Source organism: Rhodococcus sp. 14-2483-1-1 (assembly GCF_002259335.1).
Lineage (GTDB): Bacteria > Actinomycetota > Actinomycetes > Mycobacteriales > Mycobacteriaceae > Rhodococcoides.
In genome coordinates, this window is record NZ_NPFX01000017.1 from 57,672 (window position 1) to 100,540 (window position 42,869).

A 42,869-nucleotide genomic window follows, 5' to 3' on the forward strand; every position below is an offset into this window, starting at 1 on the left:
GAGCACACGGCTCGGACGTGTGGACCGCAACTGTGCGATCGAGCCCTGATACATCAACGAGCCGGCGCTGACGATCACCAGATTGTCGACGGTCTGCTCGATTTCACGAAGAATGTGACTCGAGATCAGTACCGTCCGCCCCGAGGCCGCGAATGCCTTCAGGAAATCGCGGAGCCAGGCGATGCCCTCGGGGTCGAGACCGTTCGCCGGTTCGTCGAGCACCAGGATTTCGGGGTCTCCGAGCAGGGCTGTCGCCAACGTCAGACGCTGCCGCATGCCGAGTGAGAAGCCGCCTGCGGGGCGGTGGGCGGCATCGCCGAGGCCGACCAGGTGCAGCACGTCGAGGGCGCGGCTGTCGGGCACGCCGATCGCCGCGGTGTAGATCTTCAGGTGATGAGCGGCGCTCCGTTTGGGGTGCATGCTCAGCGAGTCGAGAACGGCTCCCACTGTGTGGGCCGGGTGTATTGCTGCACCGAACGGTGCGCCGTTCACGAGACCGATCCCCGAGGTGGGTGACACGAGCCCGAGCAGCATGCGCAGCGTGGTGGTCTTACCCGATCCGTTGGGACCGAGGAATCCGGTGACGGTGCCGCGCGGAACGACGAAGCTCAGGTCCGACACCGCCCGAACTGTGCCGAATTGCTTGGTCAGTGCCTGCGCTTCCAGCGCTGCTCCCGAGTAGCTGGTCATCGCTGCGGAATCCCCCTGGCCGTCGAACTGCACGTGTACCGGTTGCACGCGGCAACCGGTACACGAGGCTACGGGGTGAGACCGACGTCGTCGCGGGTGCGGCCCCTGTGTCAGCGAAGCAGCGCGGCGGCGATGTCGCGGTAGGTCTCGAGCGGATCGGCGTCGTCGGGAAGAGAGTGCAGTGTCACGTGGGACGCGCCCGCGGCGAGGTGTTCGTTCAATCGTGCGGCGATCGCGTCGGCCGTGCCGTGCGCCACCAGAGCGTCGATCAGCCGGTCGCTGCCACCGTCCCCGATCTCGTCGTCCGAGTAGCCGAGCCGGTTCAGATTGTTGGTGTAGTTGCGGAGGTGAAGATAGGGGTTGTTCACCGGTGGTCGGCCGATTGCTCGGGCCTTCTGTGGGTCGGATTCGAGAACCACCTTGTGCTCGGGTGCCAAAATCTTGTTCGGCCCCAATGCTTCTCGCGCCTCACGGGTGTGCTCGGGGGTGGTCAGGTACGGATGCGCACCGGCCGTGCGGTCGGCGGCGAGCGCAAGAACCTTGGGGCCGAGCGCGGCGAGGACGCGTCGCTCCACCGGCACTCCTGCGGTGTCGAGCTCGTCCAGATATGCCACCAGAGCGTCGTACGGCTTGGTGTATTCCTGCGTTGCCTCCGGGTGGCCGGCACCGATTCCGAGGAGGAACCGTCCCGGATGCTTCTTCTCCAACCGGTGATACGACTGCGCGACGTCGGCGGCTGCGTCCGACCAGATGTTGACGATGCCGGTTGCCACGACCACCGTCTCGGTGGCGTCGAGTATCTCCTCCGTGGTGGTCAGATCGGCCGGCGGTGAGCCGCCGAGCCAGATCGTTCCGTAGCCGAAGGATTCGATCGCTCGCGACAGTTCGGGGGTGAATGCCGAATGAAGTCGCCAGACGCCGTACTTGCCGAGTTCAGGTGTGGAAGTCATGTTCGGTGTCAACGCCTCACGCCCGCGAAGATTCCGCGCATTCTCACTCGTCCGGCTCGATGATCAGATTTTCCGGGAACCGCGCGGGCGGTGGACCGAATGCCTCCCGGGCATTCTTGATGACGCCCTTACCGACGGCGCGGTTTCCTGCTCCGCCGATCGCCGCACCGATTCCGGCGGGCAGCATCTTGCCGACCAGCAGCGCGCTGCGTTTGGCGAGGTACTTGGTGATGAACTTCTTCACGAGGGATTTGTTCATGCTGGTCATCGCGCCGCCGGGGATGCGGGACGTGATCAGCGGTCCCCAGTTCTTGGCGGTCTTGCCCACCGTGCGCTGCACGATCTGCATTCCCGATTCGCCCAGAGCAACCGACAGCACCAATGCCCGTCGCTGCTGGTGGTTCTCGACGGGGATGCCGTGCACGGACGCGACCGACAATGTCAGTAGTGCCGAGGACTCGATGAAGAACGCGGTTTCGGCACCCACTGCGGCGAGCGAGGCGGCAGTTCCTATGCCGGGTACGGCCGCAGCACCGCCCACTGCGGAACCGCTGCCGGTGACCGCGAGCAGGAATCGCTTCTCCAGGCGTTCGATGATCTGTGCGGGGGTGTCGTACGGGTGTGCCCGACGCACGTGCGCCACGTACTTGTCGACGGCAGGCCCCTGCAGGCGGCTGGCGTTGTCGAGGATGTTGACCAACGCGCGTTCGAGCCTGCCACCGTTCGAGACCTCGACCTGCGCGTCGTCCTTCTTGCCGGCCATGGGTCCTCTTTCTTGTCGAAGGTTGTGGGTCAGTGCACCCAGTGAGTTGCCGGCACGAGCTCGCCCGGCTTCGGCGGTGGGGGAGCGGTGCCGTCGCCGAAGGGTGATCCGCCCAGTGATTCCCGCCCGTGCGGCTCCAGCCAGCCCTGCAGATCCGGGCCCTTGGGCACGATGCCCGACGGATTTATGTCGCGGTGCACCTCGTAGTAGTGCCGTTTGATGTGGTCGAAGTCGACGGTGTCGCCGAAGCCGGGGGTCTGGAAGAGATCGCGTGCGTAGTTCCAGAGCACCGGCATCTCGCTGAGTTTGCTTCGGTTGCACTTGAAGTGGCCGTGGTAGACGGGATCGAAGCGCACCAGGGTGGTGAACAGGCGTACGTCGGCTTCGGTGATGTGGTCTCCGACGAGGTAACGCTGCGTGGACAGGCGTTCGACGAGCCAGTCGAGGCGCGCGAACAGGCGGTCGTAGGCCCTGTCGTATGCCTCCTGCGATCCGGCGAATCCACAGCGGTAGACACCGTTGTTGACGTCCTCGAAGACCAGATCAGCGACCTCGTCGATCTCGCCGCGCAGTGCTTCGGGGTACAGATCAGGGGCACCGTCTCGGTGGTACTGCGTCCACTCGGTCGACAGATCCAGCGTGATCTGCGGGTAGTCGTTGGTCACGACCTCGCCGGTAGGGACATCGACGATGGCGGGGACAGTGATGCCGCGCTCGTAGTCCGGGAACCGGGCGAAGTAGGCGTCCTGCAGCCTCTCGATTTTCAGAACCGAATCGATCCCGCCGGGCTCTTCCTGGAAGTTCCAGCTGCGCGGGTCGTGGGTCGGTCCCGGAATGCCCAGGGAGAGAACATCTTCTAGCCCCAGCAGCCGACGCACGATGATGGACCGATGAGCCCACGGACAGGCGCGCGCAGCAATCAGGCGATACCGTCCCGGCTCCACCGGATAACCGTCCCGGCCGTCGGCGGTGATCCGCGTCGGAATGTAGTTCGTGTCCCTCTTGAATTCCTTGCCCGGTTCCACGTACGCGGCGTCATCGGCCATGCTTGTTGCTCCTCACCTCGACTGGTTCCTTCCGACGCTACCCAGTTCGGAGCCTCCTCAACCGGGTCAGGCTCGAACCACAGCTGTGTGGCACACGCCCAGTTCGGTGTATCCCAGCCGCGCGGCGAGGCGTCGGGCAATGGAGTTCTCGGGTCGCGAGCGCCACTGCGGGATCAAGCCCTCGTCGATGGCGTCGTTGGTAGCCAGTCGGCCGACCACCTGAGCGTGACCCCGTCGGCGATGAATCGGGTCGGTCAGGACGCGCATGTCGGCCAGAATCAGCTGCTCTTCCGAATACCCGGCTGAGGCGAGCGAGTGCGCCGAGTCTGCGGGCCTGTCGTCGCCGAGGAGCGTGAACCAATTCCGCGAAACCGATTCTCCGAAGGCCTCGGCAACGTCGGCATCGTCGCACTTCGCCGCCAGGTTGCGGACGTGCACAGCATCGTGCGATATCAGCGGATCGTGCACATCGATGGAATGGCCGATGTCCGAGCCGTACGCCAGCGAGTGCGTGCCGATCTCGTAGTGCGCCGAGCGGTCTCCGAGTAGCGAGGACATCCAGGTTCGGTCCGCACCGGGGCAGCCGGTGATCGAGCGGGAGGCATCCACCGCCCAGGACGGCCCTGCAATCACGGTGGTCCCGGCCAGTGACAACACGGTGACGTTGTCCGTCGAAACGAGATGTTCGACGCGGTCGGCGTCGGTGTCGAGAGCCGTGTCGTCCAGGCCCAGTTGTCGACACCAGGCCAGACGAACGATGTCGAGTTTGTGGGAGTCGAACCGGCCGGCGTCGAAAAGGGGGAAATCCACGTGTCGAGACTAGCTATCGAGCCCGTGGGCGACGTTCTGGTTTCACCGTCCAAAAGCAATCTTTCGAACTTTTTTGCCCCCGGTGTTTCGCTCAGCGCCGATAGATGGCAGACTCGCATTTGAGATTAGAGCTTCGACGTGAAGATCTAGCTCGCTTACAGAAGGTTTACAGAATGACGCAGGGCAGTGTGAAGTGGTTCAACGGCGAAAAGGGCTTCGGCTTCATCGAGCAGGATGGTGGCGGACCGGACGTTTTCGTTCATTACTCGGAGATTCAGGGTAGCGGCTTCAAGTCGCTCGACGAGGGCCAGCGCGTGGAGTTCGAGGTGGGCCAGGGTCAGAAGGGCCCCCAGGCTACCGGCGTCCGCGCCATCTGATTCAAGCTTCGTAACCCGATTTCTCCTGGCGGAGTGACCTTCTCGAAGTAATCTCCACCAGAAACTCGGTGACAAGGCCGGATACACGGAAGAAATTCCGAGTATCCGGCCTTCGTCTGTTCGAACGGGACATCGACTACGGTCGGTGTCCCTTACGCGCTCGATAGGGCATTGTGCGCTGTATGTCCGATTGATACCCAGGTCAGAGCATTGTCCGGGTTGCTCTTCGTAGGACCATGACCGTATATTCCAACTGGAATAATTCGATTGGGATATCCAGATGGGGGGGTCGATGCGAGGGGATGCAGTGAATCCGCTGGGGGTCTCGGTCCTCGCCCTGCTCTCGGAGGCACCGATGCATCCCTACGAGATGTATCAGCTCCTTCTCGAGCGCAAAGAGGACCGGATCGTGAAGATCCGTCCCGGTTCGCTGTATCACGCGGTCGCTCGACTTCACGGGCAGGAGTTGATCGCCGAGGTCGGAACCGACCGCGGGGGAAATCGTCCCGAGCGCACGACCTACGAGATCACCCCCGCGGGCCGGCGGGTCCTCGTCGATCGGCTCGCCGAGATCCTTCGTTCCCCGGTGCGCGAATATCCACAGTTCACCCTCGGCCTGTCCGAGATGCACAACCTCCCGGCGTCCGAGGCGATCGCTTTGCTCCGTGCGCGAATCGAAGACCTGGCTCGAGAAATCGAGGAACTGTCCGGATTCCAGCGCCTGGCGCGAGAACGTAAGACGTCCGAAATCTACTGGGCTGGAATCGATTACACCTACCACATGCTGGCCGCTGAAGTGAAGTGGTTGACGAGCTACATCGATCGCCTCGACAGCGGCGAGCTCGAGTGGCCGCATGCCATTTCCGCACAGCACACCACCCTGACCGATCGGCACCGACCACACGACCCCGACACCTCGGGGCACTGCCACACGACCCCGACGCCTCGGGGAACTAGGAGAACGCTATGAACGCCGTCGAGACCGCGCCGTTGCACAACGACATCAGACCGTGGCCCGCCCTGTGGGCGCTGTGCCTCGGCTTCTTCATGATTCTGGTGGACACCACCATCGTGGCCGTCGCTCAGCCCGCGATTCTCGCCGGTCTGAACACGGACATCAACAACGTCATCTGGGTCACCAGTGCGTACCTCCTGGCCTATGCCGTTCCATTGCTGGTCACGGGTCGGATGGGTGACAAGTTCGGCCCGAAGAACCTGTACATCGCCGGCCTCGTGCTCTTCACCCTCGCGTCCGTGTGGTGTGGACTGTCGGGGTCGATCGAGATGCTCATCGCGGCGCGTGCGGTTCAGGGTCTCGGCGCAGCGATGATCACCCCGCAGACGATGGCCGTGATCACTCGTGTGTTTCCGGCGGAGAAGCGCGGAACTGCGATGGGAGCATGGGGCGCAGTCGCAGGCGTCGCGACGCTCGTCGGGCCGATTCTCGGCGGTGTGCTGGTCGACTCGCTCGGCTGGGAGTGGATCTTCTTCATCAACGTGCCGGTCGGAATTATCGCAATTGCGTTGGCGCTGAAGTTCGTTCCGGTGTTGCCGACCCACGATCACAAGTTCGATCTACTGGGCGTTGCCCTCAGCGCCGTCGGACTCTTCTGCATCGTCTTCGGCATCCAGGAAGGTCAGAAGTACGACTGGGGTACCGGCGTCTGGATCCTCATCGGTGTGGGGTTGCTCGTCTTCGCGGGGTTCGTCTACTGGCAGTCCGTGAACAAGAACGAGCCGCTGGTGCCTTTGGCACTGTTCCGCGACCGGAACTTCTCGCTGTCCAACATCGGTATTGCAGCCATGGGCTTCGCGATGTCCGGCATGATGCTGCCGATCATGTTCTACGCGCAGAGTGTCACCGGTTTGACGCCTACCCGATCGGCGTTGCTGTTCGTGCCGATGGCGCTGCTCACCGGAATCCTCGCGCCCAATGTCGGCAAGCTCGTGGACAAGACACATCCCCGCTACATCGCTGGATCCGGATTGTTCATCCTCGCGGCCGCGCTGCTGTGGTTCGCGTACGAGATGACGCCCACCACCGCGATCTGGAGGCTGCTTCTGCCCATCGCGGCGATGGGTGTGGCGAACGCGCTGATCTGGTCTCCGTTGGCGGCCACGGCAACCCGCAATCTGCCGATGAGTCAGGCGGGCGCGGGCTCGGGCATCTACAACACCACCCGAATGATCGGCTCGGTACTCGGTAGCGCAGGCATCGGCGCGCTCATCCAATCGCGCTTGGCCGCCGAACTACCCAGCGGTGGATCAGCTTCGGGGGCAAACGAATTCGCCGGCCGCGTCCCGGAGATGCTGCGCGACGGATTCACCACCGCCATGTCGCAGTCGCTGATTCTGCCCGCCGCCGTGCTGATCGTCGGCATGATCGCAGTCTGCTTCTACGCCCGGCCTGCGTTCAAGTAAGTGCCTGCGGCAGTGGCGTACTCGAGTGCCCTGGAAGGCACTCGAGCGCACCACTGCTCATCGGGTCGTTCCGCAGGCTCCACTCCTACGCGAAGTGCACTACAGGCCCAGATCCCGGCCGATCAGTTCCTTCATGATTTCGTTCGATCCGGCCCAGATCTTGGTCACGCGAGCGTCTTTCCAGGCCCGGGCGGCGCGGTATTCGTTCATGAATCCGTAGCCGCCGTGCAGCTGGACGCAGTGGTCGAGAATCTCGTTCTGCACCTGCGAGCTCCACCACTTGGCCTTGGCGGCGTCGATGGCCGTCAGCTCACCGATTCCGTGCGCGGCAATGCAGTTGTCGATGTACGCCTGTGCCACATCGAGTTTGGTGACGAGCTCGGCGAGCAGAAACTTGTTCCACTGCAACGAGCCGATCTGCTGACCGAAGGCCTTGCGGTCCTTGGCGTACTGCAGCGTCTCCTCCAGAATGGGGCGGACGTGTCCGAGGTTGGCCACCGAGCAGCTGATGCGTTCCTGGGGGAGCAGCTGCATCATGTGGATGAAGCCGCCGTCGAATTCGCCGATCATGTTCGAGCTCGGTACCCGCACGTTCTCGAAGAACAATTCGGCGGTGTCGGATTCGGGCTGACCGACCTTGTCGAGCTTGCGGCCGCGAGAGAACCCTTCGGTACCGTTCTCGACGGCGAAGAGCGTGATGCCCTTGGCCTTCTTCTCCGGCGTCGTGCGGGTGGCGACGATGACGAGATCGGCGGAGTTGCCGTTGGTGATGAAGGTCTTGGAGCCGTTGATGATGAAGTCGTCGCCGTCCTTGACGGCGGTGGTCTTCAGCGCGGCCAGGTCCGAGCCACCGGACGGCTCGGTCATGGCGATCGCGGTGAGGATCTCGCCGCTGCAGAAGCCGGGCAGCCAGCGCTTCTTCTGCTCCTCGGTGGTGAGCTTCACGAGATAGGGCGCGACGATGTCCACGTGAATACCGAAGCACGACGCCACCGCGGCACTCGAGCGGGCGAGTTCCTCGGCGAGGACGGCGTTGAATCGGTAGTCCTCCGCTCCACTGCCGCCGTATTCCTCCGGTACTTCGAGCCCGAGGAAGCCGTTGCGTCCTGCTTCGAGCCAGATCTCACGGTCGATGTACCGCTGTTCGACGAGCTTCTCCTCGACCGGGGTGATGGTTCGGGTGACGAACTCGCGCACCGATGCACGGAAGTCCTCGTGATCGGCCTCGAACAGGCTGCGCTTCATGTATGTGTTCCTCTCGGTAACGGTGACTTATCTGCGCACAATACTCGCTGGTAACAACCGCCCGAGACGGGTGTGGCACTATGCGAACCATGGCTGACGCACCCACTTCGCTCGTTCGATCCACCACCGATGCCGGCGCAGAGATCGCTGTGCTCACCTTCGATCACGGTCCGCTCAACCTCTTCGATCAGGCGATGTTCGATGCAGTGGCCGCGAACGTCGCCGATCTCGTCGCGAGTCCGCCTCGTGCAGTGCTGCTGCGCGCCGAGGGCAAGGTCAACTCGGCAGGCGTCGACGTGCACGTGTTCCAGGGCCTGTCCGCTGCGCAGGGTGCCGATCTGTGGCGTGGTTTGTTCGCAAGCATCGCGCATCCACTCGAGGCGCTGCCGTGCCCGGTGATCTACGCCGCGCACGGGTTGACGCTCACTGCGGCGTTCGAGATCTCGTTGGCCTGCGACATCATCCTGGCCGGACCGAAGGCGAAGTTCGGTCTGGTCGAGACCGTCGTCGGTCTGACGCCGTCGATGGGTGGACCGCAGCGTCTGGCAGAGCGAGCCGGGTCGGGTCGGGCTCGCGAGCTCGTCATGACCGGAGATCTGTACGACGCGCAGACGCTGAAGGAGTGGGGCGTGGTCAATCAGATCCACGACGACGTCGACGCTGCGGCGCTCGCGCTGACCCATCGACTGGCCGACGGCCCCACCGTCGCGCACGCGGCAACCAAACAGATTGTGGCAGCGTGGCGTTCCGGTGGCGTGGCCCACGCGGACGAGATCACCTCGGAGGTCTCGGGCGCTCTGTTCGAGACCGAGGATCTGCGCGGCGCGGTCGCGAGCTTCCTCGAGGTCGGCCCGGGTAAGGCGACGTACACGGGCAAGTAGAATCGTATGAGTGAGTAACGATCAGCTGGCCGAACTGCACCTGCACATCGAAGGGTCGCTCGAACCTCCGCTGATCTTCGATCTTGCCGAGCGCAACGCAATCACGCTGCCGTACAACGACATAGACGAACTACGCGCGAAGTACGAGTTCACGGACCTGCAATCCTTCCTCGATCTGTACTACGCGAACATGGCCGTGTTGCAGACCGCCGAGGATTTCGCCGATCTGGCCCGGGCCTACTTCCGCCGGACCGCGCAGGCCGGGGTGACGCACGCGGAGATCTTCTTCGACCCGCAGGCGCACACCGAGCGCGGTGTACCGCTCCAGGCCGTCGTCGAGGGATTGGCCGACGCGTGTGCGACCAGTGAGCGCGAATTCGGCGTCACCAGTGGGCTGATCGCGTCGATTCTGCGCGACAAGCCGGTACTGCACGCGAATCAACTGCTCGACGACCTGTTGGCGCTGCAGGCCCCGATCATCGGCCTCGGACTCGATTCCGCCGAGGTGGGCTACCCACCGTCGTTGTTCGTCGACGTGTTCGCCAAGGCGCGCGCCGAGGGTTTGCACGTGGTGGCTCACGCCGGTGAGGAAGGCCCGCCCGACTACATCTGGCAGGCACTGGATCTGCTGAAGGTCGAGCGCATCGATCACGGGGTGCGGTGCCTGGAAGACGAAGCGCTGGTGAATCGACTTGTCGAGGAACAGATTCCGCTTACCGTCTGCCCGCTGTCCAATGTTCGGCTCAAGGTGATCGACAACGTCGAGCAGTTGCCGTTGCGGCAGATGCTCGAGCGCGGCCTGTCGGTGTCGATCAATTCCGACGATCCCGCCTACTTCGGCGGCTACGTCGACGACAACTTCTCTGCCCTCGAAGCGGGAATGGGCCTCACCGCGGCCGAGCGAAAGCAATTGGCCGAGAACTCGATTCGCGCGAGCTTCGCGACCGTCTAGGTCAGCACGACTGTCTCGATCAGTTCGCCGTCACCGAGATCTTCGGGTAGCCGGTGGCTCCGTCGGGAACGGTGTCGGCGGTCTTGTTGGTCTGCAGCTCTCCGGCCGAGTTGGTGGCGCGGGCTCGGATGGAATGCTGGCCCGCAGCCAGATCGAGCTCGACCGTCCATTGCCGCCAGGTGTCCTTGGAGTACTCCTCCGAGAGCGTGGCCGGCACCCAATTGCCCTCGTCCACTTGCACTTCCACGCCCTCGATACCGGTGTGCTGATCCCAGGCGACGCCCGCGACTACCGACTTCCCGGCGGGCACCGAGCTGCCCGATCGCGGGGTGTCGATGCGCGAGGCGGTCTTGATCGGTCCGAGAGCGCCCCAGCCGCGATCGGTCCAATACGCCGTCACCTTGTCGAAGCGGGTGATCTCGATGTCGGTGACCCATTTGGTCGCCGAGACGTACCCGTACAGACCCGGAACGACGAGCCGCGCCGGGTAGCCGTGCTCGACGGGCAGCGGTGCACCGTTCATCCCCACCGCCAGTAAGGCGTCGCGCCCGTCGAGCAGTACCTCCAGGGGAGTGCCCGCGGTGAAGGCGTCGCTGCTCGACGACAGCGCCATGTCGGCATCCGGCGAAATGCCTGCTTCTTCGAGAATGTCCTCGAGCGGGTAGCCGATCCACGTTGCGTTGCCCACGAGGTCGCCGCCGACGATGTTCGACACACAGGTCAGGGTGACCGTCTTCTCGACGGCCTGGCGCTGGGCCAGATCGGCGAACGTCAGCTCGATCTCGCGGTCGACCATGCCGTGTATCCGCAGCGACCACGTATCCGACGCCACCCGCGGCACGACCAACGCGGTATCGATGCGGTAGAAGTCCTCGTTCGGGGTGATGTACGACGCGAGGCCGTCGATCTGCAGGTCTGCCCCGACCGGTATCGGTGGTTGCGGTGTCGGGGTCGGAAGCATGAAGCCGAGTCGATCGGCGGTCACGGCGCGCGCCGAGGTGAGCATCCGTCCGGCCGTTCCGGCGACGACGCCGAGTACCGCAGCGCCGGCGGCGAGGGTCAGGAAGCTGCGACGGTTCATGCCCTCGGTCGCCGGGGTGGCGGCTCCGATGAGGGCGTGCAGCACAACGATGCCGACGATGACGCCGCCGATGGTCGGGACTGCGTAGAAGGCCGTTGCGTCGGGTCGCGTCACCGCCGCGAGTACGCCGAGCACGCCCAGCGCTGCGAACACCACAGCACCGATCGGTTTGCGGGTGATGCCTGCCGCGGCGGCGATAGCAGCGATCACCACGGCCATGCCGACGAACAGGGCGAGCTTGTCGGAGGTGCCGAACGTGTCGATGGCCCATTCACGGACCGGGGCCGGACTGTTGTCGACGGCCGAGGACCCGACGGCCGTCAGTGGCGACGAGTTCGGTCCGATGGGGACGGCGATCAATTCACCGACACCGAGGACGACTCCGGCGGCGATGATGCCGGACAGCGCGCGTTTACCTGTGCTCACTCGCTCCAATGTAAGCGTGCGGGGAGTGGCTGCGTGCACGGGACGCTCCACTCGGAGCGTTGGCCTGGGGAAATCCACTCGAAGGTCGCAGAAGTGGAGCGGAAATTGCGCGTATCGTCACGCCGATCAACCGCTCAGGACAGCAGGTGTTCGAGATACTCGCTGCCGAACACCTTGTGCGGGTCCATCGAATCGCGGATGCGGAGGAAATCGTCGAAGTGCTCGTAGGAATCACGCAGTTCGTCGCCGCCGAGGGAGTGCAGTTTGCCCCAGTGTGGCCTGCCGCCGACGCTGCGGCAGATGGCCTCGACGGCGTCGAAGTATTCGCGGTGATCGCGGCGGTGGTACTGGTGCACAGCGATGTAGGCCGTCGGGCGTCCGTAGGCCGTGGAGAGCCAGATGTCGTCGGCGGCCGCGAATCGTACTTCGACGGGAAACGCGATGGACATCGAAGACTGCTCGAGCCAGCGATCCACCTCGCGCAGCACCCGGCCGATCTCGGATGCCGGCACCGCGTACTCCATCTCGACGAATCTGACCGTCCGCGAGGATGCGAACACTCGGTACGAGCGATCGGTGTACTCGCGGGCCGACAGTGCCCGGGCCGAGACCGCGTTGAGTCGAGGAATCAGGGCCGGCACCCGCGTCACCATGCGGTTGAGCCCCTCGAAGACCGTGTTGGACAGTAGTTCGTCGTCGAGGTACGAGCGCACCTTTCCCAGCGGGCGCAGCACGGCGTTCCCGGGCAGGCGGGTGTTGCGTTTGGTCAGCACCCGGTCGGTGTGCGGAAACCAGTAGAACTCGAAGTGGTCGACGGCAGCGACGGTGGTTTCGAGCTCGGCGAGCGCTGCCGTCAGCGTCGACGGTTCCTCGACGGCCCGCAGGGCGAACGCCGGAACGCAGTCGAGCGTGATTCGGGTGATGACGCCGAGCGCACCGAGGCCGATGCGGGCCGCGTCGAACAGCTCGGTGTTCTCGTCGCGGGAGCACCGGACGAGCCGGCCGTTCGCGGTCATCAGCTCCAGAGCATGCACCTGAGTGGCGATGCCGCCGAAACGGGCACCGGTTCCGTGGGTGCCCGTGGAGATGGCTCCGGCGACGGACTGTTCGTCGATGTCGCCGAGGTTGGTCATGGCCAGGCCGAGGTCCCACAGCCGCGCGGTCAGCTCGCGCAGCCGAGTGCCGGCGAGCACCGTCACCCGGGCGGAACCGTCGTCGTCGCGGACGACCGATTCGATCCCACGCAAGGAATCGAGGCTGATCTGAACGCCGTCGGTGACGGCGATCGGAGTGAAGGAGTGACCGGCCCCGACGCATCGCGCCGACCGAGACCGATCGACGGCGCCCTGAAGAACGCTGCGCACTTCGTCCACCGATGCGGGCTCGGCACGATGCGCCGGATATGCCTGCTGATTGCCCGCCCAGTTCTGCCACGACCGCTCGATCATCGAATCACTATCGCACCCTCGAAGCCGCAGGGTCGTTCCGCAGGCTCCACTCCCGAACCCTCGGGGTCGCGCCCCGTGGATCAATATGGGGCACAGACTTCGGCAGCCCCCTAGTATCGGGTCATGCAATCGAGGCTGCCCGCGGATGTGCGACGCGCACAACTGGTGCAGTCGGCGATCGACGTCGCGGAGCGGGTGGGTATCGAGTCCCTGACGGTGCGCGCGCTCTCGGAGTACGCCGACGTCACCAAGGGCATCGTGCAGTACCACTTCGAGACCAAGCAGGATCTGGTGATCGCGATGGGGGAGCACCTCATCGTCGACGTCACCGAGATTCTCCACGCGGCGTTGGACAGCGCTGTCGGCACCCGAGAATTGCCAGGAGTTCGGGGTCTGCGCGAGCTGGTGCACGGCGGACTGAGCGCAGTGTGGTTGTTGATCGAGAAGTCGCCGGATCGGCAGTTGCTCGCGTACGAGATCAAGACCTACCTCCTGCGGCATCGCGCGCTCGGGTCCGCCACCGCGGCCGAGATTGCCAATGGTCAGTACCGGATCCGCGACTCCGAGGCCCGGTTGTTCTTCGAGAAGTGCTCCGATCACACCGGCACGAGATGGCTCGAGCCGGTGGAGTCGATCGCGCGCTTCGGGATGGCGACGCTCGACGGGCTGGTGCTGCGGTGGCTGGTCGACGGTGACGACCTCGAGGTGCTGGCTCAGATCGACGACCTGTCCGGGCTGATCGCGGGCAAAGCCCTGGACCGTTGAGCACTCGCCGGGACTTCTCGGCTGCGGAGTGTTTGACTGTGTGGGTCCGGCAACGACGACGAAGGAATGTTGAAGTATGAGTTCGATCGCCGGTGTCGTCACCACCGACACGACACCATTGTCTCGTATCGCCACCGCTACCGAGGGTCTCGAATCGCCTTTGGCTGCAGTCGATTCCGTCGCTCTCGATGCCAATGCGGCGGCGTTGCGAGCGCGAGCGAAGGGGGTCCCGATTCGGATCGCCAGCAAGTCGGTGCGCTGCCGAGCGGTCCTCGATCGGGTGCTCGCAGCAGAAGGCGTGAGCGGGGTCATGGCGTACTCGCTGCGTGAGGCGGTGTGGCTCGCGCGCCAGGGGGTCGAGGACATCCTGATGGGCTATCCGAGTGTCGACCCCACCGCTCTAGCCGAGGTCGTCAACGATCGGGTTCTGTCGGGTCGCATCACACTGATGGTCGACGACGTCGCGCAATTGGACATCGTGCGCGACGCCACCCGCAGCGACCTTCTCAAGCCCCGTATCTGTATCGATGTCGATGCCTCGCTACGGATCGGGCCGCTGCACATCGGGGTCAGGCGTTCTCCGCTTCGCGATCCCGAGCAGGTTGCCGCCTTCGCGCGGGACGCGCACTCGCGGGGGTTCCGGGTCGTCGGCCTGATGTTCTACGAGGCGCAGATCGCCGGTGTGCCTGATTCCAATGTCGCGGTGGAGTGGATGAAGTCGCTCTCGTCTCGTGAGATCTCCACGCGCAGAAGGGCAGTGGTCGAGGCAGTGTCCGCGGCGGTGGGTCACATCGAGATCGTCAACAGCGGCGGCACCGGGTCGATCGACTTCTCGGCGGCCGATCCGGTCGTCACCGAGGTCACCGCCGGATCGGGTCTGTTCGCGCCGACGCTGTTCGACAGGTATCGCGCCTTCTCGGCCGAGCCGTCGCTGTTCTTCGCGCTGTCCGCGGTGCGCAAGCCGACGCCGCAGATCGCAACGTTGTTCGGCGGTGGCTACATCGCGTCGGGTCCGGCGTCGGGGTCGCGATCCCCGAGGCCGGTGGCGTGGTCGAGAAAGGCCGCCGGAGTAGTGACGTCCGGGCTGAAGCTACTGCGCAACGAGGGTGCCGGTGAGGTGCAGACTCCGGTGAGCGGGGCCGACGAGGTGAAGATCGGTGATCGCGTCTGGTTCCGGCACGCCAAGGCGGGCGAGCTGTGCGAACGATTCGACACCCTGCATCTGGTGCACGCCGACGGATCCGTCGAGCCGGTCCCCACCTACCGCGGCGAGGGCATGGCGTTCGGCTGAATTCCGTTCTCGCACAGGCTCATGAAGGTGCCCAGCGTGCGCAGTCCGGCCGGGGTCGACGGCAAGTACTGGGTCAGTGCTCTCGATCGGACCAGTATCGCGGCCCACTGACCGCGAGAGACGGCGACGTTGAGTCGGTTGCGCGAGAGCAGAAACGACATGCCACGCGGAACGTCCTCGATCGCCGATGCCGCCATCGAGATCAACACCACCGGTGCCTGTCGGCCTTGGAACTTGTCGACGGTTCCGACCGATACGTCACCCAGTCCGGCGGCCGCGAAACGCTCGAGGACGACGGCGACCTGAGCGTTGTAGGCCGCGACGACGAGAAAGTCGGACTGCTCCATCGGCCGCGCGCCGTCGAACGACTCGGGGTTGCTCCACGATCGACCCAAGAGACTCTGCACTCGTGCGACGATCTCGTCGGCCTCTTCCACCGAGTCCGTGGAGTTACCGTGATGGTCCAGATAGACGGTGTGCAGGCCGGGCTCCAGCCCTGACAGTGAACGAGCCTGTGTGACAGCCTTGTTGGACTGCAGTTTGCCCTCGTACGACAGCGCCGAGACGGGCGCGCACAGATCCGGATGCATCCGCCACGTCGTGGCCAGGAAGTACCCGCGATCGGCGGGCAGAGTCGGGTGACCGTCGGTGATCCAGCCCAGGGCGGATTCGTCGACGAGTTCGGGGTGGGTGCCCTGACTGACCTGCGGAAGCTGTGCCGGGTCGCCGAGCAGCAACAGGTTGCGGGCAGACACCGAGACGGCGATGGTGTTGGCCAGCGAGAACTGCCCGGCCTCGTCGACGACCAGCAGATCCAGGGCCCCGCGCGGTATCCGGCCGGGGTTGGAGAAGTCCCAGGCGGTGCCGCCGATCACGCAGCCCTGCTCGGCGTCGGTGACGAAACGGGCGTAGTCGGTGGGTTCGACGACGGTGTGGGCGGTCGGGGCCTTCTTGCCCACCTTGGCCGGGTCCACCCCGGCGGCCACGATGGTGTCCAGCAGATTGTTCACCACGTGATGAGACTGGCCCACCACGCCGATGCGCCAGTGATGGACGTCGACCAGTTCGGCGATCACTCGCGCGGCGGTGTAGGTCTTCCCGGTCCCGGGTGGGCCTTGAACGGCCACATAGGAGTTCGCCAGATCGAGCAGCGCTGCCGTGACCGCAGCTGCGTAGTCGTGGCCCTGTACCGCGGGAAGGCCTTTGCCGGAACGGGTTCGGGGCGCGGACAGCGTCAGCAGATCGGCGATGGCCGTAGGCGGAAGGTGGGGCAGGGCAGCGCTGACCTCGGTGGCCGCTGCGACGATCGCCTCTTCGAGGTATTTGGTCGCAGGCGGCGGCTCGGGCGCCGTCGCGATGGGAAAGTCGGTGTATTCGGTCACGCCCTTGCGTAGGTTCTCCTGCACGACGACCATGTCGAGGGTGCCCTCGTAGCCGGTCTGCACGATCTCGACCGACGTGGTCGCGCGATGGGTAGGTTGCTGTTTCGGCAGCCCTTCCGGGGCCGGTTCTGCGTAGAGGAGTTTGACCTTCGAGCCCCCGAGCACGCCGTTGCTCAGATGTCCCACCAGCTTGATCTGTCGTCGTAGAACCCGCTGTGTGGGTGCCGTTTTCATCCAGTCGTGCACCAGTTCCGCGCGTTCGACTTTCAATACGTCCGCCGCATCGGGCCACTCGTCCATCGGATGGGTCAGTCGATCGAAGTGGGCCCACCAGAACGGCTTTCGCTCACGGCGGTGGTAGCCGATGGCACCGGCGAACAGGGCCACGGCCTGCTGCGTCGGGGTGCGGTCCCATGGCAGTCCCGCGTACTCGGCAAGTTCGAGTTCCAGCGGGCTCGCGGTGTCGGAGGCGCTCTTGTCGAGGTCGAGCTCCTGTTTCACCCGCGGCGGAACACCGGCGTCCGATGCGCGTTCGAGCAACCAATCGCGCAGTCGTAGAGTCGATTCGCAGTCGGTACGGTTGTACTCGGCAATATCCGCCAGAAGAGCGGCGGCCTCGTCATCCTTGCCCTGGTCGCGCAGATCGCACCAGTTCGCGTATTCGACGATCGATGCGGCGGCGTCGGTGACGTCTCCGTCGCGGGAGGCGGGCATGTACAGCGGTTCGAGTTTCTTGATGCTGTAGGACCGAGCTCCGATGCGTACTGCAGACCGGACAACGGGATACAGGTCTACCAATACGTTGTCCCGCAGCAGGTTGTCGACGGCGTCCTCGCCCACTCCGTAGCGCCCGGCAAGGCGCAGCAGCGCGGTCTTCTCGTACGGCGCGTAGTGGTAGACGTGCATGCGGGGGTATGCGGCGCGGCGTGCGGAGACGTAGTCGAGGAAGTCGATCAGGGCACGGCGTTCCTGCGCGCGATCGTGCGCCCAGAACGGAAGGAACTCGCCGTCGGCGGTGTAGACGCCGAACAGGTACTCGAGCCCCCATTCGCTACTCCCGGCTTCGGCCCACAGTGGATCGCCCTCGAAGTCGAAGAAGATGTCGCCCGGGTCGGGTTCGGGGATCACCCCGAGGGCGTCGGCGTCGAAGATCTCGAATTCCGGTTCTCCGCTGTGCTCCTGGCGAACTTGCAGCGCCGCCTGGGCGCGCAGGTTCGCCGCCGTACGAGTGGACATCCCGTCGACACTCCCCGTGGAGGAGGCCAGCTCGTCCACCGTGGTGATTCCCGCGTCGAGCAGCTTCTCGCGGGTACTTGCGCGCATGCCGGCGACGAGAACCAGGTCTCGGTGCTGTTCCACCTCGACAACGCAGGCCTCGCACTGCCCGCACCCGGAGTAGCGCGAATCGAACCAATCGACGACGGTGCCTTCGGCGTGGTGCTCGTCGAGGATGTGTTGCAGATGGTCCCGGGACTGCCGGTAGACCGGAAGTATCTCGGCGAGAGCGTGAACGGAGTCGCTGCCGTCACCGAGCACGAGGTGTACATCGTCGCTCGGAGTCACTCCGCCGGCCCGCAGCGCATCTGCGTACGCCGCCAACTGGAGCAGAGCCGGCACCTTCGCGTGCCGCGACAGCTTGGTGTCGTACACGCCGTAGCCCGAACCCTCTGCCACCAAAAAGTCGCAGAAGCCGAGGAACCGGCCGTCGAAGAAGGTTGCCTGGTACACCACGGGGGTGCGTGCGGTCAGCGCGGTGAAGGTTGCCCACGCGGCGTCGGCCAGTTCCTGGGCGGTGCGTCCCGGTCTGTCCATCGTCAGGACGCCTCCGGGGTAGCGCAGCTCGAAAGCTGCGAGTTGACGCCGTTCGTGTTCGAATCCGAGTGCGGACGTGCGGTCGAGCATGGGGTCCGGTTCGGCGGCGGCGCGCGGGATCAGTCCGGTCAACCCGTCGAGTCGGCGAAGCAATGCGAATTCGCAGGACGCCGCCGCCGCGAGGTCGCTGGCGCTGTAGACGACCCGATCGCCGAGGAGGAACACAAGTGCCCACCCTAGCCATCGACGACAGCGGCGCCGGTCACGTTGCGCGCGGATGCCGACGAGAGGAGGCAAAATGATCGAATGCCATTTTTCGACGGAGCCACCGGTGCTGTCCATTACCGAAACTGGACCGTTCCCGATGCTCGTTTCGGTCTTGTGTTCCTCCACGGTCTCGGTCAGAACAGCGGCCACTATCACCGGTTCGCCCGGGTGTTGAACGGACGCGGAGTGGACGTGTGGGCGGTCGATCATGTCGGCCACGGTCTCACCGAAGGGGAGTTGACCGACGCGGCTCAGATACCTGGCCTGGCTCAGAATGCGCTGCAGCTGCTCGACATCGCCGAGGCCGAGCATCCCGAACTGTCGTTCGCGCTGATGGGGCACTCGCTGGGTGCCGCGACGGCCATCGCAGCACTCGGCGCGCATCCGGAGGCGGTCCGGTGCGCTGTGCTGTGTGGCACTCCGAAGTCGGTGACGGGCGCTTCCGACGACCTCTCCGACAATGTGATTCCGATCCTCGCCGTGCACGGTGTCGACGACCGCTTGGCTCCGATCGATGCAGTCCGCGAGTGGATCGGCGGTGTGCCCGACGCGGCCCTGCACGAGTTCGACGACGGAGGCCACGACCTACTGCACGAGAAGATCCACCTGCAGGTGACGTTGGCGGTCGCGGAGTTCCTCGACGAGCACATGTCCTGACCCGAGAACCGAGAAAGGGCCCGGCGTGCACAGCACGCCGGGCCCTTTCTCTCGAGGTCGATCTACGAGTAGATGGCCTCGATGTCGCTGCCACGCTCGGAGTGGATGATGTTGCGCTTGAGCTTCATCGTCGGGGTGAGCTCTCCGGTTTCGACGGTGAAGTCGTTCTCGAGGATCGTGTACTTCTTGATCTGCTCGGGGTTGGAGACCTTCTTGTTGGCCTCGGCCACGGCCTTGTCGATCTCGGCGACGAGGTCGGCGTTCTTCGACAGCTCCGAGAACGGGATGTCGGCAGAAAGGCTGTGGCGTTCGAGCCAGCCCGGCAGTGCCTCGGGATCGAGGGTGATCAGCGCACCGATGAACGGCTTGGCATCGCCGACGACGAGGCACTGACTGATGATGGCGTTGGCGCGCAGGGCGTCCTCGAGCACCGCGGGAGCGACGTTCTTACCACCCGCGGTGACGATGATTTCCTTCTTGCGGCCGGTGATCGAGACGAAGCCTTCCTGGTCGATCGACCCCAGATCGCCGGTGTGGAACCACCCGTCGACGATCGCTTCGGCGGTGGCCTTCTCGTTGTGCCAGTAGCCGCTGAACACCACCGGACCCTTGAGCAGCAGCTCGCCGTCCTCGGCGACCTTGACTGCGTGGCCGTCGATGGGCTTGCCGACGGTGCCGACGCGCTGTTCCTTGGTGGTGTTGACGGTGACTGCCGCGCTGGTCTCGGTCAGTCCGTAGCCCTCGTAGACCGGGACACCCGCGCCGCGGAAGAAGTGGCCGAGGCGAGCGCCGAGGGGGCCGCCGCCCGAGACCGCACGATCGCAGTTGCCGCCGAGGGCGGCCCGCAACTTGGAGTAGACGAGCTTGTCGAACACCGTGTGCTTGAGGTTCAGGACCAGGCCTGCGCCGCCCTTCTCCTGGGCCTCACTCCACTCGATGGCCGTCGCGGCGGCCTTGTCGAAGATGCTGCCCTTGCCGCCGTCGTGTGCCTTCTGCTTGGCCGAGTTGTAGACCTTCTCGAACACGCGCGGCACCGAGAGAATGAAGTTCGGCTTGAAGACGGCGAACTGATCCACCAGTGTCGATACGTCCGAGGTGTGGCCCACGGTCACCTTCGACTCGAACGAGCCGAACGACACCGCGCGGGCGAACACGTGCGCCATCGGGAGGAACATCAGTGTGCGGTTGCCCTCGCGCATGGAGTCGTGCAGGGCGATCTGGGTGGCCTGGACCTCGGCGTAGAAGTTCGCATGCGTGAGCTGCACACCCTTGGGGCGGCCGGTGGTGCCCGAGGTGTAGATCAGGGTTGCGGGGGAGGCGGCGGTGACCTGGTGCCGACGGGTGTGCACGTCCTCGTCGCTGACTCCCGCGCCGCGGGTGGTCAGCTCGTCGATGGCACCGTCGTCGATCTGGAGTACCTCACGCAGGTCGGCGGCACCGTCGGTGACGTCCTTCAGGTTGGAGACATGGGACGCGGTCTCGACGATCAGCAACTTGGTCGCCGAGTCCTCGAGGATCCACTGGGCCTGATCGGCCGAGGAGGTCTCGTAGATCGCGACGGTGCATCCGCCCGCAGTCCAGATGGCGTAGTCGAGAACGACCCATTCGTAGCGCGTCGCGCTGAGAATCGCGACGCGGTCACCGAGTTCGATGCCCGATGCGATCAGGCCTTTGGCTACGGCGGTGACCTCTTTGGCGAACTGGCCCGCTGTGACGTCGGTCCAGGTGCCGTTCACGAGTCGTTGGAACGGTACGAGGTTCGGCGATTCCTTTTCGTACCGGAAAACGGTGTCGGCCATGGAAGCGTCGTCGGGAATGGTGAACGACGCCGGCACAGAATATTCGCGCACTGCTGGACCCCTTACGGAAAAATAGCGTGGTAGTTGTGCATTTCATCACACCCCGGTCCGTAACGCACCACCGAGGGTGTCCGGTTTGTGAATTTTTGGTCGGCTCAGGGGGAGTTGAGTGTGACTCGGAGTACAACTTAACCGTCCGCAGCCGCCCCTCGCCGCCGGGTCGTGTCTGTGAGGCTGCTCGCACGAGGTGTCGGTGGCACCGTTTTCGTCACCTGATCAGCGTAGAAGGGGTCGCTGGGGTCGAGCAGGTACTAAACTCGGCGATATATGAGCACTTCAGAATCTGATCAGGATGCCGCCGTGACGTCTGACGAGACGAGTTCGACCCCTCCCGTCCAGGGCCACGCAGGTGAGTTGCCTTCGACGACGGATGACGACATCACCTTTGCCGATCTCGGAATAGACGAGCGGGTCCTGAAGGCCCTGCGCGACGTCGGTTACGAGAGCCCGTCGCCGATTCAGGCGGCCACCATTCCACCGTTGATGGCGGGTAACGACGTCGTCGGCCTCGCGCAGACCGGAACCGGAAAGACCGCGGCGTTCGCGGTGCCGATCCTGTCCCGTCTCGACGTCTCGCGTCGGGTGCCGCAGGCATTGGTGCTCGCCCCGACGCGCGAGCTGGCACTCCAGGTCGCCGAGGCGTTCGGCAAATACGCCACCCATATCCCGGGCCTGCACATTCTGCCGATCTACGGCGGCCAGGCGTACGGCATTCAGCTGTCCGGCCTGCGCAAGGGTGCCCAGATCATCGTCGGCACACCGGGACGTGTGATCGACCACCTCGAGAAGGGCACACTCGACCTGTCCGGGCTCGAATACCTCGTGCTCGACGAGGCCGACGAGATGCTCAAGATGGGTTTCCAGGAGGACGTCGAGCGCATCCTGTCCGACACTCCCGAATACAAGCAGGTTGCGTTGTTCTCGGCGACGATGCCGGCCGCGATTCGCAAGATCTCCAAGCAGTATCTGCACGACCCGGTGGAGATCACCGTCAAGACCAAGACGTCGACGGCACCGAACATCACCCAGCGCTACGTGCAGGTTGCCCATCAGCGCAAGCTCGAGGCGCTGACTCGAATCTTCGAGGTCGAAGAGTTCGAGGCCATGATCATGTTCGTGCGCACCAAGCAGGCCACCGAGGAGCTCGCGGAGAAACTGCGCGCACGGGGCTTCTCGGCTGCGGCAATCAACGGTGACATCGTGCAGGCTCAGCGTGAGCGCACCATCGGTCAGCTCAAGAACGGTCAGATCGACATTCTGGTGGCCACCGACGTGGCTGCTCGCGGTCTCGACGTCGACCGCATCTCGCACGTCATCAACTACGACATCCCGCACGACACCGAGTCCTACGTGCACCGCATCGGTCGCACCGGCCGAGCGGGTCGCGCCGGTCAGGCTCTGTTGTTCGTCGCGCCCCGGGAGCGTCACCTGCTCAAGGCCATCGAACGTGCGACGCGCCAGCCCATCACCGAGATGCAGCTCCCCAGCGTCGACGACGTCAATGCGCAGCGCGTGACGAAGTTCAAGGACTCCATCACCGAGAGCCTCGGCAACGAGAATCTGGCTCTGTTCCGCCGCCTCATCGAGGACTACGAGCGCGAGCACGACGTGCCGTTGGTCGACATCGCAGCAGCGCTGGCCATCCAGTCGCGCGACGGCGAAGCGTTCCTGTTGAAGCCGGAGCCGCCTGCCCCGCCGCGGACGCCCCGCGAGCCGCGTGAGCCGCGTCCCCCTCGCACGTTCGACGAGGATGCGGCCAGTTCGCATCACCGCAAGACGGGCCAGGAGATGGCGACGTACCGCATCAGCGTCGGAAAGCGTCATCACGTTGCTCCCGGTGCCATCGTCGGCGCCATCGCCAACGAAGGCGGACTGCGCCGAAGCGACTTCGGGCACATCAGCATTCGCCCCGATCACTCGCTGGTGGAGCTGCCTGCCGATCTCGCCGACGAGACGGTCGAGGCGTTGCGCCGTACCCGCATCAGTGGCGTGCTGATTCAGCTGCAGCCCGATTCCGGTCCTCCCGGACGCAGCGGCGGGCCCCGCGGCGGAGGAAAGTTCAAGGGCAGGCGCTAGCACGACCTCGAGGTCGAGCGTTTGGTGGCCGAGGCCGCGGGTATCCAGCCGCGCATGACCCACGTCACTCTGCGTGTCAACGGCACCGATCGCGAGATCGACTGCGACACCCGAACCACCCTGCTCGACGCATTACGAGAGAACCTCGATCTCATCGGGGCCAAGAAGGGGTGCGATCACGGGCAGTGCGGTGCCTGCACCGTTCTGGTCGAGGGTCGTCGGATCAATAGCTGCCTGACGTTCGCTGTCGCGCAGCAGGATCGCGAGATCACCACGGTCGAGGGGTTGTCCGACGGCGACACGCTGCACCCGGTGCAACAGGCCTTCGTCGATCGTGACGCGTTCCAGTGCGGGTACTGCACGTCCGGGCAGATCTGCTCGGCGGTCGCGGTGATCGAAGAGGCCAAGCAGGGTTGGCCCAGTGCCGTCACCGAGGACCTCGAGGCCACCGACGTCGAACTCGATTCGGGTGAAGTGCGAGAACGTATGAGTGGCAACCTCTGTCGCTGCGGTGCGTACGCCAACATCGTTCCGGCCGTGCAGGACGCATCGTGAAGACCTTCGAGTACGACGCCGCTACCGCGGTCGACGACGCAGTGGCCCGCCTCGCCCGGGACGAGCACGCGATGCTGCTCGGCGGAGGAACCAACCTCGTCGATCTGATGAAGCTCGGGGTTTCGAGCCCGTCGACTCTGATCGATGTGACGCGATTGCCGTTGCACGACATCGAGGTGACCGCCGACGGTTCCCTGCGTATCGGTGCGGCCGTGACCAACAGCGACCTCGCCGTGCATCCGGTGGTGCGCCAGCGCTACCCCGTGCTCTCGCGGGCAGTGCTCTCCGGTGCGTCGGGTCAACTACGCAACATGGCGACCACCGGCGGAAACCTGTTCCAGCGCACTCGTTGTGTCTACTTCATGGACTCTTCGAAGCCGTGCAACAAGCGCGAACCAGGCTCGGGCTGCCCTGCGCGCACGGGTGAACACCGAAACTTGGCCATTCTCGGGGCTTCGCAGGCCTGCGTGGCGACGCACCCCTCGGATATGGCGGTTGCGCTGTCGGCACTCGATGCGCGCATCGTCGTTCGCGGAGTCGACGGCGAACGTCTTCTCGCGATCGACGACTTCTTCCGGCTCCCGGGGGACGAGCCCCAGCGTGACAACACGGTGGCTCGGGACGAGATCGTCACGGCGATAGAGATTCCGAAGCCGGCCGACACCGCCGTCTCCACCTACCGCAAGGTGCGGGATCGGCAGTCCTACGCGTTCGCGGTCGCCTCCGTTGCCGCTGTTCTCGACGTCGAGGATGGAATCGTGCGCGGAGTGTCGATCGCGCTGGGCGGCGTCGCGCACAAGCCGTGGCGAGCACACACTGCCGAACACGCACTGTTGGGCACGGCCGCCGAGGAGGCGTCGTTCCGGCGGGCCATGGCGCTCGAGCTCGATTCAGCAGAGCCGTTACGCGACAACGCGTTCAAGATTCCGCTGGTGATCAATCTGGTTGCCCGCACTCTGGTCGAACTCGTGGAATCGAGCGCTACGAAAGAAATGGGAGACCGATCATGACGGCCTCGATCGGACAGTCGATTCGGCGTACCGAGTCCGTCGCCAAGGTCACCGGTAGGGCGCGCTACGCCGCGGAACAGCCGCCGGCCGTCGGGCAGTTGTATGCCTGGTACGTGCCCGCAACAGTTCCCGCCGGGACGGTCGAACACGTCGAACTCGGTGCCGACTCCTCGGTGCACGCCGTCCTGTGGCACGGCAACGCCGAGAAGCTCGGCGAGGTCGAGGATGCAGAACTGCTTGTGCTGCAATCGAACACCGTCGCATACCGCGGCCAGATCGTGGCCGTCGTCGTGGCCGAGACGCTCCAAGCCGCGCGGGCCGCCGCTGCCCAGGTGCAGGTGCGGTACGGCGACGTGCGCTCACCCGACAACACTCTGACCGCAGAGCACAGCTCCCTGTACGCGCCCGAATCGGTGAACGCGGGCTTCCCCACGGACGTCACGGTCGGCGATCCGGATGCTGCGTTGGAGACGGCCGAGCACGTGATCGACAGCTGGTACTCGACGTCTCCGATGCACAACAGTCCGATGGAGCCGCATGCCACCACGGCGCAGTGGTCCGACGGCGTTCTGACGCTGTGGGATTCGACGCAGGCACCGTCCGGTGTTCAGGGTGACCTCGCCACGGCGTTCGGTCTCGAGCCCGAGAACGTTCGCGTGATCGCGGAGAACGTCGGCGGCGGATTCGGAGCCAAGGGCAGTACTCGGCCCAATGCGATCCTCGCGGCGATGGCTGCACGGGCCACCGGTAAGACAGTGAAGCTGGTCCTGCCGAGGCAGGCCCTGTTCGATGTCGTCGGCTATCGCACCCCGACGCTCAATCACGTTCGTCTGGGCGCTGATTCGACCGGAACTCTGCAGGCGATCGCACACGATTCGTTCCAGCAGACCAGCACGATCTTCGAGTTCTGTGAGCAGACCTCGGAATCGACCCGGCACATCTACGCGGCTCCGAACCGACGCACCACCCACCGACTCGCACAGCTGGACGTCGGAACTCCGCGGTGGATGCGGGCACCCGGCGAAGCGCCCGGCATGTTCGCCGTCGAAACGGCGATCGACGAACTGGCCGAGGCGACCGGAATCGATCCGATCGAACTGCGCATCGCGAACGAGCCCGACGTCGACCCAGCGAGTGGCAACCCGTTCAGCTCACGCAGCGTGGTGCAGTGCCTACGCGAGGGAGCCGAGAAGTTCGGGTGGGACCGTCGGGTCTCGACGCCGGGACAGCGCAGAGAAGGCAACACCCTCGTCGGTATGGGCGTCGCGACGGCGAGTTACCCGGTGCTGATTTCGCCCAGTACCGCGGCGGCGCGGGTGGAGCAGGACGGCACGATCACGGTGTCCGTCGCCGCGTCGGACATCGGTACCGGCGCGCGGACCGTGCTGCGACAGATTGCCGCCGATGCTCTCGACGTCGACGCGGATACCGTCACACTCGAACTCGGCGACAGCGCACTGCCGAAAGCACCTGGAGCCGGCGGCTCCTCGGGCACCTCGTCGTGGGGCTGGGCCGTCACCAAGGTGTGTCACGCGCTGAAATCCCAGGGTTCCTACGAGCCGGGCAACTCGGCCGAGGCCGATACGACCGATGACGTGGAGGGGCAGAAGGAGCTGGCGCGCATGGCTTTCGGCGCTCAGTTCGCCGAGGTTGCCGTGGATATCGACACCGGTGAGGTACGGGTGCGTCGGATGCTCGGGGTGTTCGGCATCGGCGCCGTGATGAATCCGCGGCTGGCTCGGTCGCAGCTCATCGGCGGCATGACGTTCGGGCTCGGGATGGCGCTGATGGAAAGTGGCATCGTCGATCACGAGTTCGGCGGGTTCGCCAACCACGATCTCGCCGAGTATCACATCCCGGCGTGTGCGGACGTCACCGATCTCGAGGCCGTGTGGATCGACGAGGTCGATACGGAACTCGCGCCGATGGGCGGCAAGGGAATCGGTGAGATCGGCGCGGTCGGTTCCTCGGCGGCCATCGGGAACGCGGTCTACAACGCGACCGGCGTCCGAGTCCGCGACCTTCCGATCACCCTGGACAAAGTGCTGACGCAGTGGATTGGTTAAGTGCCCCAGGCGGCACTTGACCACGCCACTGGCCGCTAGGCCAATATCCGCTGCAGGAACTGTCGGGTGCGGGGCTCGGTCGGGTTCACGAGCACCTGCTCCGGCGTGCCGCGTTCGAGGACGACGCCGTTCTCGATGAACAGCACCTGATCGGCGACTTGCTGGGCGAAGCGGATTTCGTGGGTGACGATCACCATCGTCCAGCCCTCGGCGGCAAGGTTTTTGATGACGGCCAGTACTTCGCCCACGAGTTCGGGATCGAGGGCCGAGGTGGGCTCGTCGAACAGCATCAGTTTGGGGTGCAGGGCGAGGGCGCGAGCAATTCCGACGCGCTGTTGCTGGCCGCCGGAGAGCTGGAACGGGTATTGATCGGACTTGGCGTCGAGGCCGATCTGGTCGAGGATTGCGTGAGCGTCGCGGACGGCGTCGTCCTTGGCCCGCTTCTGCACGATCACCGGTCCCTCGATGATGTTCTGCAACACCGTCTTGTGCGGAAACAGATTGTGGCTCTGGAACACCATGCCGCTCTGAGCCCGGAAGTGTCGGAGTTGAGCCGCGCCGACGGGTTCGGCGAAATCCACCGACACATCGCCGATTCGGATGATCCCCGCATCGGCTCGGTCGAGAGCGTTCAACGTGCGGAGGACCGTGGTCTTGCCGGATCCGGACGGCCCGATGATGACGGTGACGGTGCCGGGCGGCACGGTGAACGAGATGTCCTTCAGCACCTCGAGTGGCCCGAACGACTTCTTCAGAGCGGATACTTCCAGCAGGTCTGTCATTTGGCCACGTACCTGTCGAGTCGGACTTCGAGCTTGCCTTGGAAGAACGAGAGAACGATGCAGATCAGCCAGTAGTAGAGCGCTGCAACGGAGTAGAGGGTGAAGAAGTCGAAGGTCGGTGCCGCCGCGAGTTGCGCTACGCGCAGTAGCTCGGTCACCAGGATGGTCGACGCGAGCGAGGTGTCCTTGACCAACGAGATCAGCGTGTTCGACAACGGTGGCACCGCGGTCCGTAGCGCTTGCGGAAGTACGATGCGCTGCAGCGTGGTTCGGTATCCCATGCCGATGGTCTGCGCGGCCTCCCATTGGCCCTTGGGCACGCTCAGTATCGCCGCACGGATGACCTCGGCGGCATAACCGCCGACGTTCAAGGAGAACGCGACCACGGCAGCCGGGAACGGTGAGATCACGATCCCGAACTGCGGTAGCCCGTAGAAAATGATGAACAACTGCAGCAGTAGGGGAGTGCCGCGAATGATCGAGACGTAGAACCGGGCGACCGCAGCGAGCGGCTCGAGCGACGAGATGCGGGCCAACGCGACTGCAAGGGCAATGACGAGTCCGACCACAAAACTGATTGCGGTCAGCGGAATGGTCATCGTGACAGTGGCTTTGAGCATCGGCCACAAGTTGTCGAGGACCAACTGAGTTTTGGACGGTGCCGTCGACGCGGCGTCGTCGCTCACCGGAACCACGGTGTCTGCCGTCGGTGCGGCGACGTCGCTACCGAAATACTTTTTCGAGATCTCGGCGATGGTGCCGTTCTCACGCAGCGTGTCGACGGCCGTATCGACCTCGTCCATCAGGCCGCTGTTCTTGCGGGCCACGAAGGATTGCAGTGTCGTGTCCCCGGTCTCGCCGGCAATCTTCACACCGGTATCGCCGGTCTGCTGTAGGTATTCGGCGATCGCGAGGGAGTCGTTGACGGTGGCGTCGACGCGGCCGTCCTTGACGAGGGTGACCGCCTGGACGAATCCCTCGACGGCTTCGACGTTGGCACCTGCGTTCGCAGCGACCTCGGCCCAATTGCTCGTCGAGGATTGGGCGGTGGTCTTGCCTGCCAGGTCGGCGAGAGTCGAAATAGTGGAGTCGTCTGCAGCGGTGAGGATCTGACCTTCCGACACCGTGTAGGGCGTGGACAGGTCGTATGCCGATTGCCGGGCCGGGGTGATCGAGACCTGGTTGGCGATGAGGTCGAATCGCTGGGATTGCAGGCCGGCGAATATCGAATCGAACGGCGTCTGCACGAAGTCGACGCGTACCCCCAGTTCCGCACCGACGGCGTTGATCACGTCGATGTCGTACCCGGTGAGCTGCCCGTCCGCGCCCTGATAGCTGAACGGGCTGTAGGTGCCTTCTGTGCCGACCACCAGCACCCCGTCGTCGCGGACGCGGTCCAGCAACGACTGCGAGGACGAGCTGCATCCGGACAACCCCAGTATGGCGATCAGAATCGCGACCAGAGCAAGAGTAGATCTGCGCACCATCCGCGCCTGCTTTCACCGTAACTACGAGTGCATCGAAACCTACCCGTCGATCTCCAATTCCGCTGACACCACCACGGTGTTGTTCATCGGTAGTGCGGCCACCCCGAGTGCAGTGCGTGCGTGCGCACCGATTTCGGGACCGAAGATCGCCAGCACCAGGTCGGAGAAGCCGTTGACGACCGTTGTGGTCTGGGTGAAGCCGTGATCGGCATTGACCGAACCGGTGACGGTGAGCCACGCGCTGATTCGATCGAGATCGCCGACGGCGCGTGCGACGCTACCGAGGAGAGCCAATGCGGTGTCGCGCGCGGCATCGGTGGCCGCGTCGAGACTCACGTGCGACGGGACTGCACCGAACGGGCCCGCCAGGGTGCCGTCCGGGGCCAAGGGAGAATGCCCCGAGGCGAACACTCGGTTGCCCCGTACCCGCACCCACTCGAACGAGAACTCGAAACCGGGCGGAGCGGTCGGTTCCCCGGGCAACGTGAAACCGAGTTCGGTGATGCGACGTTCGATCTCCATGAACGAAAATCCTGTCAGACCGCAACACCGTTGATGGTGCGAACGGTCCAGCGAGAACCGTCGTGCTCGAGGGTGGAGACACCCGCGTTCAGAATTCGCGGAGAGTGCCGACGTCGGATCGCGTCGAAGATCGCTCGGATGACACCGCCGTGCGCCACGGCGATCACCGCCGAGTCCGGGTAGCGAGAGGCGATGTCGTCGACGGCTCGCACGCCTCGCACGATCAGGTCGGAGCGGGGCTCCAAGCCTGGGTACATGCCGTTCGGCCAGTGCGAATACGCATCCCAGTCGGTGAATCCTTCGGCCTCGCCGAAGTGTCGTTCGGCCAGATCGGGGAACTCGGCGGTGCGTGTCAGGCCGAGGTGTGCACCGATGATGTCGGCGGTTTCGGCTGCTCGGATCAACGGTGAACTGACCAGGTGGTCCCACTGGCGGTACTCGAGTTCGTAGCCGGCCTCGCGGGCCTGAGCACGGCCGGTGTCGTTGAGCGGAATGTCCGACGAGCCCTGCAGACGCCCGTGCAGATTCCAGTTCGTTTCACCGTGCCGAACCAGTGCCAGAAAAGTCATAGTGAGCGGAGAATATCCCAGAGTTACCAGGGAGTACGGTCGATACGAAGATACGTGAACGAGCTTGGAGGATTGTCGATGAATCTTGCCCTGACAGAAGAAGAGGCCGCGTTCCGTGACGAGATGCGGACGTTCTTCACCACGAAGGTCCCCGCCGAGATTCGCGAGAAGAGCGCGACCGGTCAGGAGTTGAGCAAGGACGAGGTGGTCACGACCATGCGAATCCTCAACGAGAACGGCTTGGCGGTGCCGCATTGGCCCGCCGAGTTCGGTGGCCGCGACTGGACCGCTGTGCAGCGCCACATCTGGCTCGACGAAATGCAGCTGGCGTCGGTGCCCGAGCCCCTGGCCTTCAACGCCTCGATGGTCGGCCCGGTCATCGCGACGTTCGGCTCTCAGGAGCTCAAGGAGAAGTTCCTGCCGAAGACGGCGAACCTCGACATCTGGTGGTGCCAGGGCTTCTCCGAGCCCGAGGCCGGATCGGACCTGGCGTCGCTGCGCACCACCGCTATTCGAGACGGTGACGACTACATCGTCAACGGGCAGAAGACGTGGACGACGCTCGGCCAGTACGCCGACTGGATCTTCGCGCTCGTGCGGACCAACCCGGACGCGCCGAAGAAGCAGGCCGGAATCTCCTTCCTGCTCATCGATCTGAACACCCCCGGCATCGAGATGCGGCCCATCAAGTTGATCGACGGCAGCGTCGAGGTCAACGAGGTCTTCTTCGACAACGTCCGCGTTCCGGCCGAGAACCTCGTCGGCGAGGAGAACCAGGGTTGGAGCTACGCCAAGTTCCTGCTGGGTAACGAGCGCACCGGCGTCGCCCGCGCCGGACACACCAAAGTGCATCTGGGACAGGCGAAGAAGCACGCCGCGCAGACCAAGGTCGGCAGCGGCACGCTGCTCGAGGACCCACTGTTCGCGGCCAAGATGGCCGAGGTCGAGAACGAACTTCTCGCCCTGGAGCTGACTCAGCTGCGCCTGGTGTCCAGCTCGGACGACGGCAAGCCGAATCCGGCCTCGTCCATTCTCAAGCTGCGGGGATCGGAATTGCAGCAAGCCACAACCGAATTGCTGATGGACGTCGCCGGCCCGGACTCGCTGCCCTACGAGGCGGGCGAGGACATCGAGAGCGAAGGCTGGGCGCAGCGCTCGGTACCGGGGTATCTCAACTACCGCAAGGTGTCGATCTACGGCGGCTCGAACGAGGTTCAGCGCACCATCATCGCCTCGGCGATTCTCGGACTGTAAGGGAGCATCTGAAGACATGGATTTCGAACTCAACGAAGAGCAGAAGCTGCTGCGCGACACCACTCGTGAGGTCCTCACGCGGGCCTACGACACCGAGAAGCGCAACAAGATCGTTGCCGGTGAGCTGGGTTGGAGCACCGACGTCTGGAAGCAGCTGGCCGAGGTCGGTCTGCTGGGTCTGACGTTCAGCGAGGAAGACGGCGGCATGGACGCCGGTCCCGTGGAGATCATGGCGGTGATGACCGAGGTCGGACGACGCCTCGCACCCGAGCCGATCCTCGATGCCGTCCTCGTTCCGGGCGGGTTGATCTCCGAGCTCGGCAGCGCCGAGCAGCGCTCGCGCCTCCTGCCGCCGGTGGCCGAGGGATCGTCGATGCTGGCGTTCGCGCACAACGAATCCGGCAGCCGCTGGCCCAACATCGAGGTCGCCACCACTGCGACCGAAGACGGTGGGTCGTGGTCGATCAACGGTGTCAAGAATCCGGTACCGCACGGCGGTAGCGCCGACGTGATCGTCGTCAGTGCCGTGCTTCCCGCCGGAGGAACCGGACTGTTCGTCGTCGACGCCGACGCGACGGGTCTCACGCGCAAGTCCTACGCCACGCACGACGGTCAGCGCGCCGCACAGATCGAATTCGTGGACGTCGCGGCCGAGCCGCTCGGCACCGCCGAGAACGCAGCTGCCGCGATCACCGGTGCCGAGGTGCGGGCGCAGGCCGCGCTGTGTGCGGAGGCAATCGGTGCGATGGAAGAAGCGCTCCGCCTGACCACCGATTACCTCAAGGCGCGCAAGCAGTTCGGGGTTCCGCTGGCCAAGTTCCAGGCGCTCACCTTCCGCGCTGCGGACATGTACGTGCTGCTCGAGCTCGCCCGCAGCATGAGCCTCTACGCCACGATGTCACTGTCCGACGGCAACGTGGACACGACGATCGCGTCGCGGGCGAAGCTGCAGATCTCGCGGTCCGGGCGCAAGCTCGGCCAAGAGGCGATTCAGTTGCACGGCGGCATCGGCGTCACCGCCGAGTATCCGGTCGGGCACTACACCAGTCGGCTCGTGGCCATCGAGCACACTCTCGGTGGTGCCGATGAGCACCTGCGCATCCTGGCGTCGAAGGTCTCCGATCACGATCTCATCGGGATCTGACGCTCCTCGGAAAGACACGACTCGGGCCCGGCCACCTTCGAAAAGGTGACCGGGCCCGAGTCGTGTCCAGAGACGTCAGCTGCCCGAATCGGCCTGGACCACAAGGTCGGCCACGGCTGCGGGGTTGGAGACCAGGATCGCGTGCGAGCCCGGTACCTCGGTCACCGTCGCCCCGGCCCGTTGCGCCATGAAGCGCTCCGCCGAGGTCGGGATGATCTGATCCTGCTGGGGGATCAACGCCCAGGACGGGGTATCCGCCCACGACGGTGGGCCGCTCGGCTCGAGCAGTGCACCGGCGGCGATGGTCTTCTGGTGAGCGACCATGCGCGCAGCCTGCTCCTCGCTCACGTCGGGCGCGAAGAACGGGCGGAACAGCGCGGGGGTGATGTACGAGTCGACGTTCTTGCCGATCAGGTTGGACGAGTCGTCGACGATCGACAGGCCGATCACCGGCGGAACCAGGGCCGTCACGGGGAATCGGAACGGATCGAGTTCGAGCGCGACGGGTTCACCTTCGACGGGCATGAATGCGGCGACGTAGACCAGCGCCTCCACATTGTCGGCGTGCACGTTGCTGATCACCGTGCCGCCGTACGAATGGCCCACCAGGACCACCGGGCCGTCGATGCTCTCGACAACATCGGTCACGGAGGCCGCGTCGATCGCGGGCCCGCGCAGCGAGTTCTCTGCGGTCACCACCGGGTAGCCGCGGCCGCGCAGGTTCGCTGCGACGCCGTCCCAGCTGGTGCTGTCGGCGAAGGCTCCGTGCACGAGAACCACGGTAGGCAGGCCCTGCGCAGCGGCCGGGGCCGCGCTGATACCGACCATCGTGCCCACGGTCAATGCCGCGGCCGCGAGCAGTGAAGTCCACTTCGGTTTCGTCATGCTCTCAACCTGTCACACGCTCAAAGTTTCCGCGGTGTTCACCGCGAAGATCCGACCAGCTTTTTCTCAGTGAACGCTCGTATGCTTGGCTTGCAGCAGTGGCGTTCGCCCGGCCGGGCGAACGTGAAACGGTAGGTCCGATCGTGAGCGAGAGTTCGATGAAGTCTCGGATGGCCGAGTACCCACGCCCCCATCACTGCTTGTTGCACGTCAGCGACACGCATCTCGTCGACGGTGGCGGTCGGTTGTACGGCGGCGTGGACAGTGAGTTGCGGCTCGAACAGGTGATGACCGACGTACGCAACTCGGGTGTGCGACCCGACGCGTTGGTATTCACGGGAGACCTGACCGACAAGGGTGAGGCCGGCGCCTACGAGAAGCTGCGGGCGTTGGTCGAGCCGGTGGCCGAGGAGCTCGGTGCGCAGATCGTCTGGGCGATGGGCAATCACGACGACCGTGCGACGTTTCGCCAGAAGCTGCTCGACGCCGAACCGACCGTGCAGTCCATCGATCGCGTCCACGACGTCGACGGCCTGCGCGTCGTCACGCTCGACACGACGGTTCCCGGCCGCCATCACGGTGAGCTCGGCGACGAGCAATTGGCCTGGCTCGCCGACACACTCGCCACGCCCGCCGAGTTCGGGACGATCCTGGCGATGCATCATCCGCCGGTGCCGACCGTGCTCGATCTCGCAGTGCTGGTCGAGCTGATCGATCAGTCGCGCCTGGCCGACGTGCTGCGCGGTACCGATGTGCGCTCCATTCTTGCTGGGCACCTGCACTATTCGACGACGGCCACGTTCGCGGGTATTCCCGTCTCGGTGGCGTCGGCCACGTGCTACACCCAGGATCTGAACGTGCCCGCAGGCGGATTGCGCGGTCGCGACGGTGCCCAGGGTTACAACCTGGTCCACGTCTACGAAGACACCGTCGTGCACTCGGTGGTGCCGACGGGCTCGTACGACACTGTGGGAGAACCGGTCTCGGCGGAAGAGACGGCACGCAGGCTCGATGCGGCGGGAGTCACCATCGCAGACAGCGCACGGCGGAAGACGTTCAGCGACGCCTAGCGCTGTTCGCGTTCCCAGGGCGCGACGATAGGGAAGTACTTGTCCAGGAACTGCGTCACGGTGCGGGTGCGCAGATCCAGGTCGACTTCGGGGAAGCTGCCGTCGTTGAGGCAGAAGAAGTCGACAGATCGCTTGGGGAGCAGCTTCTCCATCAAGTCGAGGCCCGCTACCGACGTGGTGTCGATGTATCGAACCTTCGCATCTTTCTGGACCACCGCGCGTCCGCTCATCAATGCGTAGTAGTGATACAGCGAGTTCGTGACCGAGATGTTGGTACTCGCGCGAAATGCGCTTGCCGCGGTGGAGGCGAACTCGTCCGGGAACTCGTTCTCCATTTCCTGCATCACGCTGCGGCGCAACGGAGTTGCTGCGTGTTCCAGATGTCGGGTGGTGGTCATTCCGAATCGGTCCTGCAGGATTCGACGGTTCACCCGCGCTGCGTTCTCGAAGCCGCTGCGATCGGCGTCGCTGTAGCCCAACCCGATTCGCGTCGTCGCCTCGATGAACATGCTGATTCCGCCGGGGGAGAAGAACATCGACGGGCTGACCGGACGACCGAAGAACATGTCGTCGTTCGAGTACAGGAAGTGCTCGGACAAGCCGGGGATGTGGTGCAGCTGGCTCTCGACGGCCTGCGAGTTGTGTGTCGGCAGAACCGAGGTGTCCACGAAGAACGCCTCGCTCGGCACGAATGTCACCTTGGGATGGTCGGCGAGCCACGCCGGCCTCGGCGAGTCGGTGGCCACGAAGATGCGCCGGATCCACGGTGCGTACAGGTGGACCGACCGGAGGGCGTACTTCAGCTCGTCGATCTGTCGGTAGCGGGCCGCTGAATCGTCACCCTCACCGACGACGTAGTTCGCCATCCGCCGCGCACGCTGAGCCTGGAACTCTGCGGACGAGCCGTCGACCCAGGAGAACACGATGTCGATGTCGAAATTGATGTCCGACGCATGGTCGGCAAACATGTTCTCGATGGTCGGCCACGTTCTACCGAAGCGTTCGACGGTGCCGCGGACGGCCTCGTCGGGCCGAATGTTGCGGCGGGTCAAGGAGTTCTCGATCGGCAGCACGATCTCGGACGGGGAGAAAGACCACAGCTCGATCTGCACGGCCGTCGACGCGCCGTAGTACAACCCGCTGAACGGCTCGACGCGCGGCCGGTAGAGGCGCACGATCCGCGCGTTCGCGGACGGCGAGAGTGTGCCGTCGGCAACCAGCACGGCTTTCCCTCGGGCGTCGACGGTCTTGGAGTAGAACGGCTCGGCGCGGCAGGCGTGCACCAGCGCTGTGGTGAGCGCGTCCCGGGCAGCCAGTTCGATGGCGATGACGGGTCGTTCGTCGTTGCCGCGAACGAGCAGGTATTTGATTCGTGCGGCGTCGAGGACGGCGCGGACGAACAGTAGATCCTCGACCATCGCCTGATGTGGGGTGGTGGAGGTGATCGTCAGTGCGTAGCGGCCGTCGTGGCTGACCACGTCGGATCGTTCGCTCAGGCGTGCTGCGGACGCTGCAGATTCTCGGGTGACGGCATCATTTGTCTCGTGCTCCGGTGGAACGAGGTAGATATCGTGCGGGGCAGAAGACGAGGTGATGGCGTTCCTTCCTGAGTGCGCGCGCTGGCCGGGGAAACCCGGTGCGGACTCAGTCTAGTGCAGGTCCGGGGCTTTCTTGACGCGCTGCGGTAGAACCCAGTTCGCCGCGACCAGGCCCACCACAACTCCGGCAGAGTCGGCGAGAGCGTCGGCGACCGATCCCGAGCGTCCCAGGGGCAGGATCGCCTGCAGAAACTCCGAGAGCGCCGCGAACGCCAGTACCCACAGAGCGGTCCTCGCCCAGCCGATTCCGGCCAGACGGGAGGTGTAGGCGAGGGCCGCGAACAGCGTGAAGTGAATGATCTTGTCGCTGTGCTGGAATCCGGAAGGCACCCCCGACGCGGGGGTGAAGAGAACGATCAACGCGACGACGAACGTGACGGCCAGGGGAATTCGATACGTCGACAGCGAGAACACCGCTCGAGTTTACCGGCGTTGCAGCACCACCACCGTGTCGATTCGCTCGTCGCCGTCCGGCGTCGTACGGGTGCGGTGTTCGGCGTGGATCACCTCGAATCCGTCGCCTGCCGCTGCGACGACCGGTTCCGGTGCGAACAGTCGGTGCTTGGCCGGATGCTGCGAGGCATGGCTGTCGCTGGGACTGTGCCCGACGATCAGCAGACGCCCTTTCGGTGCGACCGCTGCGGCGAACCTGCGGGTGGTCAGTTCGAGTTCGTCCGGTGGCACCTGCAGGAAGTGCACCGACACCAGATCGAACGCCGCGGCCGGGGGAGTCCAGTCCAGAACGTCTTCCTGTTGCCAGTTCACTGCGAGTGTCCGCGGCTCGAGCGCCTGTTGTGCTGCGCGAGCGCGGCCGAGGGCAACATCGGAGATGTCGACGCCGGTCACGTGCCAGCCTTCACCGGCCAGCCACAGGGAGTCGGCACCTTCTCCGCAGCCGATGTCCAGGGCGCGGCCCGGAGTCAGCTCGGACGCTTCCTGTACCAACACGGCATTGGGATTTCCGCTCCAGATGGCGGTCCGCTGGTTGTAGAGGTCGTCCCAGAACGCTTCGTCGAAGGCACCGTTCTCGAAATCCGGTTCTGCGTGGGTCCCGTCGGCGGGAGGAGTGTGAGCATGTGTGTGGTCGGCCATGCTTCGAGACTGCCCGCTCGCGGCCACGGACGCAAACAAAGTTGCTGTTTCGGCAAAAGGGGGTCTGAGTAGAGTGGTGTGTCATGACCGAACAGGAACGTGAAGTACTGACGTGGGCGACGTTCGGAGATGCCTCACGCGATCTGACCGAGAAGATCGTCGACGACGGGTTCGTTCCGGACATCGTCATCGCGATCGCCCGCGGCGGACTCATTCCCGCGGGCGCGATCGCCTACGCGATGGGCGTCAAGGCTGCGGGCACCCTCAATGTCGAGTTCTACTCCGACATCGAGGAGACTCTGCCCGATCCCGTTGTCTTGGAACCACTTCTGGACACCGATGCGATCGTCGGCAAGAAGTTGCTCGTGGTCGACGACGTCGCCGATTCCGGCCGCACCCTGGCTCTGGTGATCGATCTACTGAAGGCGCATACGCCCGACGTGCGGTCGGCCGTGATCTACACCAAGCCGAGAACCATTGTGCAGCCCGATTATTGGTGGCGAGAGACCGACAAGTGGATCAACTTTCCATGGTCCACGTTGCCGGTCATCACCTGAGTTACTCGCTGGAGACGTCGATCAGCACCTTGCCGACGGTTCCGTTCTCGACGGCGTCGTGCGCGGCAGCGGTCCCGCTCAGCGGGAAGCGGTGCAGTGGTAGACCGGTGGCCTCACCCACCTCCAACACGCCTGCGGCCGCCGCGGCGCTGACGTCCGCCTCGGCGTTACGCAATGCCTCGTCGCCCACGGTGTAGAGCAGGACGAACTGGTAACGCGTGTTGAGCACCATGTTCGGCCGGACGTCGAGGGTCACTGTGTCTCCGCCGTTGTTGGCGTAGACGGCCACCGATGCGCGGTTCGCTCCCACGGCAGCGTTGAGTGCGGCGTTCTGTGCGGGAGCAACCTCGACGACGAGATCTACTCCGGCAGGCACCGATTCACGAATTTCGGCGGCGGCGTCGCCGGTCTTGTAGTTCACCACGTGATGCGCGCCCGCGGCGGTCGCCAGTGCGCCCTTCTCCGGTCCGCTGACCGTCGTCACTACGGTCGCGCCTGCCCAGCGGGCCAATTGGATTGCGGCATGGCCGACGGCACCGGCACCACCGGCGACGAGTACCGACTTGCCTTCCAGTGCGCCCGGGTGCAGCCGCGCGGGTCCGTCCTCGGACACCGTGAGTGCGCGGTGTGCCGTCATCGCGGGCACCCCGAGGCTTGCGCCCACGTCGAATCCGACGCCGTCGGGCAGAGGTACCACCCGGGAGGCGGGCAGGATTGCGAAAGACTGTGCTGTTCCAGTGGGACGCTGGTGCTGGGCCAGGTACACCCAAACACGATCTCCGACGGAGACGCCATCGACGTCGGGGCCGACCGCGTCGACCACTCCGGCACCGTCCTGGTTCGGTACCACCTCGTCGAATGCCAGCTTCTCACCCGGGCCGGAGCCGGTCCGATTCTTCCAGTCCGTCGGATTGACGCCCGAGACCACGATGCGGACGCGGACTTCGCATGCGGCGGGCTCGGTCACCTCGCGATCCTTCAGCTCGAGGACGGACGAATCGCCGGTGCGGGTGTACACAATTGCTGGAGCATTCATATCTGTTCCAACGCGCTCGGACCGCTCCGATGTTCCCTGCGGCCTCATCGGGGTATGCATGAGTGGTCATCAGTGCTGTCAGAGAAGAGATGGATCTTTATGAATCACAACGACCTGCTCACCGACGCGTTCGGCCGGATCAAGGAACTCGTCCACTCGGTGCTGGACGAAATCCCCACTGCCGCGTTGACGTATCGACCCGACGCCGACGCGAACAGCATCGCGTGGTTGCTGTGGCACCTGACGCGGGTGCAGGACGACCACATCGCGGGTGTGGCCGGGAGCGAACAGGTCTGGACGTCGGACTCGTGGTTCGAGCGTTTCGGACTACCGTTCGACAAGTCCGACATCGGCTACGGACAATCGTCCTCGGACGTCGCTCAGGTCACCTCGAGCGCCGAGTTGCTGCGTGAGTACCACGACGCCGTGCACTCGAAAACCGTTGCGTACGTGAGCAGTATCTCGACCGACGATCTGGACCGGATCGTCGACGAGAACTGGGATCCGCCCGTCACGCTGGGTGCACGGCTGGTGTCCGTGGTGTCCGACGACCTGCAGCATGCCGGGCAGGCCTCGTACGTTCTCGGCCTGTACACCCGGCAGGCCTAGCCGTCAGGCGTAACGCTTCTGCAGGTTCTCCAGCGTCTTACGGATGTTTCGACGCTGGAACTGCGGGAACGTCTTGCCGCTGGTGACGATCTTGTCGAACACGAGGGCCAGGGCGTCGGGCCATTTCGTTCGGTCGTCGGTCCAGGTTTCGGTGACTTTTGTGCCGTCCGCGACCTGCTCGAAGTCGTATCGCCAGGTTGCGTTCGCGCCCTTGATCTTCGGAGTGCTCTTGCCGATCGCGTGGACGCGGAACTCGAAGGTCTTGCCTGGGTCCGCCGCCGTGACGGTACAGCGAGTGATCCACTTCGCCCGGCCGCGCTTGTTGGTTCCGTCGAACACCATTCCCACGTAAGCACTCTCGCGAGGTTCGTGGACCGTTGCGCCGGTATTTTCGGGGCTCCACTGCCCCATCTTGGTGGGGTCGCTGATTGCAGCGTAGAGAGTGTCGGCGTCGGCGTTCACGACGATGCTGTCGGAGACCACGAGTTCGCGCTTCATGACGATGCACCGTTCTTCAGGCCGGGATGGATACGAGTGAGCATGGGCACCAACAGGGTTCGCGGAGTGATCTGAGCGAAGATCGATCCGATGCGGTTGGCCGGCCCAGGGATCGAGACCATGCGTCCCTTGGTCATGTCGTCGACGGCAGTCTTGGCCACCGTTTCTGCCGACACCCACATGATCGACGGAAGTGCCTTCTCTGCATCGTCTTTCGCAAAGCCCGCGGCCTCACCGAATCCGGTCTGCACCGGTCCGGGGCACAGCGCGGTGGCGGTCACTCCCGTTCCGCGCAATTCGCCGGTCAGAGACTGGGTGTAGGAGAGAACGAACGCCTTGCATGCGCCGTATCCGGCTTGCCCGGGTAGAGGCTGGAACGCGGCGGTCGAGGCGACGTTGAGCAGCGCGCCGCGTCGGCGTTCGGTCATGCCGGGGAGGAATCGGGTGCAGAGGTCTGCGACGGCGACCACGTCGACCTCGATCATGTTCATTTCCGCATCCGGATCCGATTCTGCGACGGGTCCGAGGGTGGAGAGTCCAGCGTTGTTGATCAGAATGTCTGGGATCAGGCCGAGATCGGTGATGCGTCCGAGCAGTTCGGCGCGAGCAGTGCGGTCGGAGAGGTCTGCGGCGAGCACTTCGGCTCGGACTCCCCGTGCTCGGATCTCCTGTGCCAACTCTTCGAGCTTGTCGGCACGCCGGGCGACGAGGGTGACGCCGTGGCCTCGGGAGGCGAGTTGGCGAGCGATGGCGGCCCCGATGCCGGAAGACGCTCCGGTCACGACGGCAGTCCGATCGGGTGCGGGACGAGGAAGGCTCATGTGTCCCACCGTAGCGAATGCGTGTTGTGCAGCGCATTTGAATCTCAATAAGAGGTTAGCCTAGTCTAACTTTAACGTCCCTTTGCTTATTGAGAGGTAACCATGTTTTCTGCTCCAACGGCCGGTCGGCGGTCTGTTCGACGGTTCTCCGCGCTGTCCGCGCTCGCCGTGTCGGTCCTTGTGGTCGGCGCATGTGGCAGCAGCGACACCGCCGAGACGCAGAACGCCGACGGCGGTGACTTCGCGTCCGTGACGATCGATTCGGCTTTGGGGCAGGCGGTCATCACCGAGAAGCCGGAGCGCATCGTGACTCTCGGGCAGGGTTCGGCCGAGACGGCGATCGCGTTGGGCACCGTCCCGGTCGGTGTCGAGGAGTATTCGTGGGGTGCCGACGACACCGGCTATCTGCCGTGGGTGCACGACGCCGTGACGGAGTTGGGTGCCGAACTTCCCCAACAGTTCACCGGCGGTACCGAATTGAACATCGAGGCCGTCGCGGCGCTCGAACCGGATCTGATCCTGGCACCGTGGTCCGGCATCACGCAGGATCAGTTCGACAAGCTCAGTGCCTTCGCCCCGGTGGTCGCGTACGAGGAGCAGCCGTGGACAACGACCTGGGAAGACCAGATCACCGTGATCGGCAAGGCCATGGGTGAACAGGAGAAGGCTGCGGAGGAGATCGACAAGATCGAGAGCCGCTTCGCGGACGCCGCCGCCCAGCACCCCGAGTATGCGGACGTGAGCTTTTCGTACATCTACAACACCGGTCCCGGCACACTCGGCGTGTTTCTCGCCGACGAGCAGCGCGTCGCGATGGTCCGCGGTCTCGGGTTGCAGGTCGATCCGGTAGTGAACACGCTCGACGAGACCGAGGGCACCGACTCGTCGGTGATCGGGTTGGAGAATGCGAATCTGCTGAACGATTCCGACTTGATCTTCACGTTCTACTCGGACCCGCAGAACCGCACCGACACCGAGAATCAGCCTGCATACAAGCAGATCCCGGCCGTGTCCCGTGGGTCGGTCGTGGCGCCGACGGATCAGTCGTTCGTCACAGGGTCGTCCATCATCAATCCGCTGACTGTGCCCTGGGCACTCGAGCGATATGTGCCGATGATCGACGAGGCTGTCGCGAAGGTCGACACCGGCACGTCGTCGGTCAATTGAGCGCAGCGGGAGAAGATGGTCTCGACTCCACGCGACTCGGGCACACCGCCGGAAGTCGACGGTCGATCTAGCAGCCTGTGTTCCGATGACATGGCGGCCGTAGCCTGAACAGTGCTCGAAGTTGTGTTGCATCACTGCGGTGACGGCATACTCGACTCACTCGACTCACTCGACTCACTCGACTCACTCGACTCACTCGACTCACTCGAATCAATCTGTCGGACAATCTCTTCCAGCCCCGCACCGTGTTCTCGGTGCGGGGCTGGATTGTTTGTATGGGCTTACGCGATGTGGGGCCCGGCTCTGGCGTGGGATTGTCGGGGTTGTCGGTACGGGTCGACGGTGGCGGGTGGGACGAACCAGGGGTGGTTGTCTGCGGCGATGAACACCTCCCAGTCACTGTGGTGGATGAGTCGGTGGTGGAATCCGCAGAGCAAAACCAGGTTGTTCATGTCGGTGGGTCCACCATCGGTCCAGTGCCAGATGTGGTGGCCTTCGGTCCAGGCGGCGGGTTTTCCGCAGCCAGGGAACGCGCAACCGTGATCGCGGGCGGTGAGGGCGCGTTTCTGTTTGGCGGTGACGGTGCGGGCGGTGCGGGCGAGGTTGATCGGGGAGCCGTTCTCGTCCATGACGATGGCGGTGAGAAGACAGTCGCAGGCCAGTTGGCGGGACGTCTCGCGGGTGAGCGGTCCCATCCACGGCAGCCACCCGACGGTGGTGCCGTCACCGAACAAATCCCGATACGCGCCACGATCCGCGGTGGGGCCATTACGGCCATCGCCACTGCCACTGCCACTGTCACTGTCACTGGAGCCTGCGCCTGCGCCCGCTGCCGTGCCGCGCAGGTCGGTGAGGTCACGCAGGCTGATGTGCAGGTTGACGTGCGGCTTCTCCCCGCCTTCGGTGGGCCGATTACTGGAGGCGAGGTAGCGGTCGAGGATGTGTCCG

General features: G+C 64.7%; 40 protein-coding genes (1 of these 40 only partly in view). 18 read left to right on the forward strand and 22 right to left on the reverse strand.

Annotation, left to right across the window (positions count from 1 at the left end):
• From CH294_RS16830 to CH294_RS16850, 5 genes are all read right to left on the reverse strand, one after another.
• On the reverse strand, nt 1–690 hold the 5' portion of the coding sequence (locus CH294_RS16830; RefSeq protein WP_094738608.1) for an ATP-binding cassette domain-containing protein. 402 nt of this gene lie to the left of the window's left edge; only the first 690 of its 1,092 coding nucleotides appear in the window; the start codon lies at nt 688–690; its stop codon lies off the left edge, out of view.
• Between the two features lie 110 nt (nt 691–800).
• A complete protein-coding gene (locus CH294_RS16835; protein WP_094738586.1) occupies nt 801–1,640 on the reverse strand; it encodes an LLM class F420-dependent oxidoreductase in 840 nt (279 codons plus the stop codon).
• A 43-nt stretch (nt 1,641–1,683) separates the two neighbouring features.
• Complete coding sequence (locus CH294_RS16840; RefSeq protein WP_094738587.1) at nt 1,684–2,403, reverse strand: hypothetical protein; 720 nt, start codon at nt 2,401–2,403, stop codon at nt 1,684–1,686.
• 29 nt (nt 2,404–2,432) lie between these two features.
• Entirely contained in the window at nt 2,433–3,449 is a 1,017-nt protein-coding gene (locus tag CH294_RS16845; RefSeq protein WP_094738588.1) for a glutathione S-transferase C-terminal domain-containing protein, read from the reverse strand.
• A gap of 66 nt (nt 3,450–3,515) precedes the next feature.
• Nucleotides 3,516–4,259: a GNAT family N-acetyltransferase gene (locus CH294_RS16850; protein ID WP_094738589.1), complete on the reverse strand. Its 744-nt coding sequence runs from the start codon at nt 4,257–4,259 to the stop codon at nt 3,516–3,518.
• A gap of 173 nt (nt 4,260–4,432) precedes the next feature.
• Between CH294_RS16850 and CH294_RS16855 the strand changes: the two genes are divergently transcribed.
• The 3 genes from CH294_RS16855 to CH294_RS16865 all read left to right on the forward strand — a co-directional run bounded on the left by CH294_RS16855 (nt 4,433) and on the right by CH294_RS16865 (nt 7,057).
• Nucleotides 4,433–4,636, forward strand: a complete 204-nt coding sequence (locus CH294_RS16855; protein WP_008714360.1) for a cold-shock protein — start codon at nt 4,433–4,435, stop codon at nt 4,634–4,636.
• A 307-nt stretch (nt 4,637–4,943) separates the two neighbouring features.
• On the forward strand, nt 4,944–5,606 hold the full coding sequence (locus CH294_RS16860; RefSeq protein WP_249305341.1) for a PadR family transcriptional regulator: 663 nt from the start codon (nt 4,944–4,946) through the stop codon (nt 5,604–5,606).
• Nucleotides 5,603–7,057, forward strand: a complete 1,455-nt coding sequence (locus CH294_RS16865; RefSeq protein WP_032403833.1) for a DHA2 family efflux MFS transporter permease subunit — start codon at nt 5,603–5,605, stop codon at nt 7,055–7,057. Before CH294_RS16860 ends, CH294_RS16865 begins: the two co-directional genes overlap by 4 nt.
• 99 nt (nt 7,058–7,156) lie before the next feature.
• On the opposite strand, the gene CH294_RS16870 is transcribed toward CH294_RS16865, so the two are convergent.
• A complete protein-coding gene (locus CH294_RS16870; protein ID WP_032396497.1) occupies nt 7,157–8,302 on the reverse strand; it encodes an acyl-CoA dehydrogenase family protein in 1,146 nt (381 codons plus the stop codon).
• Between the two features lie 89 nt (nt 8,303–8,391).
• Between CH294_RS16870 and CH294_RS16875 the strand changes: the two genes are divergently transcribed.
• Entirely contained in the window at nt 8,392–9,183 is a 792-nt protein-coding gene (locus CH294_RS16875) for an enoyl-CoA hydratase/isomerase family protein (RefSeq protein WP_037153786.1), read from the forward strand.
• A 10-nt stretch (nt 9,184–9,193) separates the two neighbouring features.
• Nucleotides 9,194–10,135: an adenosine deaminase gene (locus tag CH294_RS16880; protein WP_094738590.1), complete on the forward strand. Its 942-nt coding sequence runs from the start codon at nt 9,194–9,196 to the stop codon at nt 10,133–10,135.
• A 19-nt stretch (nt 10,136–10,154) separates the two neighbouring features.
• Here CH294_RS16880 and CH294_RS16885 read toward each other — a convergent pair whose 3' ends face one another.
• Both CH294_RS16885 and CH294_RS16890 read right to left on the reverse strand, forming a co-directional pair.
• Nucleotides 10,155–11,642 carry a molybdopterin-dependent oxidoreductase gene (locus CH294_RS16885; RefSeq protein ID WP_094738609.1) on the reverse strand — a complete coding sequence of 496 codons (1,488 nt, stop codon included), beginning with the start codon at nt 11,640–11,642 and terminating at the stop codon, nt 10,155–10,157.
• A gap of 134 nt (nt 11,643–11,776) precedes the next feature.
• Nucleotides 11,777–13,090: a D-arabinono-1,4-lactone oxidase gene (locus CH294_RS16890; RefSeq protein ID WP_094738591.1), complete on the reverse strand. Its 1,314-nt coding sequence runs from the start codon at nt 13,088–13,090 to the stop codon at nt 11,777–11,779.
• A 123-nt stretch (nt 13,091–13,213) separates the two neighbouring features.
• Here CH294_RS16890 and CH294_RS16895 point away from each other — a divergent pair, with 123 nt between their 5' ends.
• Nucleotides 13,214–13,855 (forward strand): TetR/AcrR family transcriptional regulator, encoded by a 642-nt coding sequence (locus CH294_RS16895; protein ID WP_032403836.1) that lies wholly within the window; start codon nt 13,214–13,216, stop codon nt 13,853–13,855.
• Between the two features lie 76 nt (nt 13,856–13,931).
• Complete coding sequence (locus CH294_RS16900) at nt 13,932–15,146, forward strand: alanine racemase (protein WP_094738592.1); 1,215 nt, start codon at nt 13,932–13,934, stop codon at nt 15,144–15,146.
• Here CH294_RS16900 and CH294_RS16905 read toward each other — a convergent pair.
• Entirely contained in the window at nt 15,116–18,565 is a 3,450-nt protein-coding gene (locus tag CH294_RS16905; protein ID WP_094738593.1) for a bifunctional RecB family nuclease/DEAD/DEAH box helicase, read from the reverse strand. The two genes, CH294_RS16900 and CH294_RS16905, sit on opposite strands and share 31 nt — an antisense overlap.
• Before the next feature lie 81 nt (nt 18,566–18,646).
• Here CH294_RS16905 and CH294_RS16910 point away from each other — a divergent pair, with 81 nt between their 5' ends.
• On the forward strand, nt 18,647–19,264 hold the full coding sequence (locus CH294_RS16910; protein WP_094738594.1) for an alpha/beta fold hydrolase: 618 nt from the start codon (nt 18,647–18,649) through the stop codon (nt 19,262–19,264).
• Nucleotides 19,265–19,326: 62 nt separating this feature from the next.
• Here CH294_RS16910 and CH294_RS16915 read toward each other — a convergent pair whose 3' ends face one another.
• Complete coding sequence (locus tag CH294_RS16915) at nt 19,327–21,114, reverse strand: long-chain fatty acid--CoA ligase (RefSeq protein WP_037172286.1); 1,788 nt, start codon at nt 21,112–21,114, stop codon at nt 19,327–19,329.
• Between the two features lie 309 nt (nt 21,115–21,423).
• Between CH294_RS16915 and CH294_RS16920 the strand changes: the two genes are divergently transcribed.
• Genes CH294_RS16920 through CH294_RS16935 form a run of 4 tightly spaced genes read left to right on the forward strand, consistent with a single transcriptional unit; the run spans nt 21,424 to nt 26,830 of the window.
• The gene (locus CH294_RS16920) at nt 21,424–23,199 is read left to right on the forward strand and encodes a DEAD/DEAH box helicase (RefSeq protein WP_249305343.1); all 1,776 of its coding nucleotides are present in this window, start codon (nt 21,424–21,426) and stop codon (nt 23,197–23,199) included.
• A gap of 54 nt (nt 23,200–23,253) precedes the next feature.
• Nucleotides 23,254–23,754, forward strand: coding sequence for a 2Fe-2S iron-sulfur cluster-binding protein (locus tag CH294_RS16925; RefSeq protein ID WP_037153784.1), 501 nt, complete (start codon nt 23,254–23,256; stop codon nt 23,752–23,754).
• The gene (locus CH294_RS16930; RefSeq protein WP_094738610.1) at nt 23,751–24,764 is read left to right on the forward strand and encodes a xanthine dehydrogenase family protein subunit M; all 1,014 of its coding nucleotides are present in this window, start codon (nt 23,751–23,753) and stop codon (nt 24,762–24,764) included. The genes CH294_RS16925 and CH294_RS16930 overlap by 4 nt, the downstream gene beginning before the upstream one ends.
• Nucleotides 24,761–26,830 (forward strand): xanthine dehydrogenase family protein molybdopterin-binding subunit, encoded by a 2,070-nt coding sequence (locus CH294_RS16935; RefSeq protein ID WP_170944763.1) that lies wholly within the window; start codon nt 24,761–24,763, stop codon nt 26,828–26,830. Before CH294_RS16930 ends, CH294_RS16935 begins: the two co-directional genes overlap by 4 nt.
• Before the next feature lie 35 nt (nt 26,831–26,865).
• Here CH294_RS16935 and CH294_RS16940 read toward each other — a convergent pair whose 3' ends face one another.
• From CH294_RS16940 to CH294_RS16955, 4 genes are read right to left on the reverse strand one after another with little or no spacing between them, the layout of a single operon-like run.
• On the reverse strand, nt 26,866–27,612 hold the full coding sequence (locus CH294_RS16940) for an amino acid ABC transporter ATP-binding protein (RefSeq protein ID WP_094738596.1): 747 nt from the start codon (nt 27,610–27,612) through the stop codon (nt 26,866–26,868).
• On the reverse strand, nt 27,609–29,099 hold the full coding sequence (locus CH294_RS16945) for an ABC transporter permease subunit (RefSeq protein WP_080730752.1): 1,491 nt from the start codon (nt 29,097–29,099) through the stop codon (nt 27,609–27,611). The genes CH294_RS16940 and CH294_RS16945 overlap by 4 nt, the downstream gene beginning before the upstream one ends.
• A 39-nt stretch (nt 29,100–29,138) precedes the next feature.
• Complete coding sequence (locus CH294_RS16950) at nt 29,139–29,621, reverse strand: RidA family protein (protein WP_032403841.1); 483 nt, start codon at nt 29,619–29,621, stop codon at nt 29,139–29,141.
• Nucleotides 29,622–29,635: 14 nt separating this feature from the next.
• Nucleotides 29,636–30,190 carry a histidine phosphatase family protein gene (locus tag CH294_RS16955; protein WP_094609700.1) on the reverse strand — a complete coding sequence of 185 codons (555 nt, stop codon included), beginning with the start codon at nt 30,188–30,190 and terminating at the stop codon, nt 29,636–29,638.
• A gap of 78 nt (nt 30,191–30,268) precedes the next feature.
• Here CH294_RS16955 and CH294_RS16960 point away from each other — a divergent pair, with 78 nt between their 5' ends.
• A complete protein-coding gene (locus CH294_RS16960; RefSeq protein WP_094609740.1) occupies nt 30,269–31,444 on the forward strand; it encodes an acyl-CoA dehydrogenase family protein in 1,176 nt (391 codons plus the stop codon).
• Between the two features lie 16 nt (nt 31,445–31,460).
• Nucleotides 31,461–32,588: an acyl-CoA dehydrogenase family protein gene (locus CH294_RS16965; protein WP_032403844.1), complete on the forward strand. Its 1,128-nt coding sequence runs from the start codon at nt 31,461–31,463 to the stop codon at nt 32,586–32,588.
• Between the two features lie 75 nt (nt 32,589–32,663).
• Here CH294_RS16965 and CH294_RS16970 read toward each other — a convergent pair whose 3' ends face one another.
• The gene (locus CH294_RS16970) at nt 32,664–33,473 is read right to left on the reverse strand and encodes an alpha/beta hydrolase (RefSeq protein ID WP_094738597.1); all 810 of its coding nucleotides are present in this window, start codon (nt 33,471–33,473) and stop codon (nt 32,664–32,666) included.
• Between the two features lie 158 nt (nt 33,474–33,631).
• On the opposite strand from CH294_RS16970, the gene CH294_RS16975 reads away from it, so the two are divergent.
• The gene (locus CH294_RS16975) at nt 33,632–34,543 is read left to right on the forward strand and encodes a phosphodiesterase (protein ID WP_094738612.1); all 912 of its coding nucleotides are present in this window, start codon (nt 33,632–33,634) and stop codon (nt 34,541–34,543) included.
• On the opposite strand, the gene CH294_RS16980 is transcribed toward CH294_RS16975, so the two are convergent.
• The 3 genes from CH294_RS16980 to CH294_RS16990 all read right to left on the reverse strand — a co-directional run bounded on the left by CH294_RS16980 (nt 34,540) and on the right by CH294_RS16990 (nt 37,233).
• Nucleotides 34,540–36,039, reverse strand: coding sequence for a stealth family protein (locus CH294_RS16980; protein ID WP_170944765.1), 1,500 nt, complete (start codon nt 36,037–36,039; stop codon nt 34,540–34,542). The two genes, CH294_RS16975 and CH294_RS16980, sit on opposite strands and share 4 nt — an antisense overlap.
• Nucleotides 36,040–36,192: 153 nt before the next feature.
• Entirely contained in the window at nt 36,193–36,555 is a 363-nt protein-coding gene (locus tag CH294_RS16985; protein ID WP_037153314.1) for a VanZ family protein, read from the reverse strand.
• 9 nt (nt 36,556–36,564) lie between these two features.
• Entirely contained in the window at nt 36,565–37,233 is a 669-nt protein-coding gene (locus CH294_RS16990) for a class I SAM-dependent methyltransferase (RefSeq protein ID WP_094738598.1), read from the reverse strand.
• Nucleotides 37,234–37,316: 83 nt separating this feature from the next.
• Between CH294_RS16990 and CH294_RS16995 the strand changes: the two genes are divergently transcribed.
• Entirely contained in the window at nt 37,317–37,790 is a 474-nt protein-coding gene (locus CH294_RS16995) for a phosphoribosyltransferase (RefSeq protein WP_032403847.1), read from the forward strand.
• 1 nt (nt 37,791) lies between these two features.
• Here CH294_RS16995 and CH294_RS17000 read toward each other — a convergent pair whose 3' ends face one another.
• A complete protein-coding gene (locus CH294_RS17000) occupies nt 37,792–38,826 on the reverse strand; it encodes an NADPH:quinone reductase (RefSeq protein ID WP_094738599.1) in 1,035 nt (344 codons plus the stop codon).
• Nucleotides 38,827–38,925: 99 nt separating this feature from the next.
• Between CH294_RS17000 and CH294_RS17005 the strand changes: the two genes are divergently transcribed.
• Nucleotides 38,926–39,435 carry a DinB family protein gene (locus CH294_RS17005; RefSeq protein WP_037153308.1) on the forward strand — a complete coding sequence of 170 codons (510 nt, stop codon included), beginning with the start codon at nt 38,926–38,928 and terminating at the stop codon, nt 39,433–39,435.
• 3 nt (nt 39,436–39,438) lie between these two features.
• Here CH294_RS17005 and CH294_RS17010 read toward each other — a convergent pair whose 3' ends face one another.
• Together CH294_RS17010 and CH294_RS17015 are read right to left on the reverse strand one after the other, a co-directional pair.
• Entirely contained in the window at nt 39,439–39,933 is a 495-nt protein-coding gene (locus CH294_RS17010) for an SRPBCC family protein (protein WP_037177732.1), read from the reverse strand.
• Complete coding sequence (locus tag CH294_RS17015) at nt 39,930–40,754, reverse strand: SDR family oxidoreductase (protein ID WP_094617078.1); 825 nt, start codon at nt 40,752–40,754, stop codon at nt 39,930–39,932. Before CH294_RS17015 ends, CH294_RS17010 begins: the two co-directional genes overlap by 4 nt.
• A 102-nt stretch (nt 40,755–40,856) precedes the next feature.
• Between CH294_RS17015 and CH294_RS17020 the strand changes: the two genes are divergently transcribed.
• Entirely contained in the window at nt 40,857–41,921 is a 1,065-nt protein-coding gene (locus CH294_RS17020) for an iron-siderophore ABC transporter substrate-binding protein (protein ID WP_094738600.1), read from the forward strand.
• A gap of 281 nt (nt 41,922–42,202) precedes the next feature.
• On the opposite strand, the gene CH294_RS17025 is transcribed toward CH294_RS17020, so the two are convergent.
• Nucleotides 42,203–42,869 (reverse strand): HNH endonuclease signature motif containing protein (locus tag CH294_RS17025; RefSeq protein WP_141216516.1); only part of this gene is annotated, 667 nt, incomplete at its 5' end.

Bases quoted from the DNA above. Each gene is read 5' to 3' on its own strand.
- CH294_RS16845 (WP_094738588.1), bottom strand. From the start codon at position 3,449: ATGGCCGATGACGCCGCGTACGTGGAACCGGGCAAGGAATTCAAGAGG.
- CH294_RS16965 (WP_032403844.1), top strand. From the start codon at position 31,461: ATGGATTTCGAACTCAACGAAGAGCAGAAGCTGCTGCGCGACACCACT.
- CH294_RS17005 (WP_037153308.1), top strand. From the start codon at position 38,926: ATGAATCACAACGACCTGCTCACCGACGCGTTCGGCCGGATCAAGGAA.
- CH294_RS16890 (WP_094738591.1), bottom strand. From the start codon at position 13,090: ATGATCGAGCGGTCGTGGCAGAACTGGGCGGGCAATCAGCAGGCATAT.
- CH294_RS17020 (WP_094738600.1), top strand. From the start codon at position 40,857: ATGTTTTCTGCTCCAACGGCCGGTCGGCGGTCTGTTCGACGGTTCTCC.
- CH294_RS17010 (WP_037177732.1), bottom strand. From the start codon at position 39,933: ATGAAGCGCGAACTCGTGGTCTCCGACAGCATCGTCGTGAACGCCGAC.
- CH294_RS16960 (WP_094609740.1), top strand. From the start codon at position 30,269: ATGAATCTTGCCCTGACAGAAGAAGAGGCCGCGTTCCGTGACGAGATG.
- CH294_RS16995 (WP_032403847.1), top strand. From the start codon at position 37,317: ATGACCGAACAGGAACGTGAAGTACTGACGTGGGCGACGTTCGGAGAT.
- CH294_RS16835 (WP_094738586.1), bottom strand. From the start codon at position 1,640: ATGACTTCCACACCTGAACTCGGCAAGTACGGCGTCTGGCGACTTCAT.
- CH294_RS16970 (WP_094738597.1), bottom strand. From the start codon at position 33,473: ATGACGAAACCGAAGTGGACTTCACTGCTCGCGGCCGCGGCATTGACC.
- CH294_RS16840 (WP_094738587.1), bottom strand. From the start codon at position 2,403: ATGGCCGGCAAGAAGGACGACGCGCAGGTCGAGGTCTCGAACGGTGGC.
- CH294_RS16875 (WP_037153786.1), top strand. From the start codon at position 8,392: ATGGCTGACGCACCCACTTCGCTCGTTCGATCCACCACCGATGCCGGC.
- CH294_RS16910 (WP_094738594.1), top strand. From the start codon at position 18,647: ATGCCATTTTTCGACGGAGCCACCGGTGCTGTCCATTACCGAAACTGG.
- CH294_RS16925 (WP_037153784.1), top strand. From the start codon at position 23,254: ATGACCCACGTCACTCTGCGTGTCAACGGCACCGATCGCGAGATCGAC.
- CH294_RS16865 (WP_032403833.1), top strand. From the start codon at position 5,603: ATGAACGCCGTCGAGACCGCGCCGTTGCACAACGACATCAGACCGTGG.
- CH294_RS16990 (WP_094738598.1), bottom strand. From the start codon at position 37,233: ATGGCCGACCACACACATGCTCACACTCCTCCCGCCGACGGGACCCAC.
- CH294_RS16895 (WP_032403836.1), top strand. From the start codon at position 13,214: ATGCAATCGAGGCTGCCCGCGGATGTGCGACGCGCACAACTGGTGCAG.
- CH294_RS16870 (WP_032396497.1), bottom strand. From the start codon at position 8,302: ATGAAGCGCAGCCTGTTCGAGGCCGATCACGAGGACTTCCGTGCATCG.
- CH294_RS16950 (WP_032403841.1), bottom strand. From the start codon at position 29,621: ATGGAGATCGAACGTCGCATCACCGAACTCGGTTTCACGTTGCCCGGG.
- CH294_RS17000 (WP_094738599.1), bottom strand. From the start codon at position 38,826: ATGAATGCTCCAGCAATTGTGTACACCCGCACCGGCGATTCGTCCGTC.
- CH294_RS16935 (WP_170944763.1), top strand. From the start codon at position 24,761: ATGACGGCCTCGATCGGACAGTCGATTCGGCGTACCGAGTCCGTCGCC.
- CH294_RS16945 (WP_080730752.1), bottom strand. From the start codon at position 29,099: ATGGTGCGCAGATCTACTCTTGCTCTGGTCGCGATTCTGATCGCCATA.
- CH294_RS16975 (WP_094738612.1), top strand. From the start codon at position 33,632: ATGAAGTCTCGGATGGCCGAGTACCCACGCCCCCATCACTGCTTGTTG.
- CH294_RS16855 (WP_008714360.1), top strand. From the start codon at position 4,433: ATGACGCAGGGCAGTGTGAAGTGGTTCAACGGCGAAAAGGGCTTCGGC.
- CH294_RS16900 (WP_094738592.1), top strand. From the start codon at position 13,932: ATGAGTTCGATCGCCGGTGTCGTCACCACCGACACGACACCATTGTCT.
- CH294_RS16940 (WP_094738596.1), bottom strand. From the start codon at position 27,612: ATGACAGACCTGCTGGAAGTATCCGCTCTGAAGAAGTCGTTCGGGCCA.
- CH294_RS17015 (WP_094617078.1), bottom strand. From the start codon at position 40,754: ATGAGCCTTCCTCGTCCCGCACCCGATCGGACTGCCGTCGTGACCGGA.
- CH294_RS16955 (WP_094609700.1), bottom strand. From the start codon at position 30,190: ATGACTTTTCTGGCACTGGTTCGGCACGGTGAAACGAACTGGAATCTG.